The organism is Pseudomonas sp. HP_01 (genome assembly GCF_055284355.1).
In genome coordinates this window covers 114,704-172,009 of record NZ_JBTOPV010000045.1, presented here as the reverse complement: position 1 = coordinate 172,009, position 57,306 = coordinate 114,704, and the positions used below count along the sequence as shown (strand labels likewise).

Annotated in this window: 53 protein-coding genes, 1 tRNA gene and 2 pseudogenes (1 of these 56 running past the window's edge); 19 read left to right on the top strand and 37 right to left on the bottom strand. The window is 57.5% G+C overall.

Annotation, left to right across the window (positions count from 1 at the left end):
- The first annotated feature begins 41 nt into the window (after positions 1-41).
- From ACYAR8_RS20705 to ACYAR8_RS20695, 3 genes are all read left to right on the top strand, one after another.
- Complete coding sequence (locus tag ACYAR8_RS20705; RefSeq protein ID WP_463580909.1) at positions 42-1,079, top strand: DNA cytosine methyltransferase; 1,038 nt, start codon at positions 42-44, stop codon at positions 1,077-1,079.
- Positions 1,080-1,373: 294 nt separating this feature from the next.
- A complete protein-coding gene (locus tag ACYAR8_RS20700) occupies positions 1,374-4,331 on the top strand; it encodes an ATP-binding protein (RefSeq protein WP_463580908.1) in 2,958 nt (985 codons plus the stop codon).
- Positions 4,324-6,033, top strand: a complete 1,710-nt coding sequence (locus tag ACYAR8_RS20695) for a response regulator receiver domain (protein ID WP_463580907.1) — start codon at positions 4,324-4,326, stop codon at positions 6,031-6,033. The genes ACYAR8_RS20700 and ACYAR8_RS20695 overlap by 8 nt, the downstream gene beginning before the upstream one ends.
- A 52-nt stretch (positions 6,034-6,085) precedes the next feature.
- Here ACYAR8_RS20695 and ACYAR8_RS20690 read toward each other — a convergent pair whose 3' ends face one another.
- Entirely contained in the window at positions 6,086-6,475 is a 390-nt protein-coding gene (locus ACYAR8_RS20690) for a plasmid mobilization protein (RefSeq protein ID WP_463580906.1), read from the bottom strand.
- Between the two features lie 464 nt (positions 6,476-6,939).
- On the opposite strand from ACYAR8_RS20690, the gene trbJ reads away from it, so the two are divergent.
- The 3 genes from trbJ (at position 6,940) to ACYAR8_RS20675 (ending at position 9,813) form a co-directional block, all read left to right on the top strand.
- Positions 6,940-7,734, top strand: a complete 795-nt coding sequence (trbJ, locus tag ACYAR8_RS20685; RefSeq protein WP_463580905.1) for a P-type conjugative transfer protein TrbJ — start codon at positions 6,940-6,942, stop codon at positions 7,732-7,734.
- Positions 7,735-7,927: 193 nt separating this feature from the next.
- Positions 7,928-9,493: a P-type conjugative transfer protein TrbL gene (gene trbL / locus ACYAR8_RS20680; protein WP_463580904.1), complete on the top strand. Its 1,566-nt coding sequence runs from the start codon at positions 7,928-7,930 to the stop codon at positions 9,491-9,493.
- Complete coding sequence (locus ACYAR8_RS20675; protein ID WP_463580903.1) at positions 9,490-9,813, top strand: hypothetical protein; 324 nt, start codon at positions 9,490-9,492, stop codon at positions 9,811-9,813. The genes trbL and ACYAR8_RS20675 overlap by 4 nt, the downstream gene beginning before the upstream one ends.
- Before the next feature lie 317 nt (positions 9,814-10,130).
- Here the strand turns inward: ACYAR8_RS20675 and ACYAR8_RS20670 are convergent, their stop codons facing one another.
- Both ACYAR8_RS20670 and ACYAR8_RS20665 read right to left on the bottom strand, forming a co-directional pair.
- Positions 10,131-11,384: a replication protein gene (locus ACYAR8_RS20670; protein WP_463580902.1), complete on the bottom strand. Its 1,254-nt coding sequence runs from the start codon at positions 11,382-11,384 to the stop codon at positions 10,131-10,133.
- Positions 11,385-11,441: 57 nt separating this feature from the next.
- Positions 11,442-11,660 carry a helix-turn-helix transcriptional regulator gene (locus ACYAR8_RS20665; protein ID WP_463580901.1) on the bottom strand — a complete coding sequence of 73 codons (219 nt, stop codon included), beginning with the start codon at positions 11,658-11,660 and terminating at the stop codon, positions 11,442-11,444.
- Positions 11,661-11,742: 82 nt separating this feature from the next.
- Between ACYAR8_RS20665 and ACYAR8_RS20660 the strand changes: the two genes are divergently transcribed.
- Positions 11,743-12,684, top strand: coding sequence for a LuxR family transcriptional regulator (locus ACYAR8_RS20660; protein WP_463580900.1), 942 nt, complete (start codon positions 11,743-11,745; stop codon positions 12,682-12,684).
- A 290-nt stretch (positions 12,685-12,974) separates the two neighbouring features.
- Positions 12,975-13,703, top strand: coding sequence for a hypothetical protein (locus ACYAR8_RS20655; RefSeq protein WP_463580899.1), 729 nt, complete (start codon positions 12,975-12,977; stop codon positions 13,701-13,703).
- A gap of 50 nt (positions 13,704-13,753) precedes the next feature.
- Here the strand turns inward: ACYAR8_RS20655 and ACYAR8_RS20650 are convergent, their stop codons facing one another.
- From ACYAR8_RS20650 to ACYAR8_RS20635, 4 genes are all read right to left on the bottom strand, one after another.
- On the bottom strand, positions 13,754-14,965 hold the full coding sequence (locus ACYAR8_RS20650; RefSeq protein ID WP_463580898.1) for a tyrosine-type recombinase/integrase: 1,212 nt from the start codon (positions 14,963-14,965) through the stop codon (positions 13,754-13,756).
- Positions 14,966-15,271: 306 nt separating this feature from the next.
- The gene (guaA, locus tag ACYAR8_RS20645; protein ID WP_108120879.1) at positions 15,272-16,849 is read right to left on the bottom strand and encodes a glutamine-hydrolyzing GMP synthase; all 1,578 of its coding nucleotides are present in this window, start codon (positions 16,847-16,849) and stop codon (positions 15,272-15,274) included.
- A 144-nt stretch (positions 16,850-16,993) separates the two neighbouring features.
- Positions 16,994-18,463, bottom strand: coding sequence for an IMP dehydrogenase (gene guaB / locus ACYAR8_RS20640; RefSeq protein WP_065989989.1), 1,470 nt, complete (start codon positions 18,461-18,463; stop codon positions 16,994-16,996).
- A 126-nt stretch (positions 18,464-18,589) separates the two neighbouring features.
- Positions 18,590-19,138: a sugar ABC transporter ATPase gene (locus ACYAR8_RS20635; protein WP_108120964.1), complete on the bottom strand. Its 549-nt coding sequence runs from the start codon at positions 19,136-19,138 to the stop codon at positions 18,590-18,592.
- 136 nt (positions 19,139-19,274) lie between these two features.
- Between ACYAR8_RS20635 and xseA the strand changes: the two genes are divergently transcribed.
- The 3 genes from xseA to leuA all read left to right on the top strand — a co-directional run bounded on the left by xseA (position 19,275) and on the right by leuA (position 23,679).
- Positions 19,275-20,654 carry an exodeoxyribonuclease VII large subunit gene (gene xseA / locus ACYAR8_RS20630; protein WP_172610852.1) on the top strand — a complete coding sequence of 460 codons (1,380 nt, stop codon included), beginning with the start codon at positions 19,275-19,277 and terminating at the stop codon, positions 20,652-20,654.
- A 60-nt stretch (positions 20,655-20,714) separates the two neighbouring features.
- Complete coding sequence (locus ACYAR8_RS20625) at positions 20,715-21,512, top strand: peptidoglycan DD-metalloendopeptidase family protein (protein ID WP_074886650.1); 798 nt, start codon at positions 20,715-20,717, stop codon at positions 21,510-21,512.
- 481 nt (positions 21,513-21,993) lie between these two features.
- On the top strand, positions 21,994-23,679 hold the full coding sequence (gene leuA / locus ACYAR8_RS20620; protein WP_074886303.1) for a 2-isopropylmalate synthase: 1,686 nt from the start codon (positions 21,994-21,996) through the stop codon (positions 23,677-23,679).
- Positions 23,680-23,745: 66 nt separating this feature from the next.
- On the opposite strand, the gene ACYAR8_RS20615 is transcribed toward leuA, so the two are convergent.
- The 23 genes from ACYAR8_RS20615 to trmJ all read right to left on the bottom strand — a co-directional run bounded on the left by ACYAR8_RS20615 (position 23,746) and on the right by trmJ (position 43,541).
- The gene (locus ACYAR8_RS20615) at positions 23,746-24,153 is read right to left on the bottom strand and encodes a hypothetical protein (RefSeq protein WP_074886306.1); all 408 of its coding nucleotides are present in this window, start codon (positions 24,151-24,153) and stop codon (positions 23,746-23,748) included.
- Positions 24,154-24,278: 125 nt separating this feature from the next.
- The gene (locus tag ACYAR8_RS20610) at positions 24,279-24,725 is read right to left on the bottom strand and encodes a hypothetical protein (RefSeq protein WP_463580897.1); all 447 of its coding nucleotides are present in this window, start codon (positions 24,723-24,725) and stop codon (positions 24,279-24,281) included.
- 58 nt (positions 24,726-24,783) lie between these two features.
- A complete protein-coding gene (locus ACYAR8_RS20605; RefSeq protein WP_463580896.1) occupies positions 24,784-25,575 on the bottom strand; it encodes an amidohydrolase in 792 nt (263 codons plus the stop codon).
- A complete protein-coding gene (locus ACYAR8_RS20600) occupies positions 25,563-26,711 on the bottom strand; it encodes a pyridoxal phosphate-dependent aminotransferase (protein ID WP_463580895.1) in 1,149 nt (382 codons plus the stop codon). The genes ACYAR8_RS20605 and ACYAR8_RS20600 overlap by 13 nt, the downstream gene beginning before the upstream one ends.
- 118 nt (positions 26,712-26,829) lie before the next feature.
- Entirely contained in the window at positions 26,830-28,302 is a 1,473-nt protein-coding gene (gene der / locus ACYAR8_RS20595) for a ribosome biogenesis GTPase Der (protein ID WP_065990003.1), read from the bottom strand.
- A gap of 149 nt (positions 28,303-28,451) precedes the next feature.
- Positions 28,452-29,603 carry an outer membrane protein assembly factor BamB gene (gene bamB, locus ACYAR8_RS20590; protein WP_463580894.1) on the bottom strand — a complete coding sequence of 384 codons (1,152 nt, stop codon included), beginning with the start codon at positions 29,601-29,603 and terminating at the stop codon, positions 28,452-28,454.
- Positions 29,596-30,237 (bottom strand): tetratricopeptide repeat protein, encoded by a 642-nt coding sequence (locus ACYAR8_RS20585; protein ID WP_463580893.1) that lies wholly within the window; start codon positions 30,235-30,237, stop codon positions 29,596-29,598. The genes bamB and ACYAR8_RS20585 overlap by 8 nt, the downstream gene beginning before the upstream one ends.
- Positions 30,238-30,275: 38 nt before the next feature.
- On the bottom strand, positions 30,276-31,565 hold the full coding sequence (hisS, locus tag ACYAR8_RS20580) for a histidine--tRNA ligase (RefSeq protein WP_463580892.1): 1,290 nt from the start codon (positions 31,563-31,565) through the stop codon (positions 30,276-30,278).
- Between the two features lie 21 nt (positions 31,566-31,586).
- The gene (gene ispG / locus ACYAR8_RS20575; protein ID WP_074886326.1) at positions 31,587-32,696 is read right to left on the bottom strand and encodes a flavodoxin-dependent (E)-4-hydroxy-3-methylbut-2-enyl-diphosphate synthase; all 1,110 of its coding nucleotides are present in this window, start codon (positions 32,694-32,696) and stop codon (positions 31,587-31,589) included.
- A 3-nt stretch (positions 32,697-32,699) separates the two neighbouring features.
- The gene (locus ACYAR8_RS20570) at positions 32,700-33,743 is read right to left on the bottom strand and encodes a RodZ domain-containing protein (protein ID WP_463580891.1); all 1,044 of its coding nucleotides are present in this window, start codon (positions 33,741-33,743) and stop codon (positions 32,700-32,702) included.
- Entirely contained in the window at positions 33,743-34,501 is a 759-nt protein-coding gene (gene pilW / locus ACYAR8_RS20565; protein WP_074886331.1) for a type IV pilus biogenesis/stability protein PilW, read from the bottom strand. Before pilW ends, ACYAR8_RS20570 begins: the two co-directional genes overlap by 1 nt.
- 26 nt (positions 34,502-34,527) lie before the next feature.
- Positions 34,528-35,676 (bottom strand): dual-specificity RNA methyltransferase RlmN, encoded by a 1,149-nt coding sequence (rlmN, locus tag ACYAR8_RS20560; protein ID WP_074886333.1) that lies wholly within the window; start codon positions 35,674-35,676, stop codon positions 34,528-34,530.
- A 27-nt stretch (positions 35,677-35,703) separates the two neighbouring features.
- Positions 35,704-36,129: a nucleoside-diphosphate kinase gene (ndk, locus tag ACYAR8_RS20555; RefSeq protein WP_007916882.1), complete on the bottom strand. Its 426-nt coding sequence runs from the start codon at positions 36,127-36,129 to the stop codon at positions 35,704-35,706.
- Positions 36,130-36,219: 90 nt separating this feature from the next.
- Entirely contained in the window at positions 36,220-36,420 is a 201-nt protein-coding gene (gene iscX / locus ACYAR8_RS20550) for a Fe-S cluster assembly protein IscX (RefSeq protein WP_108120869.1), read from the bottom strand.
- A gap of 13 nt (positions 36,421-36,433) precedes the next feature.
- The gene (gene fdx, locus ACYAR8_RS20545; protein WP_065990018.1) at positions 36,434-36,775 is read right to left on the bottom strand and encodes an ISC system 2Fe-2S type ferredoxin; all 342 of its coding nucleotides are present in this window, start codon (positions 36,773-36,775) and stop codon (positions 36,434-36,436) included.
- Positions 36,776-36,778: 3 nt separating this feature from the next.
- Complete coding sequence (gene hscA, locus ACYAR8_RS20540; RefSeq protein ID WP_074886342.1) at positions 36,779-38,641, bottom strand: Fe-S protein assembly chaperone HscA; 1,863 nt, start codon at positions 38,639-38,641, stop codon at positions 36,779-36,781.
- A gap of 48 nt (positions 38,642-38,689) precedes the next feature.
- The gene (hscB, locus tag ACYAR8_RS20535; RefSeq protein WP_074886345.1) at positions 38,690-39,208 is read right to left on the bottom strand and encodes a co-chaperone HscB; all 519 of its coding nucleotides are present in this window, start codon (positions 39,206-39,208) and stop codon (positions 38,690-38,692) included.
- A gap of 8 nt (positions 39,209-39,216) precedes the next feature.
- Complete coding sequence (iscA, locus tag ACYAR8_RS20530; protein ID WP_065990022.1) at positions 39,217-39,540, bottom strand: iron-sulfur cluster assembly protein IscA; 324 nt, start codon at positions 39,538-39,540, stop codon at positions 39,217-39,219.
- Between the two features lie 51 nt (positions 39,541-39,591).
- Positions 39,592-39,978 carry a Fe-S cluster assembly scaffold IscU gene (gene iscU / locus ACYAR8_RS20525; RefSeq protein WP_062383507.1) on the bottom strand — a complete coding sequence of 129 codons (387 nt, stop codon included), beginning with the start codon at positions 39,976-39,978 and terminating at the stop codon, positions 39,592-39,594.
- Between the two features lie 89 nt (positions 39,979-40,067).
- A complete protein-coding gene (locus ACYAR8_RS20520) occupies positions 40,068-41,282 on the bottom strand; it encodes an IscS subfamily cysteine desulfurase (RefSeq protein ID WP_463580890.1) in 1,215 nt (404 codons plus the stop codon).
- Between the two features lie 44 nt (positions 41,283-41,326).
- Positions 41,327-41,818, bottom strand: a complete 492-nt coding sequence (iscR, locus tag ACYAR8_RS20515; RefSeq protein ID WP_074886350.1) for a Fe-S cluster assembly transcriptional regulator IscR — start codon at positions 41,816-41,818, stop codon at positions 41,327-41,329.
- Between the two features lie 167 nt (positions 41,819-41,985).
- Positions 41,986-42,768 carry a serine O-acetyltransferase gene (cysE, locus tag ACYAR8_RS20510; RefSeq protein ID WP_463580889.1) on the bottom strand — a complete coding sequence of 261 codons (783 nt, stop codon included), beginning with the start codon at positions 42,766-42,768 and terminating at the stop codon, positions 41,986-41,988.
- Positions 42,768-43,541 carry a tRNA (cytosine(32)/uridine(32)-2'-O)-methyltransferase TrmJ gene (trmJ, locus tag ACYAR8_RS20505; protein WP_074886355.1) on the bottom strand — a complete coding sequence of 258 codons (774 nt, stop codon included), beginning with the start codon at positions 43,539-43,541 and terminating at the stop codon, positions 42,768-42,770. Before trmJ ends, cysE begins: the two co-directional genes overlap by 1 nt.
- Positions 43,542-43,776: 235 nt before the next feature.
- Here trmJ and suhB point away from each other — a divergent pair, with 235 nt between their 5' ends.
- Positions 43,777-44,592, top strand: a complete 816-nt coding sequence (gene suhB, locus ACYAR8_RS20500) for a type III secretion system regulator SuhB (RefSeq protein ID WP_074886357.1) — start codon at positions 43,777-43,779, stop codon at positions 44,590-44,592.
- Positions 44,593-44,709: 117 nt separating this feature from the next.
- Here the strand turns inward: suhB and ACYAR8_RS20495 are convergent, their stop codons facing one another.
- The 6 genes from ACYAR8_RS20495 to queA form a co-directional block, all read right to left on the bottom strand.
- Positions 44,710-45,255, bottom strand: a complete 546-nt coding sequence (locus tag ACYAR8_RS20495; RefSeq protein WP_065990034.1) for a glycine zipper 2TM domain-containing protein — start codon at positions 45,253-45,255, stop codon at positions 44,710-44,712.
- A 118-nt stretch (positions 45,256-45,373) separates the two neighbouring features.
- A complete protein-coding gene (gene secF / locus ACYAR8_RS20490; protein ID WP_074886360.1) occupies positions 45,374-46,285 on the bottom strand; it encodes a protein translocase subunit SecF in 912 nt (303 codons plus the stop codon).
- 9 nt (positions 46,286-46,294) lie between these two features.
- Entirely contained in the window at positions 46,295-48,163 is a 1,869-nt protein-coding gene (gene secD, locus ACYAR8_RS20485; protein ID WP_065990037.1) for a protein translocase subunit SecD, read from the bottom strand.
- A gap of 62 nt (positions 48,164-48,225) precedes the next feature.
- Positions 48,226-48,564, bottom strand: coding sequence for a preprotein translocase subunit YajC (gene yajC, locus ACYAR8_RS20480; protein ID WP_037012510.1), 339 nt, complete (start codon positions 48,562-48,564; stop codon positions 48,226-48,228).
- Positions 48,565-48,617: 53 nt separating this feature from the next.
- A complete protein-coding gene (tgt, locus tag ACYAR8_RS20475) occupies positions 48,618-49,733 on the bottom strand; it encodes a tRNA guanosine(34) transglycosylase Tgt (RefSeq protein ID WP_108120867.1) in 1,116 nt (371 codons plus the stop codon).
- A 14-nt stretch (positions 49,734-49,747) separates the two neighbouring features.
- The gene (gene queA / locus ACYAR8_RS20470; protein ID WP_463580888.1) at positions 49,748-50,827 is read right to left on the bottom strand and encodes a tRNA preQ1(34) S-adenosylmethionine ribosyltransferase-isomerase QueA; all 1,080 of its coding nucleotides are present in this window, start codon (positions 50,825-50,827) and stop codon (positions 49,748-49,750) included.
- A gap of 108 nt (positions 50,828-50,935) precedes the next feature.
- On the opposite strand from queA, the gene ACYAR8_RS20465 reads away from it, so the two are divergent.
- The 3 genes from ACYAR8_RS20465 (at position 50,936) to ACYAR8_RS20455 (ending at position 53,555) form a co-directional block, all read left to right on the top strand.
- Positions 50,936-51,020: transfer RNA gene (locus tag ACYAR8_RS20465), tRNA-Leu, on the top strand.
- A gap of 176 nt (positions 51,021-51,196) precedes the next feature.
- Positions 51,197-52,237: a hypothetical protein gene (locus tag ACYAR8_RS20460; RefSeq protein WP_463580887.1), complete on the top strand. Its 1,041-nt coding sequence runs from the start codon at positions 51,197-51,199 to the stop codon at positions 52,235-52,237.
- Positions 52,238-53,204: 967 nt separating this feature from the next.
- The gene (locus ACYAR8_RS20455) at positions 53,205-53,555 is read left to right on the top strand and encodes a phage antirepressor N-terminal domain-containing protein (RefSeq protein WP_463580886.1); all 351 of its coding nucleotides are present in this window, start codon (positions 53,205-53,207) and stop codon (positions 53,553-53,555) included.
- 366 nt (positions 53,556-53,921) lie between these two features.
- Here ACYAR8_RS20455 and ACYAR8_RS20450 read toward each other — a convergent pair.
- Positions 53,922-54,332: pseudogene (locus ACYAR8_RS20450) on the bottom strand (SDR family oxidoreductase); the annotation flags it as partial.
- A 95-nt stretch (positions 54,333-54,427) separates the two neighbouring features.
- Here ACYAR8_RS20450 and ACYAR8_RS20445 point away from each other — a divergent pair.
- The 4 genes and pseudogenes from ACYAR8_RS20445 to ACYAR8_RS20430 form a co-directional block, all read left to right on the top strand.
- A pseudogene (locus tag ACYAR8_RS20445) lies at positions 54,428-54,984 on the top strand (substrate binding domain-containing protein).
- Between the two features lie 142 nt (positions 54,985-55,126).
- Positions 55,127-55,750, top strand: a complete 624-nt coding sequence (locus ACYAR8_RS20440; protein ID WP_074886373.1) for a DedA family protein — start codon at positions 55,127-55,129, stop codon at positions 55,748-55,750.
- 58 nt (positions 55,751-55,808) lie between these two features.
- The gene (locus ACYAR8_RS20435; RefSeq protein WP_425438848.1) at positions 55,809-56,603 is read left to right on the top strand and encodes a transporter substrate-binding domain-containing protein; all 795 of its coding nucleotides are present in this window, start codon (positions 55,809-55,811) and stop codon (positions 56,601-56,603) included.
- Between the two features lie 49 nt (positions 56,604-56,652).
- Positions 56,653-57,306, top strand: the 5' portion of a protein-coding gene (locus ACYAR8_RS20430) for an ATPase (RefSeq protein WP_463580885.1). The gene runs 333 nt beyond the window's last position; the window shows 654 of its 987 coding nt (coding positions 1-654); its start codon is at positions 56,653-56,655; its stop codon lies off the right edge, out of view.

Here is a 57,306-nt window from a genome sequence, read left to right as displayed (position 1 = left end):
AATCTGGGTGTAGGAACACTCTTAACCGTCAGGGAAATCGTATGCCTCCGCGCGCCCAAAAGCCAATCGCTCTGGATCTATTCTGCGGATCCGGTGCTGTTTCCTTGGGGTTGAGACAGGCTGGATTCGAGGTGGTGGGCGCTGTGGATTATGAAGCAGGGGCATGCCGCACATACCGTGCGAATCATCCCTCAGTGCGCTTGCTGGAGAAAGACATTCGACAGGTAAACCCTGACGACTTCGCCGATCTGATCCCCTGCAAGCTCGACCTTCTAGTGGTATGCGCACCCTGCCAACCCTTCAGTAGCCAAAACCGCCACAAAAGCGCCAACGACAGTCGAAACGACCTAGTAGCAGAATCCAAAAAATTTATCCTACGCTTCAGTCCTTCGTTGGTTTTCCTTGAGAATGTTCCAGGGCTGGCATCGACTGATATTTTTGACGAATTTACGTCATGGCTTCGAAACGAGGCCGGCTATGAAGTGGCAGACCCGATGCGTGTTGATGCAGCTGAGCTGGGAGTACCCCAACGGCGAACTCGGATGATACTGGTTGCAGCTAAGGGAGTTGATCTGCAAAAAGCGATTAGCATTGCCAGAGTCAGCAAGACGACCGTTGGCGAAACTATCAGCGACTTGCCTGTGCCCCCAGTAGGCCGAACAGCCGTCGGAACCGACCCACTGCACTACGCGCGCAAGCATTCGCCTTTGAACATCGAGCGTCTACGCCATATTCCCATTGACGGAGGCGGTCGAGATGCTCTACCCCCACATCTTCAGCTTGCCTGTCACAAGAATGCCAAAAAAAGCGCGTTTTCAGACACCTATGGCCGAATGAAATGGTCTGATGTTGCCCCAACACTTACTACTGGTTGCACGGACATAACCCGGGGCAGATTTGCTCATCCGGTGCAGAACAGAGCCATCACCCTAAGAGAAGCAGCTAGACTGCAGACCTTCCCCGACGACTATGTCTTTCATGGCAATGCCAGCCAAGTAGCGATGCAGATCGGCAACGCGGTACCACCCAAAATGATGTTTGGTATCGCATGTAGCCTAAAGGCAGCACTCAACGCTTGAAGCGCCGTTCAGGCGCTCTACACAATTTCCGCATCAGCACCCGTCACCGTATGCTTTGGCAGCATCGTCCCGTTCACGGTACGATTCCAAAAGCCATGGGGCGATGGCTTCTGCCGAGCCATTGATCCATCGGTTAGCAGACGCTAGATACCGTACCGGAAGGTCGCGACGGCGCGAGCCCCCAAAAGGATCATCTGCCAAAATCGGAGCTGGTATTGGTGGCTCGCAGTCCAATATTGATAAATCTAGGGGCCTTTAATGACACAGCTCAGGGTTAGAGCTAGAGCTGTCGACATGCTCGGTCGACAGCAGATCGCTGGTATTCCCAATGCGATCCATGAGTTGTTTAAAAACGCGCATGACGCCTATGCGGAAAGAGTCGAGGTCGATTACTTCAGGCGAAACCGCGTGTTGGTTCTGCGTGACGATGGATATGGCATGACCCGTCACGATGTTGAAAACCGTTGGCTCACTCTCGGCACAGAATCCCGGGTCAACGCCAATAATTCAAAGAATGGCTCTGATGACGATGAATGGCGGGGCCCTAAGAACCTTCCAAAGCGCGCAATCATGGGGGAGAAAGGAATAGGAAGGCTGGCGATTGCGGTAATCGCACCAGTTACAATCCTCATGACGAGGGCTAGCCGTCCTGACGGATTGAAAAATCTAGTGGTTGCGCTGGTACATTGGGGGCTTTTTGAGCAACCAGGTCTTGATATTAGTGCAATTGATGTTCCTCTGGCTGAATTTCCTGATGGAACATTGCCGACCCGTGAAGACATATGCCGCCTCGCCGATAGTGTTGCCAAAAATTTAGAGAACCTAAGGGCCGAGATATCTTCGGAAGCCTTTACTGAGCTGAGTGGAACATTGGAACAGGTCAGGACCATTGGACCTGACATGCTAGATAAAACACTAAATGCACAAAGTGATGGCAGCCTCAGAGAGGATCCACTTTCCCTCTCAGGTAACGGCTATGGCACCACATTTATCGTCCTTCCAGTTGCTCCAGAGCTAGACGACGATATAGATAGTGGCACCGACCGTGAGTCATCAAAGCTTGAAAGAAACCTGTTGGGCTTTTCGAACGCAATGTCCACACTTGAACCAGTTATAAAGACTGAGTTCAGAGACCATCTAGCGGATGGACCGCATGAACGTATTGGTCCCAAAAGCTTTTTTACCAGCGAAGACTTCAACCGAACCGACCAATACTTCGAGGGTAAATTCAATGAACAGGGTCAATTCGTAGGCACTGTTTCAATCTATGGAAAACCTCGCCCCTATGTATGTAACTGGATAGATGGCAAAGGGCGAGCGCCTAGGTGCGGCCCCTTTTCATTCAGATACGGATACGTTCAAGGTAGGCCGACCGAATCCCGACTAACCCCGGCCGACTGGCAAGAAATGTCATCTAAAACCGACCGAGTAGGTGGTTTGTATATTTATAGAGATGGAATCCGAGTTTTGCCTTATGGCAACTCTGATGTGGATTGGCTAGATATTGAAAAGCGCAGAACTTATTCAGCGAAGGACTGGTTCTTTTCATATCGCCGAGGTTTCGGCTACGTCGAGATAAAGCACTCCGCAAATGGGTCACTGACCGAGAAAGCAGGTCGAGAGGGTTTCAGAGAAAATCTTGCATACCGCGATTTTCGTTCTATTCTAGTTAACTTCTTCAAACAATTAGCTTATGAATTTTTCAGAAACACCTCACCTCAGGGTGAAGACTATACCGAAGGAAAGGAGCTTTTTGCAGCACAAGCTGAGCTACTAAAAAAGCAAAAAGCAAAAGCGGACTCTAGAAGAAACGAATTTCAAAAACATTTGGATTTATTCTTTGAGCTTTACAACTCTGGACACTTTGAAACCGAATCGAGATCCATTTTAGACGACCTTTCGGAAAAAATAGAAACGTTATCAAAAATAAAATCAAATGAAGAGTTTGCGTACAGCGCTAGGCTTCTTGAAGCGGACATAAAGCAACGCATAGCAAAGCTCACACGCCAAGCTCAGCTTTCACTACCTAGAGGGCTCCAGCTGACCAGGCGAATGCAAAAAGACTGGTTCGCATATGAAGAGGTATCCAAGCAACTAGCTATTGAAACCTTGGATAGCCTCCGGAGTGAAGCGGACCAGATAATCGCTAAGGGAAACAAAGGGCGCATTGCCCTCTCCGAGCTAAGGGCCCTAGCTCTCCAAGATATTGAAAGAGAGAAAGATGCGACAGTACGAGATCTAGTCTCTCTTCGTCGCGAAGCCGCAAATGCTAGTGAAAAAATGCAGAGCACAGTTCAAAACGTACTGAAGGAAGAGTTTTCTGAACTGCGCGCCAACATGGAAGAGCTTATCAGCGATTTCACTAAAAAATCTGCCGAGCACCCTGAAAAACTAGATGCCCTGCGTCGAGAAACCGAACAAAAAATTACCGCACTAAAGTCGCACGAAAGCAGTTTACTTGAATCGCTGAAGAGGCAAATGATAGAACTCTCGGACAGTGTACAAATTCGTGAGACCTTAGACGATCAGCTTGGAGCACTTGAATCACGAAATCAACTATTAGAAGAACAAGTTGAATTTTACTCAGACTTTGCCCAAATGGGTATGTCAGTCGGCATTCTACAACATGAGTTCGAGGGTGCTGCTCGCGGCATACGCAGCGCTATGTCCGAGCTTAAACCCTGGGCTGATAAAAACCCACCTCTTGCCAAAATCTACAAAAAATTACGTGACCACATCGAACACTTGGATGGATACCTCAAAGTCTTAGACCCGCTAGGTCGCCGAATGCACCGTTCGACAGTGGACATATCAGGAAGCGAAATCCTAAATGTCATCCGTAATGTATTCGAGGAAAAACTTTCCTCTTCTAATATAAGGCTTGAGGCCACGCTTCCTTTTAGAGGATTTAAAGTAAGCTGTAAATCCTCAGCCATTATAGGGGCGTTTATAAATATAGTGGATAACGCTATCTACTGGCTCGACAGCCGCGCACAGGGCGAAAAAATAATAACACTGGATGCGGACACTGAAGGCTTCCAGATATCAAATAACGGACCGGGGATCGAGGAGCGTCTGCAGCGGCGAATATTTGAGTTTGGCGAAACCCAAAAAGCTGGAGGAAGAGGAATGGGCCTTGCTGTAAGCCGCGAAGCTCTGAGTCGTGAAGGCTTTAGCATTGAGCTCAACCGCTCGGGAATTAACCAAAACCCTCAGTTTAAGATCTACTCGATGGACATGAATGATGAATAATATGGAAAGTGTAGCGGCAGCGGCTGAAGTCTCTCCTCCAAGCTCTAATGAAATCTGGAGCGAGCATATTCAAAGTGCGGTTAAAGAGTTCCTAAAAACTGCAGTGGTCATAGACAACGAACCGTGGGTCAAACAAAACCACATAGAAACCTCTATGCCAGAATCCCCAGATAACGGGCTAGGGGAAGACTTACCCGAATTAACCATTCCAGATGCCGTCGCGTCGGAAAATCGTCACGACCTGGATGTTCGCGCAATCTCTGATGATTTCGCATCAAAAGGGATAGCGTGTGCCTTTGTTCTGCCAGATGATAATGACACCCAAGATGTAGAGAAGATTAACCGTGCGGAAGCTGCCGCTAAGGTCTCAGACTTAGTAATCATAGACTGGTATCTGAAAAAGCAAGATGAATCACTAACACTCCAGATACTTCAGAAGATATCTGAATCAGATTCGCTTGAAAATGGCAGACTGCGACTTATATGTATTTACACAGGCGAACCATTAAAGAGCGAGATATTTAACGATGCTAAAGAATATATTCACAAGGGCGGCATTCATCTTAGCGACCTTGATGATGAAGGATTCTGTGCAGTAGGCGCCAACACTATAGTTATCATGAGGAATAAGGCGACAACCTCGGCCTCAGAACTTCCATCTGAGCTCATCAAGGTTTTTTCGCGATTCGCAGATGGTTTGATTCCAGCTTTTTCGATGGCAGCCGTTGGTGCCATTCGCAAAAGCGCGCACCATATGCTTACAAGATTTGGCAAATGGCTAGATGCGGCATATGTTTCAAACTATATAATTACCAATCCTCCGGGTGATGTTTCAGAAATGTTACGAGAACTATTCGTAGCAGAGTGCGATGCCGCACTGGGAATAGAGTCCGTAGCAGATCGCTTCCTTGATTTAAAACCAATTTCCAAGTGGCTCGCAGCCAATGAAAAAAACATCCAAGATCAAACCGCCGGCAAGAAAAGTATTGATTTTGCGCTACTTGATGAAATGCTCAGGAACGGCATTAAAGATGACAACTACTTTTACGGCGACACAAATGAAATAAAAATAACCAAAGATCATCGCCATCTTATTTCTTCAGCCTTGGCAGGTTCTCATGACGATTCAAAAAAATCCCAGCATGAGTTTGCAAGGCTAGTAGCTTTGAAAAGAGAAGCATATGGACGCTCCAAACTTCATGGGACTGACGCCTGGCGCCCTTCTCTCACCACAGGCACTTTGGTAAAACACAAAGTCAAAGATGCACAAACCGACGACAAGGGCGAAACAACACCTGAAATTTTTGAGTACTTGATTTGCCTAACCCCAGCATGCGACACCCTTCGACTAGAAACTGATACACCTTTTGTTTTTCTAACCGCAAAAATCGAGAACAAAAGATATGGTGTTGTTCTTAAAGAGAGTAGCGACGAAGAGACTCTACTGAGTCTAGACTCGAAAAGGCCTGTTATCAGGACTTTCTTCTTTACACCAGATTCCTCTGTCCAGCGCGTTTTAACAACGAAATCCGAGGACGAAAGCTTTAAGCTCCTTGACTCTGAGGGCAAAGAGTTTCATTGGCTCGGAGAAATCAGATACACGCGTGCCGCAAGCGAGATGGCAGGACTGGTACGAAACTGGATGAGAATCGGAATCGCAGACTCCGAATACCTGAGACTGACAGGACAGGGAAAAACCTAAGGTCATCTAGGCCATGCTAGGCTGCTCAATGCAGCCTAGTGTTTTGCCATCGTCATTTTCGTGCATAAACAATCGCGCTCATTGCACCAACAATCAAAGTCTGTAACCTTCGAAATTCTATCATTACATTTTCAACATCAACCGGATGCGCCCCCTGCCCCCGCTTCTCTGCAAGCCATAACTTCAATAGACCTGCAACTCTGCCAAGATCACCGCTTACCTTTACAAGTTCGAGTACAGCGTCAAGATCGGCTCGTGCTTGAATTGGTGTATTTAGACCAACAGCTCTCAAAAAAGCGGCGCTCGACATCCCCGCTGCGGCTGCCTTCCGTGTCAGTTCCACCTTCTCCTGCGCGTCCACCCACACCTCGATCCGCTCACGCCGTGGACGCGTTCCCCGAGAGCTCTTTTTCGGCTCATTTGCAACGTTTTCCGAAGACATTAATCCCTCTCTTTGATTTCTTAGTCGCGGTAGCGGCTGTCAGCCTCGCAGAGCAAGACACCGTCGAGCCGCAGGTGAGTAAGGGTGGTGTTGTACCAGTTCGGGCTTGCCCGTACCGGTACAACACACATCTTGCCGTCTGAATATATGCAGCTCAAATAAATTTAGGGCAATTTTCGGTTCTTTACAGCATTACATAGCCAAAAATCTTCTCACCCCAAGCTTTTATACTTGAGTTGCCTTGAGTTGCGTTTAATTTCGCTAAATTGCACTAAATTGCCTTACTTAAATACTGTCACACCCAATCACCCACGCAGACCAAGGGCGCCTCCCCTCTGTTGATTTCGGTAGACTTTTGGGACTCTCCAACCAACTGAAGGCGGATAGAAAACTATCCGCATATTTATAATCGCTCCATATCAGTTAATAATCAAAGCTCGAGCTTCACAGATGAGGAATTCGATATGGAGCTGAAATCAGGAAAACCCTTGGCTTATGCCTCCCGAAAGTTAGGTCGAAACGTAAGGCTTGCTATCGTGATGGCAAGCACATTAGTCGGAGTGAGTATTTACACTGCGCCCTCCCCTGCTTACGCCATCTATTGCGCAAATTGCTCGACGCTCTATCAACAGATGTTCGAGTACGCCGAACAGGTCAACACCGCCCTAAACACAGCCGAGCAACTTCAAACGCAGATACAGCAGTACCAAAACATGGTCACACAAGGCACTGGTCTACCCGATTCGATGTTCGGGAGCATCGCTGCCGACCTTAAAAGTGCGGTCAACATCTATCAACGTTCGCAGGCATTGGGCCGTCAAATAGAGAACATGGATATACAGTTCAATACTGCGTTTCCAGGCTTTGAATCCTACCTTCAGCAAGCGGCAAACTCGGCACAAACTCCGATGCGAGATCGCTATAAAGAATGGTCGGAGCAAGGCCGCGACAACGCCAAAACAGCACTGGAAGCGGCGAACCTCAATACGAGCACTTTCCAATCAGAAGACGCCCTACTCCAACGCATGGTGGCCCGTTCGCAAAGTGCCGCAGGACGGATGCAAGCCATTCAGGCGGGCAACGAAATAGCTTCGCAGAACGTGCAGCAACTGCAAAAGCTGCGTGATTTGGTGGCCACGCAAATCAATATGCAGGGCAATTACATGGCTCAGCAAGGCGACCGAAAAGCCGCTAGCGAAGCAGCCGAGCAGCAATTTGAATCGCGTGAAAGTAAACGCGGCGGTGTGAAGGGGTACTGAAGATGGTTATCTCGAAATGGGTCATGATCCTCATTTGCGCCGTGGCCGCGATTGTGAGCTCAGTTGCCACTGTGGTCATTCAAGGCGATAGCGACTGTGCTGTGGCATCTGATCAACAGAGGAAGCAGCATGACGCAGATGGTGCTTTTGAGGCACGTCCTAACTCTCGCGGCGGCGTTAAGGGGTACTGATTATGGAACGTCGCCTGCTCTTGTTTATTGCCCTAGCAAGCATGCCCTTGGCCGGAAATGCTATAGCTGCAACAGACCTGTCCCATGCCGACACCTCGGTTCAGGGCCTGCTAGATCTTGTTTTGCAGCAGTCTCATCAGTGGTCAGGAAAGCTGGACGACTACGCCATAAGATTATTTTGGCTGCTCGCCACCATCCAGTTCATCTGGACGTTCATGCCTCTGGTCATGAAACAAGCTGATTTGGGCGAGATAGTCGGAGAGCTGCTGCGTTTCATCATGGTGATCGGTTTCTTCCTGGCAGTAATGACCTACTCCGTGGAATGGTCGACAGCCATTGTTGACAGCTTCCGCGACGCGGCCGCATCAGCGAGCGGTCTTGGCCGAGCGTTAGAACCCGGCGATATGCTCGCGGTAGCCCTGGACTTTGGCCGCACTATGGTGAAGGGCATTTCAGTGTTCTCTCCGGGCAAAGGAGTTCTGATCGCAGTATGCGCGATACTGGTCTTGGCGTGCTTCGCCTTTATCGCAGCTTTTATGTTTGTGACGCTCGTAGAGGCCTACGTAATCATCAACGCGTCAGTGCTGTTCTACGGTTTTGGTGGCTCGCAATGGACACGTGATTTCGCGATTGCGCCCATGCGGTTCACCGTGGCAATCGGCGCGAAGTTGTTCGTCTTGACTCTGATCGTCGGACTGATCGTACAGTCGGCCAAAGAATGGTTGGCTGCCTACACCAACGACGAAGCCTCATTGATGACAATGGTCGGTTTAGCCTTGGTGTGCTGCTACCTGACGAAGACGATTCCTGACCTAATCGGCGGCATGATTAGCGGCACGTCAATGGGCGGCGGCTCGGCCATTGGTGGGATGGCAGTGGCTGGTGCTGCCGGGGCGGCAGCAGCAGCGGCCACTATCGCCACAGCTGGGGCTGCCGCTCCTGCTGCTGGTGCTCTCGGCGCTTCTGGGACGGGCGTTGCCGCCGGTGCCAGTGGGGCGGGCGGCGGTCTGGCCACCTCGATCAACTCCAGCTTTGCCGGTGCGCCTGCAGCGACCGCCTCCAGCGGCAGTGCAACCGCTGGCATCGGTACAAGCACGGGCGGACAAGCAGCAGCCAAAGGGGCAGCGGCGTCCGGTACTCGAGTAGGTGGGAGCGCGGCCCCACAGCAAACGGCAAGCAGCGCTAAGCAGGCCACCGAGCAGGCTGGAAAAAACGCCCAGAGCAGCAATGACAAAGACCAACAAGCGACGCAGCAAGGGAGCGTTGTCAGATCCGGCAGCGCACTTTCCCAAGCAGCCAATGGCGGAGCAAAGGCACTCGGAGTAATGGCGGCAATTGCCGTGCCGGGCATGGAGAACGCGCACTCTTTTTCTCTTGGTGCCGGCTCTTCATCACCAGCTTCTGATGAGTCCAATACGACCGTTCCGCCCCATAACGGAGATGCTGCAGAAGCAGAGTCCAACCTTATTCGTCCGGCCTCTGAAAGCAATTCCACACCCGACCAACTGACATCGCTAAATGTGCCAGGAATCGCCTCAAGCAACGACCAACCGGAGAAAGAAGCATGATGGCAATATTGAAGTTCGCAGGATTCGCCATGTTCGCATCCTCCTCCGCAATCGCCTTATGGGCGCTCGGTAGATGGCTGCGCAGCAAAGGCCATGGACCATTGCTCGATAGACTGGATCAACAATGGACTGCTATGCAGCTTCGAGTTAGTCCGCTGGCCCTTTCGGCCTCCTTTCACATGTTTTCCGGAGCGCAGCATCTGAATCGCCTCCCTTTACTGGGTAGCAAGAGCAGTGCAGCCCAGGCCCAACAAATTTTGAGGGCGATACGAACGGTGCAGAAAGCTCAAAGGCGAGAGGCCCCCGAGAATCACCAGTAGCTCATCCAGCAGTAAGGGCGGGAGCATCACCACTCCCCGCCCATTTTCAGCGATGAGCTATTAGCAACATTGGTAATACGCACGGACTTCGAACATCCCTCAAAGGAAGAAGAATCGGTGAGGCGAGGCTGCGGATAACCTGCGCGAATGGGCCGCCGTCAAAACCCCGGGGGCTTCGCCATTAGTAATACGCACGGACTTGTGCCAACTACCGCTATCCCTGTGATCCTTCCGCCTTTGGTGCAAACCAGACTGTGTTGATATCAAAAGCCCGAGAGTTTTTCTGTGTGTAATACGCACGGACTCGTCTCTGGCTCCTAGGCCGTTGGCTTACCTGCTCGATACCAACTGCGGCGACTCATCCCAAGGGCATCCCAAGGCTTCTGGCGGGTCAGGGACGCTTGTTCGTAGGTTTCCCGGCCTACCGCACCTGCGGCGCGTCGGCGCGCTTCCTCGCGCTTCCTGTGACGTTCTGCGGCCTCGGCCTGGCTGACGATGGTTTTGAGCTGCCGCTGTTCCTCGGTGGTGATTCTGAACAGGTTGATAAGGGTGTCGTTCTTGGGCGTGTAAAGGGGCGCGAACTCTTTGCCTCCAAAGGTGACTTTCTCCCCGGCCTCGTAGGCTTTGGCCTTGCTGAACAGCGTCATCAATTCCTTGGAACGGCTGTTCCAGTGCGGATCGAGTTCGCGGGCCAGTGCGGCCGCTTCGTGATACATCTGCTTGCTGTTAGTCGCCCCGGACAGCAGCAGGAAGTTGAGCCGCCAGAACAGGTGCTGCATCCGGCTGCCTTCGCCGACGCCGCCGCGCAGCTCGGCCAGCTTGCGCAGGTCTTCGAGGCGATCCCAAGCAAGCTGACGGCCTGAGAATCCGCGCAGGCTGTCGGCTTTGCCTCCGAGCACCAAAAGGAACGGCTTTTTCTTGGTGCGGCTCTCGGCCTGTTCCTGCCGTTGCTGCTCGATAGTCCAGCGGGCCGCCGGTAGCAGTGTCTCAGCCAGATACTCGAAGTTGTAGCGGATTGGCTGGCCATCGGTTCCCGTCTGGACGTGAACCACGCGGCAGACCTCGCCGCTCTTGCTGTTGACTGTCTCCACGGTGCGCAGCACGCGGCTAGCGTCCTTGGCCATGGGGTCGGCGCCGACGTGGGCAAGGCGATCTACAAGGTAGCGTTGGCAGGCGTTCCAGCGGGGTAAGGCTTGGCGAGGTATCGTGCCCTCAAGCAGCCATTTGGCTTGTATGCCTCGGCCGCTGTAGATCAGTATCGAGGGCGCGGGCAACCCCGTGTCGGCGCAAAGGAACAGCACGGAGGCGGCCAGCTCGTCGGGCTTGCGGCTAGCTAACGAGGGCACGCGGTAGGTATCGAGGTCAGCGAACAGCAGGCCCAGCCGCAACAGATTGACGACGCGCCGATTGGGCCGAATGAACTCAGCCTGCGAAATCCAAGTGTCAATCTTTTTGTCCAACAGATTTAGCACCTTTGGCATGTCGGCCAAGCGATGAGAGGACTGCCGCTTTCCACCACGAGAATCGACGAGCAATGAGAAAAACCCGCTCCTAGTACTATCGTGATACATCTGCGCCTCGTCCCCAGGACTGAACAGCGCAAGCTGCGGGATAGCACCCCGCACCGCTTAGACCGCCCTTCCCGGCCTACGCGCGCGGCCTGCCTCCTTGCATGTATCTATCCACTGTTCAACCTCAGCTAAATCCCAGACGACCTTGCGGCTACTCAACGCAATTCGGCGCGGGAACTTCCCCTTCATCTCAAAGTTATAGATCGTGCGCTCACACAGCGGAATCATCGTCAGGAGCGTCTTTTTGTCGATGAGTTTTCTATTCAATGTATGCATTGCTAGGCCCTACCAGTCACTGCGAATGAGTGCCTGATCGTGCCTTTGGGTACCTATTGCTTCGACGGAATGATTGGCTAAAATGGTTGACATGAAAAAACAATCAACCATAGCCATTTGGGAAGGGTGTGACGCCACCGTTTCAGAGGCCATAAAACAGTTCGGTGACCGCTGGAGCGCCTACTCCACGGCCTCGAAACGCTATCCCATCACGAGGCTAGTAGAGGAACTCATCGACCCGACCGTCGCGGCGTACGCCAAAGAAATTCCTGCGCGCTACCAAGGGCATATACCTGGAGCCGGTACGGGCGTGGCGTTCAGTGCGATCATGAAACTGGTAGGGTTTCTCGCCATGATCCGCTTGCAGCGGCAACTGCTACGTGCCTTTGTTTTGACCCACGACCAACAGTCGAAGAAAGATCGCTGCTTTATTGGGACGCTCGAGACGCTGATCGAATTGGTGATGGCATGTAAGCGCAAGAAACCGTCATCTGAAGATGTAGGCGGCTTAAACAGCCAGCGCTTGAAAGGCTTTTGTAGGTTCTGTGGCAGTCAAGCCGAGCTAGCATCCTTCGCTACTGGTGAGGGTCAGCGCGACCCCGACGAACACCTACGCCTGAGCAACCTTTACTGCACAACGCATCGTCCAAAGACGCATGATGGCAGCTGGAATCCTGCGTATAGGCAAGCAAAAAGGGCCGTAGCGCAGTTTGACCTTGAACTGGCGAGATTGAGCAGACAATGCGCGATACGAGCAGAGCCTAAGGCAAAGTCAGGTGACGAGCTCTTCGACGCGTATATCTTTCGATACATGCTTAGCCGAACCCTACACTTAGCGGACGAAGCGGAGCTAAGAAATCTCGCTCGACTAATGGTGGACGCGAAGCTGACAGACCGAAGAAAGCAAATCCTCGTACTGCAAAAACTCGGCTTCAACCAGTCAGAAATAGCTCGCAGACTGGAGATCGAGCGCCAAGCAGTATCCAAAGCTCTTCGCTCAATTCCTGATTGCTTTAGACTTTAGAAAGCATGAGTGAGTCAAACTGCGTCATCGCACACATAGGCCCAAACGTTTGCATTCGACGCATCCAGTCACTTGCATTTGATCTGACCAGATTTCGGACATGATTAACGGCAAAACAGTTATCCACGACCAGCAGCCTCCCTTTTTCCGGCCCTTGCTTCTGAAGAAAAATGGCTGCCTAGTTATTTTCGCGTCCTCGCGTCGTGGCGGCTTCTTACAAATCTGGAACTTTACAGACCATCTTAGGCATCACAATACAAACCACCTAAATTACACAGAGCGGTTATTACATGGAAAGTGCTACGGAACTCAACGTAAATTCAGGCTATACAGCAGCGATAGAAGACTTAAAAAGGCGAGCCAAGCGTTCTAGGACAGCAAGACTATATATAGCTTTGGGCTTATTAATTTTAATGAGTCTTGCAGTGGCGGCTGTGTTTAGTTCGAGTCAGACAAGGACATACTCACTCCGAGAACTTGGCGAGAAAATCTCTTTTAACAAAATGCGTGACCCTGGATTATTTTTACGCAAATCCAACGATCTTCTCGAGAAAATTTATCCTGACAGCATCATTAACATGGGAAGGCGGATGGATGGCGAAGACTTCAAGGAAGAAAGTTTCACAATGGATGAGCGCACCGCCTACATGAGCGAGCTTGAGCAACTGGTGAATTTCTATGAGCGCACCCAGACAGCGTATTCGAAACAGCCATTCGTACCTGAAACACCGGAATGGACAAGCTCCGTATCGTCTATGGCTTTTACATTTGGTGCTATAGCTGTTTCAATTCTATTATTCCAGACAGCAGTTTCCTTTATAAGGTATTACTCACAGCTAGCAGAGCTTTATGACTCGCAAGCTAGCGCGCTATTGGCTGCAAATAACGACCCAGAAAAGTTTGTAAAATACTCAGAGATGCTCTCTCCATCAGTCGTTAGTTTCGGAAAGCCTCCTGTGAGTGTTTATGAGCGAGCATTTGAAGCAATAGCGTCAATTAGAGGAAAAGAGACGAAGTAAAGACTGAACACAGAACTCAGAAGAACCCGCCTCTGGCGGGTTCCTTTTTGCTACTCATTTGTTTTACGAGATTTCTTAAGCGTCCATTCATCAACCATATCGGCCCAATCCTGCAACATCGCACGGCGCTGGTCGCGATATTCAGCCTTGTTGTAAACGGCTCGCACCCCCTTCTGTTCGTGCGCCAAACACTTCTCGATCCAGTCAGAGTTGTAACCCGCCTCATGCAGCAGCGTGCTAGCTGTGCGGCGTAGGTCGTGGGGGCCGAACTTTCCTAGAGGTACCCCTTCCTTTTGAGCAAGACGGTAGGTCAGCGTCAGTACCTGATTGATCGTAGCCGCACTCATTGGCAAATCAGAGTCGCAGCGTGACGGCAGAACGTACTCAGAACCTCCAGCCAAGGTCTTTAACGCGATAAAGAAATCCAGCGCCTGCCGGGACAGAAACACCAAATGAGGGTTGCGGCGCTTCATCCGCTCTTTGGGGATCGTCCATAGCGCCTCGCTGAAATTGATCTCACTCCACGTCGCGTTGGTCAGCTCGCTCTTACGCACCATCGTCAGCAGCAGGAGTTTGGCTGCGGCACGAACCGACGTTGCCGTTCCGATCCGATCCATGTACTGGTACATCAGCGCGATTTCATCAGGCGTCAAAGCCCGGTCGCGTGGCTCGAATTTGGCAATGCTGGCAGACCTTACTAAATCCGCGGGGTTTTCAACCTTCTGGCCACGCTCAATGGCCCAGCGAAAGACCTGTAGCACGATCTCACGCGAATGGACGGCGGTTGCAGGCGCCCCCCGCTCCACTATCGCGTCAGTCAGCGCTCGCAGGTCCTCGTGAGTGATTTCAGCCAGCTTCTGATTGCCAAACTTCGGCTTCAATTCGCGCTCATAGACTGATCGGCGCATATCGCGTGTCGAGTCCGCCATTTGATAGCCGCGCAGCCATTTTTCAGCCCAATCATCAAAGGTCTCTGCACCCTTCGTGCGCGCCTTCGCACGCGCCTTCTCCTTAGCTGGCGACTTACCTGCGGAGATCATCTTCTTCGCCTCCCCTAGCCGCTCACGTGCTTCTGCTAGGGTGATCCCGCCCAAGCCATAACGACCGAAGGTGACGGTCTCCTGCCGGCCATTGATGGAGTAGTTGTAGCGAAAGGAGATTGAGCCGGCCGGTGTAACCGCCACGTACAAACCATCGCGGTCAATCACCTTGTAGATCTTGTCTTGCGGCTTGAGGTTTCGGAGCTTGGTATCAGTGAGCATGGCTTCCACTTTTCTAATGAAAAAATACCATGCTCTGAAAAGCGCGGAAGAATGGGGTTTCCCCCAGTCAAACCGGGCCTCTTGGCTATCTCGATACCATGCCCGCGCTGATAAGAGGAGCATGGTATCAAGCATCATGCATGGCATCGGATGCAGTTAGTACCCCGTACCATGCCATAAAAAATACATGCTTGGCGATGCAAAACGCTGCCAGAATTTGCCAAACCCAAAAAGCCAAAAGCCCGCAATTACGCGGGCTCCAGGGCATTTCTTGCTAGTTGGTGCCGGACAATACCGGACGTCCCATCATTCCCACTCAATCGTCGCAGGCGGCTTGCTCGACACGTCATAAGTCACGCGCGAGATACCTTCGATCTCATTGATGATCCGGCCGCTCACCGTTTCCAGCAGTTCGTAAGGCAGGTGCGCCCAACGTGCGGTCATGAAGTCGATGGTTTCTACGGCACGCAGGGCCACGACCCAGGCGTAACGACGGCCGTCGCCGACCACGCCAACCGATTTCACCGGCTGGAACACGACGAAAGCCTGGCTGACCTTGTGGTACCAGTCGGCTTTGCGCAGTTCTTCGATGAAGATGTGGTCGGCGCGACGCAGCAGGTCAGCGTATTCCTTCTTCACTTCACCGAGGATACGCACGCCCAGGCCCGGGCCCGGGAATGGGTGGCGGTAGACCATGTCGTACGGCAGGCCCAGTTCCAGGCCCAGACGACGGACTTCGTCCTTGAACAGTTCGCGCAGGGGCTCGACCAGTTTCAGGTTCATCTCTTCCGGCAGGCCGCCCACGTTGTGGTGCGACTTGATGACGTGGGCCTTGCCGCTCTTGGCGCCGGCGGACTCGATCACGTCAGGGTAGATGGTGCCCTGGGCCAGGTATTTGATGTTGTCGAGCTTGGTCGACTCGGCGTCGAACACGTCGATGAAGGTGCGCCCGATGATCTTGCGCTTCTTCTCCGGGTCGCTTTCGCCGGCCAGGTTGTTGAGGAACTGGTCCTCGGCATTGGCGCGGATCACCTTGACGCCCATGTTCTCGGCGAACATGGCCATGACTTGCTCACCTTCGTGCAGACGCAGCAGGCCGTTGTCGACGAAGACGCAGGTCAGTTGGTCGCCGATGGCTTTGTGCAGCAGCGCTGCGACCACCGAGGAGTCAACACCGCCAGACAGACCCAGCAGCACGTTGTCGGTGCCGACCTGGGCGCGCACCTGGGCGATGGCGTCTTCAGCGATCTTGGACGGGGTCCACAGCGCTTCGCAGCCGCAGATGTCGAGGATGAAGCGCGACAGGATGCGACCGCCCTGCTTGGTGTGGGTCACTTCCGGGTGGAACTGCACGCCGTAGTAGCCGCGGGTGTCGTCGGCCATGCCGGCGATCGGACAGCTTGGGGTGCTGGCCAGTACGTGGAAGCCTTCCGGGATCTCGGTGACTTTGTCGCCGTGGCTCATCCAGACGTCGAGACCGAAAACGCCGTCAGCGTCGACGTGGTCTTCGATGCCATCCAGCACTCGGCTCTTGCCGACGACGTCGACACGGGCATAACCGAACTCACGCAATTCAGAGCCGGCCACGCGGCCGCCGAGCTGCTCGGCCATGGTTTGCATGCCGTAGCAGATACCGAAGATCGGCACGTTCAGGTCGAACACGGCCTGCGGCGCGCGCGGGCTGTCAGCGACGTGGACGGATTCGGGGCCGCCGGCGAGGATGATGCCTTTCGGGGCGAATTCGCGGATCGCTTCGTCCGACATGTCGAACGGGTGCAGTTCACAGTAAACGCCGATTTCGCGAACGCGACGGGCGATCAGCTGGGTGTACTGGGAACCGAAGTCCAGGATCAGGATGCGGTGGGCGTGAATGTCGAGGGCCATGAGAGGACTCTAGATAGAGCAGCTTCAAGCCTCAAGCTTCAAGCTGCAAGGTGTCAGGGGCCGCAGATCCGTAGCGACAGGCCTAAAGGCGGTGCCGCTACAGATCGCTTGTAGCTAGTAACTATCAACTTGTGGCTGGAGGCGTCAGCCGACCCGGTAGTTCGGCGCTTCCTTGGTGATCTGCACGTCGTGAACGTGGGACTCAGCCATGCCGGCACCGGTGATGCGTACGAATTCAGGCTTGGTGCGCATTTCGTGGATGTCGGCGCTGCCGGTGTAACCCATCGAAGAGCGCAGGCCGCCCATCAACTGGTGAACGATGGCAGTCAGAGAACCCTTGTACGCAACGCGGCCTTCGATACCTTCCGGTACGAGCTTTTCCGCGCCGTCGGACGAGTCCTGGAAGTAACGGTCCGACGATCCCTGGGCCTGGGACATGGCGCCCAGCGAACCCATGCCGCGATAGGCCTTGTACGAACGGCCCTGGAACAGCTCGATCTCGCCCGGGGCTTCTTCGGTACCGGCAAACATCGAGCCCATCATCACGCAGTAGGCACCGGCAACGATGGCCTTGGACAGGTCACCCGAGAAACGGATGCCGCCGTCGGCGATCAGCGGAACGTCAGTGCCTTCCAGTGCCGAAGCCACATTGGCAATGGCGCTGATTTGCGGGACGCCCACGCCTGCCACGATACGGGTGGTGCAGATGGAGCCAGGACCGATGCCGACCTTGACGCCGTCAGCGCCAGCTTCAACCAGTGCGAGCGCAGCGGCGCCGGTGGCGATGTTGCCGCCGATGACTTGCACGTCTGGGAAGTTCTGTTTGACCCAGCGAACGCGGTCGATCACGCCTTTGGAGTGGCCGTGTGCGGTGTCGACAACGATAACGTCAACGCCCGCAGCCACCAGCGCGCTAACGCGTTCGCCGGTGTCTTTGCCGGTGCCGACCGCAGCGCCGACACGCAGACGACCCTGGTCGTCTTTGCTCGCCAGTGGCCAGGCTTTGGATTTCTCGATGTCCTTGACGGTCATCATGCCCTTGAGCGCGAACTTGTCGTCGACGATCAGGACTTTTTCCAGGCGGTGCTTGTGCAGCAGATCGCGCACTTCGTACTTGTCGGCGCCTTCGCGGACGGTGACCAGACGCTCTTTCGGCGTCATCACTTCGCGAACAGGCACATCAAGACGGGTTTCAAAGCGGACGTCGCGGGAGGTCACGATGCCGACGAGCTCGCCGTCATGCAGGACCGGAACGCCGGAGATGTTGTGTTGACGGGTCAGTTCGAACAGATCGCGAACAGTGGCGTCAGCCTCGATGGTGATCGGATCCTTGACCACACCCGCTTCGAACTTCTTGACCTTGCGCACTTCGGCAGCTTGCTGCTCGACGGTCATGTTCTTGTGGATGATGCCGATGCCGCCTTCCTGAGCCATGGCGATTGCCAGACGGGCTTCAGTGACGGTGTCCATAGCGGCGGAAACGAGGGGGATGTTGAGTTCGATGCCACGGGTCAATCGTGTTTTCAGACTGACTTCGTTGGGAAGCACCTCGGAATAACCGGGCACAAGGAGAATGTCGTCGAATGTAAGGGCTTCTTGGCTGATACGCAGCATCGCTGGGCTCCCGAGCGGGAAAATGGAAGCGCGCCATTGTACCCAGACACCTGCAGTATCTCAATGTAAAGATCAGGCTATTTACGCATGAGCCGGATTACGGCGCCCAATGACAGCCGCGCAGATCTACATCCTGACTTTGACGTGGGACACCGGACGGTCCATCCGTTCGGCAAACGCCTCGACAAAGCTGCTTTTGAAACCGGCATCCAGCCAATTGTTGAAGATGAACCCCAGATTCGAGAACCCGCACGGTTCAAGAAACAGGAAGCCGTTGATGTCGTCTTCATGGCGGCATTCGGGGCACATGAAGTTGTCGGTGTGGCCCGGCATCCAGTCTTCCAGGCTGTCGAACAGGGCTTCGCCGATCTCGCGCCGGCATTCCGGGCAACCGGCCTCCTCCTTGAAACCCTTCTGCGGTGTATAGATGCAGCGCTTGAGGACGATTTCCAGACCGTTGACCGGTTGACCGAATGGCAAGGCGTCAGGGTTTTCGACGAAGCGTCGCGCGCCCGGGGCAACCGCGTAGGCCATGCGGTTGAAGCTGCGCCCACAGGTGGTCAGCGATTCTTCGACGACGTTCAGCTTCACCAGCCAGCGCAGGATCGCCCGCGCCTTCGCTTCGTGCGCAGGAAAGCTGGAGATTTGCGGGACGATGATGCTTTGGGTGTCCATGACGGGCCTGTCTGACAAGTAATCGGGGGGCGGCAGCTTAATCGCGCTGTCGGTGACGTCAAGTATGGCCGTCGGGGCGCGCGCCGCCAGCGATCTCATCTGGTGACCCGTGCCCCAAAGCCTTTATGATGCCGCCATGATCAAAGACCCCTTCGCAAGACTCGGCCTTGACCGGGACGTCCTCACTGTCAGCCAGCTCAACGGCCGCGCACGCGTGCTGCTGGAAGATGTGTTTTCCAGCATCTGGGTGGAGGGCGAGATTTCCAACCTCTCGCGTCCGGCCTCCGGGCACGTTTACTTCACGCTGAAGGACTCCGGCGCCCAGGTCCGTTGCGCGTTGTTTCGCAGCAACGCGGCACGGGTGCGTCAGGCGCTGAAAGATGGCCTGGCGGTCAAGGTACGCGGCAAGGTCTCGCTGTTTGAGGGTCGCGGGGACTACCAGCTGATTCTCGACACCGTCGAGCCTGCTGGCGATGGCGCGCTGCGCCTGGCATTCGACGCGTTGAAGGAGAAGCTCAGCGCCGAAGGAATGTTCAGCGCCGAGCGCAAGGTCGCCCTGCCCCTGCACCCCAAGCGCATTGGCATCATCAGCTCCCCGACCGGTGCGGTGATTCGCGACATCATCAGCGTATTCCGCCGTCGCGCGCCCCAGGTCGAACTCACCCTGATTCCCACCGCCGTGCAGGGCCGCGAGGCGATCGGCCAGATCGTGCGCGCGCTCAAGCTCGCTGACGGCCGCGGCTTTGATGCGTTGATTCTCGCCCGCGGCGGCGGTTCGCTGGAGGACCTCTGGTGCTTCAACGAAGAGGCCGTCGCCCGCGCCATCGATGCGTGCGTGACGCCAATCGTCAGCGCGGTCGGTCACGAAACCGATGTCTCGATCAGTGACTTCGTCGCCGACGTGCGTGCGCCGACGCCCTCCGCCGCCGCTGAGCTGCTGGCGCCGGACTCAAGCGATCTGCACCGCAGGGTTGACAGCCTGGAGCGCCGACTGATCAGCCGCATGCAGGACCGGCTGATGCGCGAGCAATTGCGCCTGGACGGTATTTCCCGCCGCTTGCGTCACCCAGGCGAGCGTCTGCGGCAGCGCGCCCAGCGGCTCGACGACCTTGACATGCGCATGCGCCGGGCCTTTGAGCAACAGATGCACAAGCGCCAGGTGCGCATGAGCCATCTGGAAAGTCGCCTCGCCGCGCAACACCCGGGCCGCACACTGATGTTTCTGCGTCAGCGCCTGGCGGTACTCGCCGAGCGACTGCCCCGTGCGATCAAGGAAAACCTCAAGAGCCGTCGCCTGCAGCTGCAAAGTCAGGTGCAGACGCTCAACGTGGTCAGCCCGCTGGCGACCCTGGGCCGTGGTTACAGTATTTTGCTGGATGAACGCGGCAGGGCCGTTCGCGCTGCCGAGCAGACGCATCAGGGTCAGCGCCTGACGGCAAAGCTGGCGGACGGCGAGCTGCAAGTGCGCGTCGAAGACAATCATCTGACGCCCGTCACCCTTTCACTTCTGGATTGATCAATGCTGCCTTCTCTCTCCCGTTCGCTGGCAACTGCTGCCCTTTCACTGTGTGCAGCCATGTGCGTTGCCCTGCCCGCCTACGCCGACAGCTACATTTCCCGCCTGCTCAACAAGCCGGTACCGGGCGGCGTAGCGGTGGTCGACCTCGGCCCTTCCGCGCAAGCGCCCAAGGCCACGTGGCAGGGCAAACCGGTGCTGGTCGTCAAGGATCAGGACGCGCGCTGGCTGGCCATCGTCGGCATCCCGCTGACCATCAAGCCAGGCAGCCCGCAACAGGTCAGCAGCGGGGGCCGCAACCTGCCTTTCGTGGTGGGCAACAAGAAGTACCCGGAGCAGCGCATTACCCTGAAGAACCAGCGTCAGGTCAATCCGAACCCGGACGACTTGAAGCGCATCGAGCAGGAGCTCGATGTGCAAGTCCGCGCCTACCGTACGTTCAGTCCCGTGACGCCGAGCAACCTTCTGCTGGACAAACCGGTGGACGGGCCGCTCTCCAGCAAATTCGGCGTGCGACGTTTCTTCAACGGCGAGGAGCGTAATCCTCACGCCGGACTGGACTTCGCGGTCCCTGCCGGGACGCCTATCAAGTCGCCAGCGGCGGGCAAGGTGATTCTGATCGGTAACTACTTCTTCAACGGCAACACGGTGTTCGTCGATCACGGGCAGGGCTTCATTAGCATGTTCTGCCACATGTCGAAGATCGACGTGAAAGTCGGCGATGCCGTTCCGCGCGGTGGCGTGGTCGGGCGCGTGGGTTCGACTGGCCGCGCGACGGGGCCGCATATGCACTGGAACATCAGCCTGAATGACGCGCGGGTGGATCCGGCGATTTTCATTAATGCGTTTCAGCCGTAACGCTTGCCCGGGGTAATGGCCCTGTAGGACTGGCTTTAGCCGGGAACGCGTCGGACGCTTCATCGCGAATGTGATGGCGTGAAATCTGGCCCCTTCCCGGCTGAAGCCGGTCCTACAATTGGAATGCATACATCCTGCTGAGCTTGCTCACGAGCACCCATTAGGACCAGCCCCAACCATTACGGCAATTTAATCGCGCAAGCCCTCGAAATACGGCAATAACATCTTGACCATGTGTTTTTAGCGGTAACTTCTCTCAATTTTTCCCAACCGCTTGCCAGCTTTCACCCCATTGGTTACGTTTGGCGACATGAAAACCTCTCACACCCTCATTCTGATGCGTCAACATCGCTGCCTCTGCCTCGTCAGTGCACGACTGCAAAGCTGAACGCGGTGCCTCGACGCTCACCCCGCAGTGCTACTCTCGCATCAACCGGCTGGCCGCCTTCTTTCGGCCCTGAGTACAACAAGGATTATTCACATGACCATGCTCAAAGATCCCTCGACGAAGTACCGCGCCTTTCCTGTCATCGACCTGCCTGACCGCACATGGCCTTCCAAGACCATCACTGCGGCGCCGATCTGGTGCAGCTCCGACTTGCGAGACGGTAACCAGTCACTGATCGAGCCCATGGATGCGGTCAAAAAGCTGCGTTTCTGGAAGACCCTCGTGCAAGTCGGCGTGAAGGAAATCGAAGCCTCCTTCCCTTCCGCCTCGCAAACCGATTTCGACTTCGTGCGCACGCTGATCGAAGACGGCCACATCCCGGACGACACCACCATTCAGGTCCTGACTCAGGCCCGCGAAGACCTCATCGCACGGACGTTCGAATCCCTGCGCGGAGCGAAAAAAGCCATCGTCCACCTGTACAACGCCACCTGCCCGTCCTTCCGCCGCATCGTCTTCAACCAGGACAAAGCCGGCGTCAAGGCCATCGCAGTGAATGCCGCTCAGTTGTTCGTCAAATACGCCGCCCAGCAGCCAGAAACCCAATGGCAGTTCGAGTACTCGCCTGAAACCTTCAGCGCCACCGAGCTGGAGTTCGCCAAGGAAGTCTGCGACGCCGTCATCGAAGTGTGGAACGCAACGCCGCAGAACAAGGTGATCCTGAATTTGCCGGCAACTGTCGAAGTCGCCACCCCGAACATTTACGCCGACCAGATCGAATGGTTCTGCCGCAACATTTCCCGTCGTGACAGCGTGATCATCAGCCTGCACACCCACAACGACCGTGGCACAGGTGTCGCGGCAACCGAGCTGGGCCTGATGGCCGGCGCGGATCGCGTTGAAGGCTGCCTGTTCGGCAACGGTGAGCGCACCGGCAACGTCGACCTCGTGACCGTCGCGCTGAACATGTACACCCAAGGCCTGAATCCGCAACTGGACTTCTCCGACATCGACGGCGTGCGCAAGGTGGTCGAGGAATGCAACCAGATCCCGGTGCACCCACGTCATCCGTACGTTGGCGATCTGGTGCACACCGCGTTCTCCGGCTCTCACCAGGACGCGATCCGCAAGGGCTTCACCCAACAGAAAGACGGCACGCCGTGGGAAGTGCCTTACTTGCCAATCGACCCGGCTGACATTGGCCGCAGCTACGAAGCGGTGATCCGCGTCAACAGCCAGTCCGGCAAGGGTGGTATCACCTACCTGCTCGAACAGGAATACGGGATTTCCCTGCCGCGTCGCATGCAGATCGAGTTCAGCCAGGTGGTTCAGGGCGAGACCGATCGTCTGGGCCTGGAGATGAGCGCTCAACAGATTTACTCGCTGTTCAAGCGTGAATACCTGCAGGCCAATAAGCCGTATGCGTTGGTCAGCCATCGTCTGCAAGAAGAAAATGGCAACAGCGCCGTGGAAGTGGAGGTGACCGGCAAGGGTGACAGCGAGAGCAACCTGCGCTGGAAAGGCACAGGCAATGGCGCGCTGGAAGCATTGGTCGCCGGTCTGCCGGTGCCGGTCGAGATCATGGACTACAACGAGCACGCCATTGGCGCAGGCACCACGGCCAAAGCCGCTGCCTACATCGAACTGCGCGTGAATGGCGACCGCGCGGTACACGGCGTCGGTATCGACGAGAACATCACCACGGCCAGCTTCAAGGCCCTGTTCAGCGCGCTCAACCGTGGCGTGCTGCAAGCTGAAGAGGCGACAAAAGCGGCTTGATTCACTGCGATGCAAAAAGGCCCTGAAGTGAAAGCTTCAGGGCCTTTTTCTTTGTAAGCCGCATGATCAAGCCGTGGTGTCGACCTTGACTTTCATCAGGTTCAACAGGGAAGCCTGCAGCGCCCCCAACTGAGCCATGGTGCCGGAAATCTGCTGCTGGATTGCCATGACCTGCGTGGCCTTCAGCTCATCCGGCGTCTTGCTGCCCTGGACAGCGGCCAACTGAGCCTGCTGCTGCTGGAGCATTTTCTGCGTTCGCTCAATCTGCTCCTGCAACTGCTTGATCATCTCCTCCTTCATGCTCGGCGCGTCGCCCGACTCAGTGGCTCCGGCCGCCTTGGTGTCGCCATAGACGTTACCGCGCAGCTCTACGCTGGCGGTCTTGGCATCGCTCTTGGTGGAGTCGTCGGTTTTGACAGCAGCCGTAAACACGCTGGAGTAAGCACCCAACGAACTGGTGTTGATGGTGGTCATGATGAACTCCTTATGAGGTGCACTTTGTATCGGCCAGCGTACAAACATCTGAAGTCGAATTTATTGCAGACGCAAGAACGCCCCACGACCGAGGTCATGGAGCGGTTTGCGTCTGAATCAGTGAATCAGGCGGTGGTGTTGATGCTGCCGGACTTCTGCAGTTGCAGGAGGGCCGCCTGCTCCGTGGCCAGGCTGGCGGTGGACGACGAGATCTGTCCCTGAATGGCCATCACGCGTGCGGACTTTTCCTCGTCCGAGCCGGAACTTCCCTGGGCGGCAGCGAGCTGCTGTTGCTGCTCCTGCAAGCGCTTCTGGGTTTCCTTGATCTGCTCCTCCAGCTTCTCGATGGCCTGCTCGCTGGTGCTGGAAGAATCAGAGGCCCCACCCGCTCCGCCAGCTCCGCCAGCACCGCCAGCGCCACCTGCCGCAGTGGCTGTGGTCGACGCAGATGCCGACGTGGCATCTGTGGTGGAGGTGTCGCTGTCGGCCGCTGCTGTTGTGGCGTCTTTCTTCACCGCGACGGTGAAGCTGGTGGAGTAGGAACTCAATGAGGATGTGCTGATGGTGGTCATACCGATCTCCTGTCTGGGTACAACCGCTATCGACCACCCGCCCCTCAACTCTATGACGTTACTGTATCTCGAATGTATCGGCGTCGAGACAGGCCGGGAATTTCTCGCGATACGCCGCCAGGCTCTGCGCTGACAAGCTGACCTGAAACACGCCGTCGGCCTCGCCGATGTTCAGCAGGCTCTCGCCCTGGAAGTCCAGCACCTGGCTGTCGCCCGTGTACGCGAAACCCTTGCCATCGATGCCTACGCGATTCACCGCGGCGACGTAACACAGGTTCTCGATGGCGCGCGCCGGCAGCAACCGGTTCCAGTGCAGACGGCGAGCGCCCGGCCAGTTGGCGGTGTACAGCAGCAGATCGGTATTCTGGGCGTCACGGCTCCACACCGGAAAACGCAGGTCGTAGCAGATCAGCGGACGAATTCGCCAGCCTTTGAGTTCGAACTGCACCTGGCGCTCGCCCGGGCTGTAATGCTCATGCTCGCCGGCCATTCTGAACAGATGGCGCTTGTCGTAATGCAGCAGCTCGCCGTCCGGCCGCGCCCACAACAAGCGATTGCGATGGCTGCCGTCAGCTGCGCGAATGATCACGCTGCCGGTCACCACGGCATCCAGTTGCCTGGCTTGGGTCAGTATCCACTGGGCAGTCGGGCCGTCTTCGGGCTCGGCCAGGGTTTCGGACTCCATGGTAAAGCCAGTGGTGAACATCTCCGGCAGGATCACCAGATCCGCGCCCTTGGCCTGGGCAAGCAGCTCTTCGAAGTGGGCGTGGTTCGCCGGGGCGTCGTGCCAGACCAGCGTGGTCTGGACCAGCGCGATGTTCAGATTGGGCAGCGTGGTCAGATCGCGCATAGTTTCTCCGCTGCCTGACGCAGCGTCTCCTCACGCTTGGGAAAGCACAGCCGGATCAGGCGCTGGCCTTCGGGCGGACTCTGGTAGAACACCGAAATAGGAATGCTCGCCACACCGTGCTCGCGGGTCATCCACAGGGACATGTCGACATCGTTGAGGTCTGGGCGGATCTGCGAATAATCGACGAGCTGAAAGTAGGTGCCACTGGCCCGGGTGAAGGTGAAACGCGAAGCTTCCAGGCGATCGCAAAAATAGTCGCGTTTGGCCTGATAGAAAGCCGGCAGTTCGTCGACGTGTTCAGGGTGCGCCGCCATGAAATCTGCCAGGGCCCATTGAAGCGGTGTAACGCCGCAGAACGCGACGAACTGGTGGATCTTCCGTGCTTCGGCGGTCAGCGCCGGCGGCGCAACGAGGTAGCCGGTTTTCCAGCCGGTGACGTGGTAGGTCTTGCCAAACGAACTGACCACAAAGGCGCGCTGATAGAGTTCGTCATGGGCCAGCACGCTGGCGTGTTGCAGCCCGTCGAATACCAGATGCTCATAGACCTCGTCGCTGAGCACATAAATGTCCCGGTCACGGATCAACGCCGCCAGGCGGTCCAATTCGTCGCTCGTGATCAGTGCCCCGCTGGGGTTATGCGGCGTGTTGATGACGATCATGCGGGTGCGAGGGCTCAACGCGGCAGTGAGATTTTCCCAGTCGATGGCGAAATCGCCGTCTTTGAGCTGCACATGGATGCAACGCCCGCCAGCCAGTTCCACCGAAGGCGCGTAGCTGTCGTAGCACGGGTCGAAGACGATCACCTCATCGCCGGCGCTCACAACAGTCTGAATGGCACAGAAGATGGCGTGGGTCGCGCCGGGGGTGATGGTGATTTCGCTGTCGACGCCGACCTGACGGCCGTAGCAGCGAGCGATCTTGGCGGCGACTTGCTCGCGCAATGCCGGCAGGCCTGCCATCGGCGCGTATTGGTTATTGCCGTCCATGACGCGGCGGCAAAGAGCCTCACGCAATGCGTCGGGCCCATCGAAATCGGGAAAACCCTGAGACAGATTGATCGCCCCGGTTTCGGCAGCCAGTTGGGACATCACAGTAAAGATGGTGGTGCCAACGTTCGGCAGTTTGCTTGTGATCATGGGGTTTTCCTGCTCCACTCCCGACACCTGGAGGGCTCGGGGACCCGCAGGATAGCCCAGATGTCGCGCACAAAAAAAGGCGCCACTGGCGCCTTTTCCGAGAAAGACCTTTACACGATCAGCGCTTGTCGCGGCGCTTCTTGTCGGCCTTCTTGTGGTGCGACATCATCCGACGCTTCTTGTTGACCTGGCGGTCGGTCAGCGTGTTCTTGTTGCCTTCATACGGGTTCTCGCCACCCTTGAACTCGATGCGAATAGGCGTACCGACCAGCTTGAGCACACGGCGATAGGTGTTCTCGAGATAGCGGACGTACGACTTCGGTACTTTCTCCACCTGGTTACCGTGGATAACGATCAACGGCGGGTTCGCGCCGCCCAAGTGAGCGTAACGCAGCTTGATGCGGCGGCTGCCCACCATGGGCGGTGCGTGCTCGCTGACCGCGTCTTCCAGAATCTGGGTCAGGCGGCTGGTCGGCCAACGGGTCACAGCGGATTTGAACGAGTTCTGCACCGACTGATACAGGTTGCCCACGCCGGTGCCGTGCAGCGCCGAGATGAAGTGGATGTCGGCGAAGTCGACGAAGAACAACCGACGCTCCAGCTCGACCTTCACGTAGTCGCGCTCGCTTGGCACCATGCCATCCCACTTGTTCAGCGCGATGACCAGTGCCCGACCGGATTCAAGGGCAAAGCCCAGCAGGTTGAGGTCGTGGTCGACGACGCCTTCGCGGGCGTCCATCACGAAGATCACCACGTTGGCGTCTTTGATCGCCTGCAGGGTTTTGACCACGGAGAACTTTTCGACTTCTTCGTGGATCTTGCCGCGCTTGCGCACACCGGCGGTGTCAATCAGCGTGTACTTTTCCTCGTTGCGTTCGAACGGGATGTAAATGCTGTCGCGGGTGGTGCCGGGCTCGTCGTAGACGATAACGCGGTCTTCACCGAGCATGCGGTTGACCAATGTCGACTTGCCGACGTTAGGGCGACCGATGATTGCGATCTTGATGCCGTCCTTCTCGCTCGGACCCGGAATGCGCTTGGCTTCCTGACCTTCGGCGACGACTTCCTCTTCTTCGCCTTCTTCGACTTCGTCAGCGTCTTTCGGGAAATCACGCAAGGCAATTTCGAGCATCTGCGTGATGCCTCGACCGTGAGCGCCGGCAACCGGAATCGCGTCACCCATGCCCAGCGGTGCAAACTCGGCGCGGGCCATGTCAGGGTCGATGTTGTCGACCTTGTTGGCGACCACGTAAGACGTCTTGTTGCGCTTGCGCAAGTGCTCGCCAATCATCTGGTCGGCGGCAGTGAAGCCTGCTTTGGCGTCAACGAGGAACAACACGACATCGGCTTCTTCGATGGCCAGCAGCGACTGCTCGGCCATTTTTTCGTCCATGCCGTGCTCGTCACCGGAGATACCGCCGGTGTCGATCAGGATGTAGGAGCGCCCTTGCCACTTGGCCTCACCGTATTGGCGATCACGGGTCAGACCGGACAAGTCGCCGACGATGGCGTCGCGAGTCCTGGTCAGGCGGTTGAACAAGGTGGACTTGCCGACGTTCGGTCGACCCACCAGGGCGATTACGGGAACCATGCGGCTCTCCACTTCGTTATTTCAGAAAATACAAAAGCCGCTGCAAGGCAGCGGCCGGAGTTCGGAGCAACGCCAAAGCGTCGCAGGCCCCATGAAAGCGGGGCCGCCTGGGGAAGCCAAAACACGACCTTCCCAAGCATAGACAGCCACTACTTGATCGTCAGCGCTTCCAGCTTGCCGCTGTTGCCGAAGACATAAATGGTGCTGCCGGAGACCAGCGGGCGAGCACGCAGGCCATCGCTGTCAATCTTTTCACGGGCGACAAAATGGCCATCGACCTGGCTCAGCAGGTGCAGATAACCTTCCATGTCACCGACCGCAACGTAGCTGGAGAACACTTCCGGCGCGCCGAGTTGACGACGGGCCAGCGAGTCGTTGCTCCACAGACCGGTGGAAGAGCGCTCATCGATGCCTTCCACGGTGCCGTTGGCCAGCGAGACGTAAACGCTGCCGAAGCCCTGCGCCACACCCGAATAGCTCGAGGCATCACGCTGCCACAGCACGCGACCGCTCTGCAGTTCCAGACCGGCTACGCGGCCCTGATAGGTCGCGACATACAGCGTGTTGCCGGAAAGCAGCAAGCCGCCGTCGATATCGACCACGCGATCCAGCTCGGAACGACCTGTTGGAACGGCAACGCGCTGCTCCCAGGCCGGGACGCCGTTGTTGATGTCCAGCGCCACGACCTTGCCGGTCGACAGCCCTGCAATCGCCAGCGAAGGAGTGGCAATCGGTGCACCGGTGCCACGCAGCGTCAGAACCGCAGGACTGCTCTCGTAGATCCAGCGCTGATCACCTGTGACGGCGTCATAACCGATGACCCGGTCATCCTGCGTCTGGGCAACCACGACACTGCCGTTGGTGGCCGGAGCGGACAGCACTTCGCTGGTCGCCTTGGCTTTCCACTTTTGCTCGCCGGTGGCTTCGTCGAGGACGATGACTTCGCCGCGCAACGTGCCGAGCATGACCAGACCGAAACCTACGCCGACGGCGCCGGAAACCGGTTGCTCAAGCTCTTTTTTCCAGACCACGTCGCCGTTGCTGCGGTTGATCGCCATGACCAGACCGTTCGCATCAGCTGCGTAAATGTTCTCGCCGTCGATGGCCGGAACCAGCATGTTGTAGATGTCGCCCTGACCGTCACCGACGGAACGGCTCCACAACTTCTGCAGCGTTACTTCCTGTTTGAAGTCGACGAGTTCTGCCGGAGGCAGCTCTTTTTTGCTGTTGCTGCTGCAACCCGCGGCCAGAATGGCCAGAGCCAGCAATGCTGCATGTTTCCAACGAATCACGTCACGCATCCCCTTTCGCCAGATCGTCGAGCTTCATTTGCAAACCGCCAACAGCCGCTTCTTCGGAAAGCGACGCCTTGGCTTTTTTGTATGCAGCGTAGGCATCATCGGTGCGACCCAGCTGAACCAGCAGGTCACCACGCAGCTCTTCACGGCTGGCCGCGAAAGACTGGTCGGCTTGACCGTCAAGCAGCTTCAGCGCGTCTTCGGCCTTGTTCTGTGCAGCGAGTACGCGAGCCAGACGCTGACGGGCAATTTCACCCAGGGTCGCGTTGGCTGGCTTGTCGGTCACGGATTTCAGTTCGTTCGCGGCATCATCCAGCTTGCCCGTGTCCACAGCCACCTTGGCCACGAACAGGCTGCCGTACTGGGCGTACGCGGTGCCACCGAATTCGCTCTTCAGCTTGCCGGCGATCTCGGCCACACGGCCTGCATCGGCCTGGCCGCTGGGCGTCAGTGCGGTTTCCAGCAATTGCTGATACAGCGCCGAACCACCTTGCGCCTGGTTGTTCTGATAGCGCTGCCAGCCTTGCCAGCCCAACACCACAATCACTGCCAGCAGGCCGCCGGTGACCAAAGGCTTGCCGTTACGCTGCCACCAGTCCTTTACGGCAACCAGCTCATCATCATCGGTACTCGACACCCCAATACTCCTATTCGCTAAATCGGCTTTTATCAGCTTCAACCCTGCGAGATGCAGGTGGCCAGGTGCTCGGACAGAGCATCCCAGGCAATATTTTGTTGCTCGCCCTGACCACGCAGCGGCTTGACGCCCACTTCCTTGCGCACCAGCTCTTCGTCGCCAAGGATCAGCGCGTACAGCGCGCCGCTCTTGTCGGCCTTCTTGAACTGGCTCTTGAAGCTGCCAGCCCCGGCGTTGACTTGCAGACGCAGGTTCGGCGCCTGGTCGCGCAAGCGCTCGGACAAGGTCAGCGCTGCCAGCTCGGCGGCCTCGCCGAACGCGCAGACGTAAACGTCGACCGTACGGGCGATTTCTTCGGGAATCTGCTCGAGGGTTTCCAGCAGTAGCACCAGACGTTCGATGCCCATGGCAAAGCCCACGCCCGATGTCGGCTTGCCGCCCATCTGCTCGACCAGACCGTCGTAACGGCCGCCCGCGCAGACAGTGCCCTGAGCGCCGAGCTGGTCAGTGACCCACTCGAATACGGTTTTGCTGTAGTAATCCAGGCCGCGAACCAGCTTCGGGTTGATAACGTACGGAATGCCGGCCGCGTCGAGACGCGCCTTCAGGCCTTCGAAGTGAACCCGGGATTCGTCGTCCAGGTAATCTGCCAGCTTGGGTGCATCGACCAGCACTGCCTGGGTTTCAGGGTGTTTGGTATCGAGCACACGCAGCGGGTTGGTCTTCAGACGGCGCTGGCTGTCTTCGTCCAGTTGCTCGTGACGCGCCGAGAGATACTCGACCAGCGCTTCACGATAACGACCGCGCGCTTCACTGGTGCCCAGGCTGTTGAGTTCCAGTTTGACGGCATTGCGGATGCCCAGCAGGCCCCAGAGACGCCAGGTCAGTACGATCAGCTCGGCATCGATGTCCGGACCATCGAGGTTGAACACCTCGACGCCGATCTGGTGGAACTGACGATAACGGCCTTTTTGCGGACGCTCGTGGCGAAACATCGGGCCGATGTACCAAAGCTTCTGCACCTGACCGCCGCCGGTGATGCCGTGTTCGAGGACCGCACGAACGCAGGCCGCTGTGCCTTCAGGGCGCAGGGTCAGCGAATCGCCATTGCGGTCGGCGAAGGTGTACATCTCTTTCTCGACGATGTCGGTGACTTCGCCGATGGAGCGTTTGAACAGGTCGGTGAACTCGACGATCGGCATGCGGATCTGGCGATAACCGTAGTTATCCAGCAAACGCGAGACCGTGCCTTCGAAGTAGCGCCACAGCGGCGTCTGGTCCGGCAGGATGTCGTTCATGCCACGAATGGCTTGCAGAGACTTACTCACAAATATTCCTTGGAGACTGGGTTAGCCGCGCGCGATCAGCGCTGCGTCGGCCTCGACCTTTTCGGCCGCTCTCTGACGGATCAAGCGTTCAAGCTGATCCACCAGATTGTCATTTGTCAGCTTTTGCGCCGGCTTGCCATCGATGTAGATCAGGTTCGGCGTGCCACCGGTCAGACCGACGTGGGCTTCTTTCGCCTCGCCGGGACCGTTCACCACGCAACCGATTACCGCGACGTCCAGCGGGACCAGCAAATCTTCAAGGCGCCCTTCCAGGTCGTTCATGGTTTTAACCACATCGAAATTCTGCCGCGAGCAACTCGGGCAGGCGATGAAGTTGATGCCACGGGAACGCAGGCGCAGCGACTTGAGGATGTCGTAACCGACCTTCACTTCTTCAACCGGATCGGCAGCCAGCGAAATCCGAATGGTATCGCCGATCCCTTCGGCCAGCAGCATACCTAGGCCGACGGCTGATTTCACTGTGCCTGAGCGCAAACCGCCCGCTTCAGTGATGCCCAGGTGCAACGGCTGGATGATTTGTTTGGCAAGGAGGCGATAAGCCTCGACCGCCATGAACACATCGGAGGCCTTGACGCTGACCTTGAAGTCCTGGAAATCCAGACGGTCCAGATGCTCGACGTGCCGCAGCGCGGACTCGACCAGGGCAGCGGGCGTTGGCTCGCCGTACTTCTTCTGCAGGTCTTTTTCCAGCGAACCGGCATTGACGCCGATGCGGATCGGAATGCCGCGATCACGGGCCGCCTCGACCACCGCGCGGACGCGGTCTTCACGGCCGATGTTGCCCGGGTTGATCCGCAGGCAATCGACGCCCAGCTCGGCAACGCGCAGGGCGATTTTATAGTCGAAGTGAATGTCAGCGACCAACGGGACCTTGACCAACTGTTTGATACGGCCAAAGGCCTCGGCAGCGTCCATGTCCGGCACTGATACGCGGACGATGTCCACGCCCGCGGCTTCCAGACGGTTGATCTGCGCCACGGTGGCCGCGACGTCGTTGGTGTCGCTGTTGGTCATGCTCTGCACTGCGATCGGGGCATCGCCACCGACCGGCACCGAGCCGACCCAGATTTTACGAGATTCGCGACGTTTGATCGGAGATTCGCCGTGCATGACTTATTGCCCTAGCTTCAGGCGAGCAGTTTCGCCACTGGTGAAAGGTGCCACATCAACCGGCTGGCCGTTGTAACTCACCTGCGCGCCGCGAGCAAAGCCCAGGCGCAGGGTCAGCGGCGGCTTGCCGTTGACGTCGAGGCTGTCGCCTTTTTTCTTGAGGCCGCTCATCAGCACTTTACCGTTGCCATCGGTGACCTGGGTCCAGCAATCGTTTACGAACTGAACCTGCACGCGACCGGCACCTGCCGGTACAGGCGCGGCGTCGGCCGTTGCGCTCGGCGCGGTGTTGACTGGCGCGGTGGTCGCAGGCGTTGGCGCCACAGTGGTGACAGGCGCGGTCGGCGTCGACGCTGCATGCGCAGGTGTTACCGGGGCGGTGGTTGACGTGCTATGAGGAACTACAGCGCCTGCAACGGCGGTGCCGGTGCCGGTGCTGGCGGGTGCGGTGCTGGAGGAAGCAGGTGCATCAGGCGCGGACGCAGGCTCGGCGTTGTTCAACGGCAACGCGGTCTGGCCTTGAGCGACAGCTTGATCTTCCGGCTCGTCGAGCGGATGGATCTGGGTGGTGCCGTCGGCGCTTTCGACTTCGACATGCTCCATGCCCAGATTGGTCGGTTCCTTGCCGCGCAGCGTAGCTTGATCCTGCCACCACACGAAGCCGCCGCCGATCAATGCGATGAGCAGCAAGAGGCTGACGATGCGCAGAATATTGTGAGACAGGCGTACCGGCTCTTCGATTCGGCCGAGAGCATGAACGCTGCTGCCCTTGCCGTCGGTGCCGGTGTACTGATCGAACGCACTGACCAATGCAGCCTGATCCAGGTCGAGCAGCTTGGCGTAGGCACGGACATAACCGCGGGCAAAGGTGTGGCCGGGAAGCTTGTCAAAATCGCCCGCTTCCAGATGAGTCAGGGACGTCACAGTGAGGTTCAGCCTCAACGCCACATCTGGCAGCGACCAGTTCTTGCTTTCGCGGGCCTGTCGCAATGTTTCGCCTGGGTTCGTGCGAGTGGCTGCTACAACTTCGGGATGCGCCGCTTTCATCATTGCTCCGACAGGTATTGCTGATATTCCGGCGTACCGGGATAGAGTCTTTTTAGAAGCAGCCCGTAACTGGCTGCCTTGTTGCGATCATCAAACACCTTCGCCAGCCGCGTACCGAGCAACAGGCTCCGCGCATTCTGCTCGCTTAACTGGCTGAAACGCTCGTAGTAATCGCGCGCCGGCACATAATGCCTGTCTTCGTACGACAACTCAGCCATTTCCAGCAACGCGCGTGGCTGCTGACGATCCAGGCGCAGGGCTTTGTCGAAATGCTCACGGGCGGTGTCGCGATTGCCGAGCATCACAGCCGTCATGCCGAGGTTCTCGAACACTCGGGCGCGCTCGGCGTATAGGTTATCCTCGGCGGCCTGCTCGAAGCGCTCGTAAGCTTCCTTGTAGCGCTTCTGCTGGTAGAGAAAACTGCCGTAATTGTTGAGGATTCGCGCGTCTTTGGAACGTGCCGACAGCGCTTTCTCGTAATACTGGTTCGCCAGTTCCGGCTCCATTTCGGCCTGAAACACCAAGGCCAGCGCGGCATTGGCGTCCGCATCGGAGCCGTTCAGCTCAAGTGCCTTTTTCAGAGGTGCCTTCGCACGCTCCATCTGACCTTGCTGAAGGTAACCCAACCCCAATTGCACGTAAGCCTGACGAGCTTCCTCACGCCCCTTGCTGGTACTCAGCGGATCGACGTTGCCGGTGGACACACAACCGACCAGCAGCGTGGCAAAACAGAGCAGCAGCGCAACGCGCAGGGACATAGAGATCCTCTCAGTCAGATTCGCATTCAATTGCGAGCGGCAGCGACCTGCACCACGTCGGCATCGGCACTCAGCTCCCGAACAGCGATATAGCGTTCGCTGCGACGGGTGCGGTCCATTACCTGCCCGACCAACTGGCCGCAGGCAGCATCGATGTCCTCACCACGCGTGGTACGCACGGTGACGTTGAAGCCGGCTTGATGCAGCAGATCCTGAAAACGACGGATCGCATTGTTGCTCGGGCGTTCATAGCCCGAATGCGGAAACGGATTGAACGGGATCAGATTGACCTTGCAGGGGGTGTCCTTGAGCAGCTCGATCATCTCGATCGCGTGCTCGGGCTTGTCGTTGATGTCCTTGAGCAGCGTGTACTCGATCGTCAGCACGCGTTTTTCGCCCAGCGCAGCCATGTAGTTGCGGCAGGACTCAAGGAGCATCTTCAGGGGGTACTTTTTATTGATAGGCACCAGCTGATTTCGCAGCGCGTCATTGGGCGCATGCAGCGAAAGGGCCAGCGAGACGTCGATGTGCTTGGACAGCTCATCGATCATTGGCACCACGCCGGAGGTGGACAGCGTCACCCGGCGCTTGGAAATGCCATACCCCAGGTCATCCATCATCAGATGCATGGCGGCAATGACATTGTCGAAGTTCAGCAATGGCTCGCCCATGCCCATCATCACCACGTTGGTGATGGCACGGTCGACGGTAGCCGGGACACTGCCGAAAGATTTGTTGGCAATCCACACCTGGCCGATGACTTCGGCGGCGGTGAGGTTGCTGTTGAAGCCTTGTTTGCCGGTGGAGCAGAAACTGCAATCCAGCGCACAACCCGCCTGGGAGGAGACACACAACGTGCCGCGCTTGCCCTGCGGAATATAAACGGTCTCGACGCAGCTGCCGGACTCGACGCGGACGACCCATTTACGGGTGCCGTCGGTGGAGATGTCCTCGCTGACGACCTCAGGACCGCGAATTTCGGCGCGGCTCTGCAGCTTTTCGCGCAGGGCCTTGCCGACATTCGTCATGGCGTCGAAGTTATCGACGCCAAAGTGGTGAATCCACTTCATGACCTGACCGGCACGGAAGCGTTTCTCCCCGATAGACTCGAAGAATTTTTCCATTTCCAGCCGGGTCAGACCCAACAGGTTGATTTTGCCAGTTGATTCAGTCATGGATTCACCCTCACTCGCAGCAATAGCTTAGCGAGTGGTTACCTCGGTAGCAGCGAAGAAGTACGAGATTTCACGAGCAGCGGCGGCTTCGGAGTCGGAGCCGTGAACAGCGTTGGCGTCGATGGAATCAGCGAAGTCAGCACGGATGGTCCCGGCAGCAGCTTCTTTAGGGTTGGTAGCGCCCATCAGCTCGCGGTTCAGAGCGATAGCGTTTTCGCCTTCCAGAACCTGTACGACAACCGGGCCGGAGATCATGAATGCAACCAGATCACCGAAGAAGCCACGGGCGCTGTGCTCAGCGTAGAAACCTTCTGCTTCGGCTTTGGACAGTTGCTTCAGTTTCGAAGCGACAACGCGCAGACCGGCTTTTTCGAAACGGGTGGTGATCTCGCCGATGACGTTTTTGGCAACAGCATCAGGCTTGATGATCGAGAAAGTACGTTGAACAGCCATGGTGTAACTCCAGAAGCAGTGATTATTGCGAAAAATTAAACCCGCGAATTATACGCGGGTTTGATGTTATTGCCTAACGTGCAAATCTGATCAGTCGATTTCGTCGGCCCAGAGCGTCTGGACCGCCTCGAGCACTTTCTCGCCGACGCGGCCAGAGGTGTCGTCGAAATCCGGGAGCTGCTTGATCATCAGTTGCAGCTTGGTGAACCCTACCGAATAAGGGTCAACGCCGGGGTGAGTCTCGGCGAGTTCTTCAGCGATGCGTTGTACGTCATTCCAACCGTAACTCATGACAGCTTCTCGATCAGTGCGGCGCTTCGGCAGCGTGGTTAAGCGAATATTTCGGGATCTCGACGGTCAGGTCTTCAGTGCCGACCTTGGCCTGGCACGCCAGACGGGACTGCGCTTCCAGACCCCACGCACGATCAAGATAGTCCTCTTCCAGCTCGTCCGCTTCTTCGAGGGAGTTGAACCCCGCACGAATGATGCAATGGCAGGTTGTGCAGGCGCAGACGCCGCCGCATGCGCTTTCTATCTCGATGTGGTGATCGTGGGCGAGTTCCAGAATCGACTTGCCGACTTCGGCCTCGACAACCATCCCGTCCGGGCAATGCTCGGCGTGTGGCAGAAATGTAACCTGCGGCATCAGTTATTCCTCAATCTCATTCAGGTTGCGCCCTGACAGCGCGGCTTTCACCGTCGAGTCCAGGCGGCGGGCGGCGAACGCATCAGTCACCTGCGACAGACGCTTGGTCTGCAGCTCGATGGCCGGGCCGTCATCGCCCTTCATCAATTCACGAAGTTCTTCCATCTGCATGTCGATCACCATGCGCTCTTCGGCATCGAGCAAGCGCTCGCCATCGGCCTGCAACGCACCTTCGACCGCTTCAAGCAGACGCTGGGCGTCGACCTGCTGTTCACGCAACGCGCGAGCCACCATGTCATCACCGGCGTACTGGAATGAATCCTTGAGCATGCGAGTGATTTCACCGTCAGTCAGGCCATACGAAGGCTTGACCTGAATGCTCGACTCCACGCCAGACGCCAGCTCGCGGGCGGACACGCTGAGCAGGCCATCGGCGTCGACCTGGAAGGTCACGCGGATTTTAGCGGCGCCGGCGACCATCGCGGGAATGCCACGCAAGTCGAAGCGCGCCAGTGAACGGCAGTCGCTGATCAGCTCACGCTCGCCTTGCAGCACGTGGATCATCATGGCCGACTGGCCGTCTTTGTAAGTGGTGAATTCCTGGGCACGAGCCACGGGGATCGTGGTGTTGCGCGGAATGACCTTCTCCATCAGGCCGCCCATGGTCTCCAGCCCCAGGGACAACGGGATCACGTCGAGCAGCAACAGCTCGCCACCATCGCGCTTGTTGCCTGCCAGCGTATCGGCCTGGATCGCAGCGCCGATGGCGACGACCTGGTCCGGGTCGATTTCGGTCAAGGGCTGACGGCCAAACAGCTCGGCCACCGCTTCGCGAACTCGCGGGACACGGGTGGAACCGCCCACCATGACCACGGCTTCGACTTCATCCAGCTCAATGCCGCAATCACGAACGGCGCGACGGCAGGCTTTGAGACTGCGGGCGATCATTGGCTCGATGAGGGCATCGAACGCCGTGCGGGTCAGTACGCCCTGCCAATCGCCATGGACAACTTCAACCGAATCGGCGTCAGTCAGGGACTCTTTCGCCGAGCACGCCGTCTGCATCAGGCGGCGCTGGGCAGCCGGATCGAGATCATCAGACAGGCCGGCTTCAGCAATGATCCAGGTCGCGATGGCGTGGTCGAAATCATCGCCGCCCAGCGCGCTGTCGCCGCCGGTGGCCATGACTTCAAACACGCCGCCGGTCAGGCGCAGTATCGAGATGTCGAAGGTGCCTCCGCCCAAATCATAGATGGCGACCACGCCTTCTGCGTTCTGGTCCAGGCCGTAGGCCACGGCAGCCGCAGTGGGCTCGTTGAGCAGGCGAAGGACGGTGAGGCCCGCCAGCTTCGCGGCGTCTTTGGTCGCCTGACGCTGGGCATCATCGAAATAGGCAGGAACGGTGATGACCGCGCCGACCAACTCGCCACCCAGGGTTTCTTCAGCGCGCTGGCGCAGCACCTTGAGAATGTCGGCTGACACTTCGACCGGACTCTTCGGGCCCTGCACGGTTTCAATGAACGGCATGTGGGACTCACCACCAGTGAAGCGGTAAGGCAACTGCCCACCCAAATGCTTCACATCGGAGATCCCGCGCCCCATAAGGCGCTTGACGGAAATAATGGTGTTCAGCGGATCAGTCGCTGCGGCGCCCTTGGCCGACTCGCCGACTTCAACGCGATCGGCGTGATAGCGAACGGCGGACGGCAGGATGACCTGACCGTTGGCGTCGGGGAGCGGCTCACTGATGCCGCTGCGCAGGGCAGCCACCAGCGAATTGGTAGTGCCGAGGTCAATCCCGACAGCCAGGCGACGCTGATGAGGTTTTGGAGCTTGGCCGGGTTCGGCGATCTGCAGTAGAGCCATTGCTTTTCTGATATCACTGGCGAGCCGCCCCAGAAGGACGGCGCGGGGTTAATCGTCGAGGCGCTCTTCGAGCTGGCGCACTTCGTAGGAGAGCTTGTCGAGGAACTGCATGCGGCGCATCAGCCTTTCAGCCTGATCACGCTGTGCAGCATCGTCCCAACAGGCAGCGAAGCTTTCGTTCAGTTCTTCCTGGGCAACCTTCAACCGGCGCTTGAATACCGCAACGCCTGCCAGGTCCGCTTCGTCCTGCAGATCTTCGAGCTCTTCGCGCCATTGCATCTGCTGCATGAGAAACTCGGGATCCTGCACAGTGACTTCCAGCGGAACTTCACCCTTCAGCGCCAACAGGTAACGCGCCCGTTTCGGCGCGTTCTTCAGCGTTTGGTAGGCGTCGTTCAGACTGGCGGAACGCTCCAGCGCAACCCGTTGCTCGGCCTCGGGGGCGTCGGCAAAACGGTCGGGGTGCACGCTCCGGGCAAGCTCACGGTAACGCGTCGCCAGCAGGTCGAGATCCAGATTGAAGCCCGGCTGCAGGTCGAATAAAGCAAAGTGACAAGGAGTACCCACGATAAGCCTCAGACGTTGAAGCTTTCGCCGCAGCCACATTCACCGCGCGAGTTGGGATTGTTGAACTTGAAGCCTTCGTTCAACCCTTCCTTGACGAAGTCGAGCTCGGTGCCATCGAGATAAACCAGGCTCTTGGGGTCGATGATCACCTTGACGCCGTGATACTCGAACACCGTGTCTTCGCTTTCCGGCTCATCGACGAACTCGAGCACATAGGCAAGGCCGGAACAACCGGTCGTGCGAACGCCCAGACGAATGCCGTCACCCTTGCCACGCCCATCGAGGGAGCGGCGTACATGGTTGGCGGCCGCTTCGGTCATGCTGATAGCCATCGGAACTCCTTACCTCACGCAAGTTACTTAACGCAGCGGAACGGACCCTGCTTAGAGCAGGCCTTTCTTCTGCTTGTAGTCGCGAACGGCCGCCTTGATGGCGTCTTCGGCGAGCACGGAGCAGTGGATCTTCACTGGCGGCAGGGCCAGTTCTTCAGCCAGCTGAGTGTTCTTGATGGTCTCTGCTTCATCCAGAGTCTTGCCCTTCATCCACTCGGTGGCCAGGGAGCTCGACGCGATGGCAGAGCCGCAGCCGTAGGTTTTGAACTTGGCGTCTTCGATGATGCCCTGCTCGTTTACCTTGATCTGCAAACGCATGACGTCGCCGCATGCCGGCGCGCCGACCATGCCGGTGCCGACATCAGGATCTTCCGCGTTCATCTTGCCGACGTTGCGGGGATTCTCGTAGTGGTCAATGACCTTTTCGCTGTAAGCCATGGTGCAATTCCTCATCAGTTACAACACGTCGCTCTCGCGGCACTCGGAAAACCTGTTTTCAAAGTGCCGCAGGGTGTGGCGACTTTGAATTAATGCGCCGCCCACTCGATTTTGGAGATGTCGACACCGTCTTTGAACATGTCCCACAGCGGCGACAAGGCGCGCAGCTTGGTAACTGCCTCGCAGACTTTCTGCGCGGCGTAGTCGATCTCTTCTTCCGTGGTGAAGCGACCGAAGGTGAAACGGATCGAGCTGTGTGCAAGCTCGTCGTTACGGCCCAGGGCGCGCAGTACGTACGAAGGTTCCAGCGAAGCCGAGGTGCACGCGGAGCCGGACGAAACCGCCAGGTCCTTGAGCGCCATGATCAGCGACTCGCCTTCTACATAGTTGAAGCTCAGGTTGAGGTTGTGCGGCACACGGGCAGTCATGCTGCCGTTGACGTACAACTCTTCCAGATGCGCAACCTGCTGATAGAAGCGATCGCTCAGGGCTTGAATCCGAACGTTCTCGGCAGCCATGTCTTCTTTGGCCACACGGAACGCTTCGCCCATGCCGACAATCTGGTGAGTCGCCAGCGTACCGGAGCGCATACCACGCTCGTGACCACCACCGTGCATTTCGGCTTCGATGCGGACACGTGGCTTGCGGCTGACCCACAACGCGCCAATACCCTTCGGACCGTAGGTCTTGTGGGCCGAGAACGACATCAGATCAACTTTGAGGTTGGCCAGGTCGATTTCAACCTTGCCCGTCGCCTGCGCTGCGTCGACGTGGAAGAGCACACCGCGGGAACGGGTCATCTCGCCAATGGCAGCGATGTCGTTGACCGTACCGATCTCGTTGTTGACGTGCATGATCGAGACCAGAACGGTGTCGTCGCGCATGACCGATTCGATCATGGCCGGAGTGATCAGGCCATCTTCGGTCGGTTCAAGGTAGGTGACTTCAAAGCCTTCACGCTCAAGCTGACGCATGGTGTCGAGAACGGCTTTGTGTTCGATCTTGCTGGTGATCAGGTGCTTGCCTTTGGAGGCATAGAAATGCGCAGCGCCTTTGATCGCGAGGTTGTTGGACTCGGTAGCACCGGAAGTCCAGACGATTTCGCGCGGATCGGCGTTGACCAGATCGGCAACCTGACGACGGGCGTTCTCTACCGCTTCTTCAGCCTTCCAGCCGAAAACGTGGGAGCGCGACGCCGGGTTACCAAAGTTGCCATCTACCAGAAGGCAGTCGCTCATTTTCTGCGCAACACGCGGGTCGACCGGGGTCGTCGCGGAGTAATCGAGGTATATCGGCAATTTCATTGAATATCTCCTATCGGGCAGGCGCGCCGCGCGTTCATCTGCGTTCACTCAACGGCGGATGTTTCAATCTTGTCCAGTGGCTGCGTCTTGCTACCGCATCGGCGCAGATCCTGACGTTGGGCGACTTCTTGCACTTCACGGCGAGTGACGAGGTCGGCCAGGCTGATACCGCTTAGAAATTCGTGAATCTGCTGACTGAGGTCACACCACAAGTGGTGGGTCAGACAGGTGTCGCCAGCATGGCAATCACCGAGCCCCTGGCAGCGCGTCGCGTCAACCGATTCGTTGACTGCGTCAATCACCTGAGCGACCTGAATCCCCTGCATGTGACGGGCCAGCTGATAACCGCCGCCCGGTCCACGCACACTGGAAACCAGATTGCCGCGGCGCAGCTTGGCGAACAGTTGCTCGAGGTAGGAAAGGGAAATCCCTTGCCGCTCGGAGATATCGGCCAGAGACACTGGCCCATGCTGCGCATGCAATGCCAGGTCGAGCATGGCAGTGACAGCGTATCGGCCTTTTGTAGTCAGTCGCATGACGTGTACCGCGGAGGTTCGGAATGAGGGCGAGTATGCTATTCCCGAGTATTTAAGTCAACTATAAGACCTAGTGGAACAGTCGGGATTACCCGCAAAAGAGCGGCAGCATCATAGCAAAGCGCGCCAGGGATTGGCACGTGCGCCGTCTGCCGCCGCGCACTGCTTCAGGGGCGGGGAGCATCAGACTCGCAACGCTCCTTCATGCAGTCGAAGACTTCCTGATGCAGCTCCGGCAGCTCTTTCTCGCGATACTCGCCGCCCAGGCTCTTCAATGCCTTGCCCATGTCTTCCACGCGCACATCCATCGCTTGCAGATGGTCGAGCAACTGCCCGATCGCGCGCGCCACGGGATCAGGCATGTCCTCGCTGACGCCATACGCATCGAACCCGAGCTTTTCGGCAATCGCTTTTCGCTTGGCTTCGGCCTCGTCGTCAGACTTAACGATGATCCGCCCTGGAATGCCCACCACGGTTGCACCCGCCGGCACAGCCTTGGTGACCACCGCATTTGAACCGACCTTTGCCCCGGCGCCCACCGTGAACGGGCCGAGCACCTTTGCACCCGCTCCGACAACCACGCCGGACTCCAGGGTCGGATGACGCTTACCTTTGTTCCAACTGGTGCCGCCCAGAGTCACGCCCTGATAAAGAGTCACGTCGTCGCCTATCTCGGCAGTTTCGCCGATGACGATGCCCATCCCGTGATCGATGAAAAAGCGCCGACCGACCTTCGCGCCCGGGTGGATCTCGATCCCCGTAAGCCAGCGACCGAAGTTGGACACCATGCGCGCTGGCCATTTGAGTTCGTTGCGCCACAACCAGCCGGACAATCGATGCAACCAGATCGCGTGCATGCCGGGGTAGCAGGTCAGCACTTCAAACGCATTTCGAGCCGCCGGGTCACGATGGAACACGCTTTGAATGTCTTCCCGCAAACGCTCGAACATCACTGATCCTTACGCTTATAGGGTTCGCCGTTGGCCGCTTTCTGGGTCTCGGTGAGAATGCCGCGCAAGATGCTCATCTCGGATCGATTCACCGCTGAGCGCCCGTACAGACGACGCAGCCGCGCCATCAGATGACGCGGCTTCTCGGGATCAAGGAAACCAATGGTGACCAGGGTGGACTGCAGATGCTCATAGAATTTTTCCATCTCATCCATGGTTGCCAGCTCGGTACTGCGCACCGAATTGACCTCGAACTTCTCCACCTTGCTCGCCTGGCCATCCGCCGCGAGCCAGGCCATGCGGGTTTCGTAACTCAGTACCTGCACGGCGGCAGCCAGATTCAACGAGCTGAATTCCGGATCCGAAGGGATGTGCACGTGGTAATGGCAGCGCTGTAGCTCTTCATTGGTCAGGCCGGCGTACTCACGGCCGAACACCAGTGCGATCTCTTCGCCCAGCGCGGCATGTTCGACGGTCTTGACGCCCGCTTCGCGAGGGTCGAGCAGCGGCCAGGGAATACGGCGATCCCGGGCGCTGGTGCCCAACACCAGGTTGCAACCTGCCAACGCATCTTCCAGCGTCGCCACGACCTGCGCGCCTTCCAGAATGTCGCCCGCGCCAGACGCCCGCGCATCGGCTTCGTGATGAGGAAACATGGCGGGATCAACCAGCACCAGACGCGAAAGGCCCATGTTTTTCATGGCACGCGCGGCGCCGCCGATATTTCCGGGATGACTGGTACCGACCAGGACGACACGAATATTTTGCAGCACTGGTGAAGTCTCGCTAGCAGGTGAAAAGGGGGACGAATGTTACAGAAGCGTTTGCTGCAACGCCACGAACCTTGCGCCCGACGCGCCGGATACGCCACTAAAAGGAGACGGGGCACCGCCGATTTGCCCACGCCAAGCCGACCGGACGCGCGGCAAAGTCTGCACTCGCGCTGGAAATCATCCAAGAGAACCAATAGAATGGCCGGCTCTCTTTAACGACCTAGGTGATCCATCCATGCAGCCCATGCTGAATATCGCGCTGCGCGCCGCCCGCAGCGCCAGCGAATTGATTTTCCGCTCCATCGAGCGCCTGGATACCATCAAGGTCGACGAAAAAGACGCGAAAGATTACGTGACTGAAATCGATCGCGCCGCCGAGCAGAGCATCATCACTGCACTGCGCAAGGCGTATCCAACCCACGGCATCCTTGGCGAAGAAAGCGGCCTGCACGAAGGCAGCGGCGAAGGCACCGACTACCTCTGGATCATCGATCCGCTCGACGGCACCACCAACTTCGTGCGTGGCGTTCCTCACTTCGCCGTCAGCATCGCGTGCAAATACCGCGGCCGCCTGGAACACGCCGTTGTTCTGGATCCGGTCCGCCAGGAAGAATTCACCGCCAGCCGCGGTCGTGGCGCTGCCCTGAACGGCCGTCGTCTGCGCGTCAGCCCGCGCAAGAGCCTTGAAGGCGCCCTGCTCGGCACAGGTTTCCCGTTCCGCGAAAACCAGCTCGATAACCTCGACAACTATATGAACATGTTCCGTTCGCTGGTTGGCCAGACTGCCGGCATCCGTCGCGCCGGCGCTGCAAGCCTGGACCTGGCTTACGTGGCTGCGGGCCGGTTCGATGCGTTCTGGGAGTCGGGCCTGTCGGAGTGGGACATGGCCGCAGGCGCCCTGCTCATTCAGGAAGCAGGCGGTCTGGTGAGCGATTTCAACGGCGGTCACGACTTCCTTGAAAAGGGCCACATCGTCGCCGGCAACACTAAATGCTTCAAAGCAGTGCTGACCTCGATCGCTCCCTTCGTGCCAGCTTCGCTGAAGCGTTAAGCCCAGCGCGCCGTACAAAAAACCGGCCATGTGCCGGTTTTTTTTGTGCCCGACTTCTTATCATTCGGGCGATAAAAAAGCACCCGAGGGTGCTTTTTTTATGAGTGGATCCGCCTATCACTGACCCGCCTGGCTCAACTCCAGCTGACCTTCCTTGTTGACAGGGATCTGGCTGCCCGGATCACGATCCATACGTACCTGCCCGACCTTGTCGTTCAGCTTGTACTTCACGTTGTAGCCGACGACTTTGTCGCTGATGTCGTTGACAGTGTTGCAGCGCGACTCCGTGGTTGTGTAGGTGTCGCGGTTCTGCATGCCTTCCTGAACCTTGTTACCGGCATAACCGCCACCCACCGCACCGGCGACCGTGGCGATCTTCTTGCCATTACCGCCACCCACCTGGTTACCGAGCAGGCCACCCGCTACGGCACCGATGACACTCCCCACGATCTGGTGCTCGTCCTTCACCGGCGCTCGGTGAGTGACGGCAACGTCTTTGCAGACTTGTCGCGGGGTTTTGATTTGTTCTTTAACAGGCTCGACGGCAAGTACGTCTGCGTACTCTGGGCCGCTTTGTTTTACGAGGCTATAGGTGGCCAAAGCACCGCCGGCGGTTACACCGACAGCACCCAATACTGCACCGATAAGCAACGACTTGTTCACGTGAACCTCCTGACGATATTCAGCGCGATTGCTCGCGCTACTCCCAGCCTTGGAGCACAAAAAAAGGCGCGAGTTCATACTCGCGCCTTTTTAGGTGATGGCCGGTTACCAGTATCGGTTACGGACGGTCATCCACTTTGTCGACGGTAACCGGTGGCAGCAGGTCTTCGCTGCGCAGGTTCAGCCAGATCAGCACCACGTTGGCGATGTAGATCGAGGAGTAGGTACCTGCCAGAACACCAATGAACAGCGCCACCGAGAAACCGTGCAGGCTGTCGCCGCCAAAGATCCACAGCGCGACAATGGCCAACAATGTGGAGATAGAGGTAGCCATGGTCCGCAGCAACGTCTGCGTGGTGGAGATGTTGATGTTCTCGATCAACGAAGCCTTGCGCAGCAGACGGAAGTTCTCGCGAACCCGGTCAAATACCACAATGGTGTCGTTGAGCGAGTAACCAATGATCGCCAGCACCGCAGCCAGTACAGTCAGGTCGAAGGTCACCTGGAAGAACGACAGGATGCCCATCGTCACCACCACGTCGTGGATCAGCGAGACGATGGCCCCCACCGCGAATTTCCACTGGAAGCGGAACGCCAGGTAGACGAGGACGCCGCCCAGCGCCAGCAGCATGCCGAGGCCGCCCTGGTCACGCAGTTCTTCACCCACTTGCGGACCGACGAACTCGACGCGCTTGACGGTCACCGGGTTATCGGCGCCGGTCTTGCGCAGCGCTTCAGCGACTTGAGTGCCCAGCTGCGGATCTTCACCCGGCATACGAACAAGCAGATCGGTAGTCGCACCGAAGCTTTGCACGACCGCTTCGGTATAACCCGACGCAACCAGCTCTTCGCGCACTTTGTGCAGATCGGCAGGACGCTCGTAGGTCAGCTCGATCAGCGTACCGCCGGTGAAATCCAGACCGAAGTTCAGTCCTTTAGAGAACCAGCTGAACAGCGCCAGAGCGGTGAGGAGCATGGTAATGGCGAACGCAATGTTGCGAACGCCCATGAAGTTGATCGTACGTTTCATGGCAGCCCCTTAAATCCACAACTTCTTGAAGTCACGACCGCCAAAGATCAGGTTGACCATTGCGCGGGTCACCATGATGGCTGTGAACATCGAGGTAAAGATCCCGAGGGACATGGTGACCGCAAAACCCTTCACCGGGCCTGTGCCCATCGCGAAGAGAATGCCGCCAACCAGCAGCGTCGTCAGGTTGGCGTCGAGAATCGCGGTGTACGCGCGGTCGAAACCTTCATTGATTGCACGCTGGACCGTCATTCCGTTGGCGATCTCTTCACGAATCCGCGAGAAGATCAGCACGTTGGCATCGACCGCCATACCCATCGTCAAAACGATACCGGCGATGCCTGGCAAGGTCAGCGTTGCACCCAGCAGTGACATCAGCGCCAACAGCATGACCATGTTGAAGGCCAGTGCCACCGTCGCGATCAAACCGAAGAAACGGTAGATAGCGAGGATGAACAGCGAAACGAACAGCATGCCCCACAGGGACGCATCAATACCCTTGGTGATGTTGTCGGCACCCAGGCTTGGACCAATGGTGCGCTCTTCAGCGAAGTACATCGGTGCAGCCAGACCACCGGCACGCAGCAGCAGCGCCAGCTCGGAAGACTCACCCGCGCCGTTCAGGCCGGTGATGCGGAATTGAGCACCGAGCGGCGACTGGATGGTCGCCAGGCTGATGATCTTCTTCTCTTCCTTGAACGTCTGAACCGGCACGTCTTTTTCGACGCCGTTGACCATCTGCTTGGTGTAGGTGGTGGTTGGCTTCTGCTCGATGAAGATCACCGCCATGCTGCGACCGACGTTCGCGCGGGTTGCGCGGCTCATCAGATCACCACCATGGCCGTCCAGCTTGATGTTCACCTGAGGACGGCCGTGCTCGTCAAAGCCGGCCTTGGCATCAGTCACCTGGTCACCGGTGATGATCAGACCACGCTCGACCGGCGCCGCAGGACGACCGCCCTCGCGGAATTCGAACATCTCGGTGGTGGCTTTGCTGTCATCGGGACCTGCGCCCAGACGGAACTCAAGGTTGGCCGTCTTGCCGAGAATACGCTTGGCTTCAGCGGTGTCCTGAACACCCGGCAGTTCGACCACGATGCGGTTGGCGCCTTGACGCTGAACCAGCGGCTCGGCGACGCCCAGCTCGTTGACCCGGTTACGCACGGTGGTCAGGTTTTGCTTGATCGAGTATTCGCGGATTTCAGCGATCTTGGCTGGCGTCATGGCCAGACGCAGGATCGGCATTTCGCCGCGATCACTCGTGGTGATATCGAAATCGGTGTAGTCCTTGCGGATCAGGGCACGGGCCTGTTCGCGGGTATCAGCATCGCTGAAGCCCAGCTGGATAGCACCGTTGTCTTGAGGCAGGCTGCGATAACGGACTTTTTCCTTGCGCAGCAGGCTCTTCACTTCGCCTTCGTAGACATTCAGACGCGCACTGAGCGCTTTGTCCATGTCGACTTCAAGCAGGAAGTGCACGCCGCCGGACAGGTCAAGACCCAGCTTCATCGGCGTAGCGCCAATGCTGCGCAGCCATTTCGGCGTGGTCTGAGCCAGGTTGAGCGCGACAACGTAATCGTCGCCCAGCGCCTTGCGTGCGACATCTTTGGCTGGCAGCTGGTCTTCCTGTTTGGTCAGACGCAACAAACCGCCCTTGCCATTCTCGGCCAGAGACGCGCCCTTGACCGCGATGCCAGCATCGGTAAGCGCCTTGCTTACGCGATCCAGATCAGCCTGATTGACCTGCAGCGCAGTGCTTGCGCCAGTGACTTGAATCGCCGGGTCATCAGGGTAGAGATTGGGTGCGGAATAAATAAAACCGATCACCAGCACTGCCAGGATCAGGATGTATTTCCACAGAGGGTATTTGTTCAACATCACGCCGCCTGCTTATAACGCGGGGCGCCTTGCGCGCCCCGTCGATTGGTAAAAGACTGGAATCAGATGGCTTTCAGAGTGCCCTTGGGCAGGGTGGCAGCGATTGCGCCCTTCTGGATCTTCAGCTCTACGGTGTCGGACACTTCAATAACAACGAAGTCATCAGTCACTTTGTTGATCTTGCCCGCGATACCGCCGGTAGTGACGACTTCATCACCCTTCTGCAAGTTGCCCAGCAAGTTCTTTTGCTCTTTGGCGCGCTTGGCCTGTGGACGCCAGATCATCAGGTAGAAGATGACCAGAAAGCCGACCAGAAAAATCCACTCGAAGCCACCGCCCATAGGGCCTGCAGCGGCAGGGGCAGCCGCATCCGCGAAAGCGGAAGAGATGAAAAAGCTCATTTAACACTCCAGTTGCATATTTTAATAATAGGAAGCGAAAGACCGGATGTCGCTCAGGCCAATAACGGCGTCGCAAGCCCGCGTTTGGCATAGAACGTGTCGACAAAGGCGGCCAATGTACCTTGTTGAATAGCCTCGCGCAAACCAGCCATAAGCAGCTGGTAATGGCGCAAATTGTGGATCGTATTGAGCATGCTTCCCAGCATTTCGCCGCACTTGTCCAGGTGATGCAGATAAGCGCGGGAGAAGTTTTTGCAGGTGTAGCAATCGCAGGTCGGATCCAGCGGCGACTCATCGTAACGATGGAACGCATTACGGATTTTCAGAACACCGGTGTCGATGAACAGATGACCGTTGCGCGCATTGCGTGTAGGCATCACGCAGTCGAACATGTCGACGCCGCGGCGCACACCTTCAACCAGGTCCTCGGGCTTGCCTACACCCATAAGGTAACGAGGTTTGTCAGCTGGCATGCGGCCCGGCAGGTAGTCCAGGACCTTGATCATCTCGTCCTTGGGCTCGCCGACCGACAGGCCGCCAATCGCCAAGCCGTCAAAGTCCAGCTCGTTCAGGCCTTCGAGGGAGCGCATGCGCAGGTTCTCGTGCATGCCGCCCTGAACGATGCCGAACAGCGCCGCCGTGTTTTCGCCGTGGGCGATCTTGGAGCGCTTGGCCCAGCGCAGCGACAACTCCATGGAGGTGCGCGCAACCTCTTCGTCCGCAGGATACGGCGTGCATTCGTCAAAGATCATCACGACGTCGGAGCCGAGGTCGCGCTGAACCTGCATCGACTCTTCAGGCCCCATGAACACTTTTGCGCCGTCAACCGGAGAGGCGAAGGTCACGCCCTCCTCCTTGATCTTGCGCATCGCGCCCAGGCTGAACACCTGGAAACCGCCGGAGTCGGTCAGAATCGGGCCTTTCCACTGCATGAAATCGTGAAGGTCGCCGTGACCCTTGATGACTTCAGTGCCCGGCCGCAGCCACAGGTGGAAGGTGTTGCCGAGGATCATCTGAGCGCCGGTGGCCTCGATGTCCCGAGGCAGCATGCCCTTGACCGTGCCGTAGGTGCCGACCGGCATGAACGCAGGCGTTTCGACAACGCCACGAGGAAAGGTCAGACGACCACGACGCGCTTTGCCATCGGTGGCCAGCAGCTCGAAAGACATACGACAGGTGCGACTCATGCTTGATCCTCTGGGGCCGATTCCGTCGGGGTGTATTCCCCGGGAGCGGTCGGCGCGGGATTGCGGGTGATGAACATGGCATCCCCGTAACTGAAGAAGCGGTAACCGTGCTCCACCGCAGCCGCGTAGGCCGCCATGGTTTCGGGGTAACCGGCGAATGCCGAGACCAGCATCAACAGCGTCGATTCCGGCAAATGAAAGTTGGTGACCAGCGCGTCGACCACGTGGAAAGGTCGACCCGGGTAGATAAAGATGTCGGTGTCACCGCTGAAGGGCTTGAGCACGCCATCGCGTGCGGCACTTTCCAGCGAACGCACGCTGGTCGTGCCGACGGCGATCACCCGACCACCGCGTGCGCGGCAGGCGGTCACGGCGTCGACCACTTCCTGAGTGACTTCAAGCCACTCATTGTGCATGTGGTGATCTTCAATGCGCTCAACGCGCACCGGCTGGAACGTACCGGCACCGACGTGCAGCGTCACGAATGCGGTCTCGACGCCCTTTTCGGCAATCGCGGCCATCATGGTCTGATCGAAATGCAGACCTGCCGTCGGCGCCGCTACCGCACCGGCGCGCTGGGCGTACACGGTCTGATATCGCTCGCGGTCAGCATCGTCGTCCGGACGGTCTATATAAGGAGGCAAAGGCATGTGCCCAACGCGCTCGAGCAGCGGCAGCACCGGCTCGGCAAAACGCAGTTCGAACAACGCATCGTGGCGCGCGACCATTTCGGCCTCGCCACCGCCATCAATGAGAATCGTCGAACCCGGCTTGGGCGACTTGCTGGAGCGCACATGGGCCAGCACACGGTGCTGATCGAGAACGCGCTCAACGAGGATTTCCAGCTTGCCGCCCGAGGCTTTTTGCCCGAACAGCCGCGCCGGAATCACCCGGGTATTGTTAAAGACCATCAGATCGCCAGGGCGCAAATGCTCCAGCAAATCAGTGAATTTGCGGTGTGCCAGCGCGCCGCTTGGCCCGTCGAGGGTCAGCAAACGGCTGCTGCGTCGCTCCGCCAAAGGATGGCGAGCGATCAATGAATCCGGGAGCTCGAAGGTAAAGTCAGCGACACGCATGATGGGGTTCGTCTAGCAGGGCCGGGAAGTTTAGCGGAATAAGTGAAAATTGACCATGAAACATGATTGACCAACGGTAGGCTCGTCTCTATACTTCGCCGCCATTGAGCCCTGATGGCGGAATTGGTAGACGCGGCGGATTCAAAATCCGTTTTCGAAAGAAGTGGGAGTTCGATTCTCCCTCGGGGCACCAACACAATGAAGAAAGGCCTTGATTTTCAAGGCCTTTTTTTTTGCTTGGCGTAAAAGTGGCGTAACGACCCACAGTTAAAGGATGTTGGTTGGACGCTGAGAGCAGACCTCGAACTCAGGTCACTCTTGCGTTCAGGACTGATGCAGCCACGAAAAAAGCCGCAAATGGAGCGATAAATGAGACGTCAAGCATTTCTGAAGGCCGTGGAAACTGTGGTAACTGATCTACAACAGACGGAACTCTCGTCTATGTTCAGCAAGTTCCTAGAGAGTATTCGCAAGGAAACCCCCTCGGCCAACGCGTTCAATTTTCGTACATTCCTTGATTACTCCCTCCGCGCTCAGCACTACTCCTCAGCTGAAAAGCAGATCCTCGACATCATGGGGCTGACTGACCTTCTGAACCCAGAATGGTGGCAAAGCCTTTCTCAGAAAGAAGCGTCGTCAGCAATGAGCGTTCTTCGAAGCATGCGCTTCACGACGGAATTTTTGCCGTTGCTTGCACACATGCTTGAGCGTGATTACGTAGATCAAACAGCCGCTGAAAGTAAAGAGCTTATGGAGCAAGGCTTTGATACTTTGAGTATCATACTTGTCGAAGACCACGGACAACGATCTACTCCCGACAGGCTCATCCTTGCGCTTCAGGGTGTCTCCGAAATTTATCAAGCCATCGCCACCATAGAAGGCGAGAGCCATACCGATCTCTCGGTAGTGGCAATCGATTCTGGAAGTGATAAGTCGTTCGACTTCCTTGGCCTTGCCAAGGTCATGGCAATTTTCAAGGAAACACTGATCGCAATCTGGGATCGCCGAGTTTTTCATCGCAATGTTCACGTCTCTATGTGCATGCAGAACATCGCAGAATCGCTTCCAATCATCGCGCAAATTCACCAGCTCAAAGAAAATGGGGCCCTTAGCCCTGAACAAGCTGAACTGCTGAAACGTCAGACGATAAATGGTGCAACAAAGCTGCTGGAGGTGGGAGCCGTGAGTCCCGAGATGGAGTTGGAACCTTCATTGTCGCCACGCGCACTGATGCGCCCTGAGCCAAAACTTTTGGCCGCCCCCATCCACGAAGACCGACAATCAGGAACCGCTCAGTATTTCAAAGATGATGCGGAAGAGGACGAAGACTCTGGCGAGTTGGATGAGGAACAAATTAAGGAGCTGGAGCAAAAGCTTAAACTTGCGAGAAAACGCAAAACTACCAAGTAGCGTAAGCGGTGGTATCCGTGGTCAGCATCGGGCCCAGGTGCTGCTCACTCCAGATTCCAATGCTGATACGAGGGTTCGATTCCCTTCACCCGCCCCAGCCTTTTCAAGGAATTCAGGCGTGTCAGTGTTAGCCCAAGCGATGTCGGTGACAGTTCGCGTGTAAGCGCGCGGTTGCGAGGCCAAACACTGCCACCCGCCCCCACCCATACCAATTCTGTTTTCATGCTGACCCATGGGAAACCAGTATTTTAGGTAAGTTTTCGTTCTGATCCCGTCCAGCCCTTACAAATTAAGGGCTACAGCGCATTTGATGGGGTAAGTTTTATAGTCAGATGTGGTAATGAACTTACTTTTTTGCAGAGTCAGAAACTCAGAGATAAATATCTCTACAAATCAGTAACTTACGAAAATATTACTCTCCCTCTTACTCAAAAAAGCTAGTGCTTAGTAAGTACCCAAGCCCGCATCGCGTGTGGGCTACAGCCGATCTCCGACCGCCTCATACCTAAATTACTTGTTTCCCGTGGGTGACCCGAAAAATAGACCGCGTACAACGCACTGTGAGCGCTTTTAAAACCAGGGCCCGGCGCAGGGATTTGCAGGGTTTTGCGACACCTCTGTCGTACAGGAGGCGCCCGGCGGGGGCTTTAGAGAGCCTCTTGCAGGTGTGCAGAAAAAACGACCAATTTAGCCCGCAGGCGTGGCGGGGGGACGACGGCGCGCGCCAGGCGCAGCCTTTCCTGCAGGCTCGGCGTGCCCCTTATTGGGCCGCAAACAATGCATTGTGTCGGTGCGAGGTGGTCACGGTTTCAATGATGTCCTGCCCAGGAGAATCAGGCCCCGGCCGATCGACCGTGAATGGACAACTTGAGACAACCGTGGTGGCTAACACCACAATTGGAGAGGATGGGGAAACAAAGGATATGATCTGCCGTCTTCTGAACAATTTTTTGGCAGGTAACGCAGAATGAATGCGCGGTTGATGCCAGTGTCGTTTCGCGACGAGACCATTGTGCTGGTGGGTAAAGACAATGAGCCTTTTGTGGCGATGCGCTCCGTTGTCGAAAACCTGGGACTGGCGTGGCCGGTGCAGCACAGAAAAATCACTAAGCGCTTCGCTTCAACTGTCACCGAGATGGTGACGGTAGCTGAAGATGGCAAACCCAGGGCGATGACTTGCCTACCTCTTCGCAAGCTCCCCGCTTGGCTCTATACGATCAGCCCAAATAAGGTGGCGCCTGAGCTGCGCGACCAGAAGCTTGCCGTCGCCCCCTCGGGGCACCAAACAGCAGCACCTTCAAGTGGTTACGTGACTTGAAGCACAAAAAAACCGGCCAGATTTGAGCCGGTTTTTTTGTGGGCGGGATTTGGTGGATGCCGCGAGTCGCGGGCCAATGGCCCTGCCTTTGACTCATCACGGGCGTCGCAGAAAGCGGTATGCGTTTGCTGTAAATCTGATGGAGCTCAAACCGACCCTTCCCGGCTGAAGCCGGTCCCACTGAGACAATGCGTGCACTTTAAAGGGACTGGCTTTAGCCGGGAACGCGTCGGGTGGCGCGCCGCAGAATTGAGGGCGTTCACAATGGCCCCTTCCCGGCTAAAGCCGGTCCTACTATGCGTGCACTCAGTCGGACTGGCTTTAGCCGGGAATGCGCCGGGGGTCACGCCGCGATACCCGCCCCCATCAAAAGTCCTGCGAAGTCGGCCGCAGCACAATCTCGTTAATATCCACATCACTTGGCTGTTCGATCGCGTAGGCAATCGCGCGGGCGACGGACTCTGCCGGGATCGCTTGTTTGTAGAACTCTTTGACCACATCCGCGCTCGGCTGATGGCCGCTGCCCAGTTTCAACTCGGAATCCACCGCTCCGGGTTCAATGGTGGTGGTGCGGATCTTGCCGCCGACTTCGTGGCGCAGGCCGTCGGAGATCGCGCGAACGGCGTATTTGGTGCCGCTGTAGACGGAGCCGCCCGGGCTGAAGACTTTGATGCCAGCCACCGATGAGATGTTGATGAAGTGGCCGGAGCCCTGGGCTTCGAACTTCGGCAGTGCGGCGGCGATGCCGTAGAGGACGCCTTTGATGTTGATGTCGATCTTGTCGGCGTGCGCCGAGGACGACCCTGGCGCCCAGCTTCGCCAGATGCCGCGCGGTGGCTTCGCCGTATCTGGCCGGTTTCCTTCAGCCTCTGATGCAGCAACATCCCGGCCTGCGTATCGAATTGAGCCTGGATGACCAGCTCACCGATGCTGTCGGGTCGAGGATCGATATCGGCATTCGTATCGGCACGGTTCGGGACAGGCGCTACATCGCCCGGCCAGTCGCGCATGTGCCGTTGAAGATCGTCGCCTCGCCGGCATTGATAGCGGCAGTTGGCATGCCGGCCTCGCTCGACGAGCTTAAAGAGTTGCCCCTGTCCACGCTGATCGATCGCAACAACGGACGACCCTGGCCGTGGTTTCTGTCGGAAGGCCAGAGCTATTTGCCGCCCTCCCCGCCTTCAGTTGTGATGACCCGGAGACTGAGCTGGAATTTGTGCTGGCGGGCGTCACGTTTGCGCAGATGCCCCATTACCTGGCCGAGGCGCACCTGCGCGACGGGCGTGTGATCGAGGTGCTGCCGAATGCCGCGCCGCCGCCCATGGACCTTTCCGTGTACCGAACGCAATCAGGACCGGTGCCGAGTAGGGTACGACTTGTCTACGATCATCTGATCCAGTGTCTGGGAGACCCGCAGACCTTCCCCTGACGGCGCGGCGACGGAGGATTCGACTTACAGCGACCGAACCGATGACGACCGGCTTCGGTCGAACGCCGTGCGATGCCCCAGAGGCGCGCACACTGCTGGATGCTCCAGCGGTCAGCCATTCACCTAAAACCACCGGCCTTCCATGTTCGAACACATCGACTTCAACTATCTGCTTGCAAACTACGGGTACTGGGCCGTATTCATCGGCTGCCTGCTGGAAGGGGAAACCATCCTGATCCTCGGTGGGCTGGCGTCGCACCAGCACGTACTGCAATGGCAGCAAGTGCTTATCTACGCCACGTTGGGCGGGATGCTCGGCGATCAGATTCTGTTCTGGACCGGGCGCTACTTCGGGCCACGCCTGCTGCCTCGTCTGCACCGCCAGCAAGCGACCATCGATCGCGTGTCCGACCTGATCAAGCGCTACCCCACGGCGTCCATTTTCTCGGTGCGTTTTCTCTACGGCATGCGCTTGATCGGACCTCTGGTCATTGGCGCGAGTCGCTTGTCGCCCATCCGTTTCGCGATCATCAACTTGCTTGGCGCCGCTGTCTGGGCAAGCCTCTTTCTCGCGGCCGGCTATTGGGCGGGCGGTTTCCTGGAGAACATGCTCGGCAACCTGAAACCTTATAAAATGCCGATCTTCCTGGGCGTGGTCGTGTTGGGCGCGGCCGTCGCGTTGTATCGGCACCGTCGGGCGAAATCCCGCCCTGCCCGCCAAGCGGCCAAGCGAGCGAAAGACGTCCCGCCCTCCTCTGCGGGATAACGCTTCCCATCTGCGGCGACCGCCTCTATAACGGCAGACAGGCATTTGACGCAGAGGGATCGACTCGATGAACACACGCATCACCGCCGGTTTGCTGTTGAGCATGGTCAGCATCGTTCAGGCTCAGGCCGCTGAGACGCCGTCGCACCTGGACACCGTCATGCAGAAGGGCCAACTGGCCGTTTGCACCACCGGCGATTACAAGCCCTACACGTTTCTCAGGCCCGACGGCCAGTACGAAGGCATCGATATCGAGCTGGCCCAGTCTCTGTCGCAGAGCCTGGGCGTGAAGATCGAGTGGGTCCCGACCACCTGGAAAACCCTGATGACCGATTTCACGGCCGGCAAATGCGACATCGCCGTCGGCGGCATCTCGGTCACCCTTGAGCGGCAGAAGAAGGCGGCGTTCAGCAGCACGTTGGACATCGACGGCAAGGTCCCGCTGGTGCGCTGCGAAGACGAGTCGAAGTACCAGACCCTCGAGCAGATCAATCAGCCCGGCGTTCGCTTGATCGAACCTCAGGGCGGCACCAACGAAGCCTTTGCCCATGCCTACTTGCCCAACGCCAGCCTGGCCTTCCACGACAACAAAACCATTTTCCAGCAGCTGCTCGACAAGCAAGCCGACGTGATGATCACCGACGCGTCCGAAGCTTTATACCAACAGAAACGCATGCCTGGCCTGTGTACGGTCAATCCGTCGAATTACATGCAGTACGGCGAAAAGGCCTATCTGCTGCCGCGGGATGACGTGGCCTGGAAGGCCTATGTTGATCAATGGCTGCACCTCACAAAGGCCACCGGCGTGTACAAGAAGGTAGTCGGCGAATGGCTGGCGATGCCTGCAGAGTGACCGTGAGCAGCATGCCCGCAAGACTTCGGCACAGGACCCCGCCGTATCCATGAAAACCAACAGAACCATCACTCGCGCGTTCTGCGTCGAGCTGCAGCAAGAGCTTTCCATCGTGGCCGCTCGACGGGAGTACTTTTCGCAAGAGCTCCCTCGGGCGCGTTTCAACTTTCTGTGCTCGTCCGAGCCGTGCCGCGCCCTGGGTGTGAAAATCACCGGGGTTCGCTATGACGTGAAGCCCCAGGAGCATCCGACCTTCGTCGCCGCGCACTACCGGGCCAACCCGAACTACGAACATCACGCCGATTGCGAATGGGTGGATGAAGCGGTCGAAACGGCGGTTGGACAGGAAGCCGAAAGCGAGGCAGAAAGCGAGCTGCGCAAGGTCAAGCGCAAACTCGATGATTACATCGACGTCTTTGAGCCGACGATAAACGACCGCGTTAAATCCGGGCCACCCAAACGCAAGCCTGACGACGCAGCGCCTGAAAAGACCGAAGACGTCGCGCCCCCTTCTGAGACGATGAAGGCCAGACAGGACAAGCAAAACCGCACGAGCAACCTGGAGCGTCTGGTCGACAGCTTTCGTCAGGCCCAGGCCTCGTTGACCAAGGAAGAACTCGCGCTGCTCACCCTGCGCATTCCGGGTCAGGGCGAGGTGTCGTTGCGCGCTTATTTCCGCCACATCAAGTTCGCGCAGCTCAAT

Coding starts and splice junctions, on each gene's coding strand:
- ACYAR8_RS20705 (WP_463580909.1), top strand. CDS start 42: ATGCCTCCGCGCGCCCAAAAGCCAATCGCTCTGGATCTATTCTGCGGA.
- ACYAR8_RS20700 (WP_463580908.1), top strand. CDS start 1,374: ATGCTCGGTCGACAGCAGATCGCTGGTATTCCCAATGCGATCCATGAG.
- ACYAR8_RS20695 (WP_463580907.1), top strand. CDS start 4,324: ATGAATAATATGGAAAGTGTAGCGGCAGCGGCTGAAGTCTCTCCTCCA.
- ACYAR8_RS20690 (WP_463580906.1), bottom strand. CDS start 6,475: ATGTCTTCGGAAAACGTTGCAAATGAGCCGAAAAAGAGCTCTCGGGGA.
- trbJ (WP_463580905.1), top strand. CDS start 6,940: ATGGAGCTGAAATCAGGAAAACCCTTGGCTTATGCCTCCCGAAAGTTA.
- trbL (WP_463580904.1), top strand. CDS start 7,928: ATGGAACGTCGCCTGCTCTTGTTTATTGCCCTAGCAAGCATGCCCTTG.
- ACYAR8_RS20675 (WP_463580903.1), top strand. CDS start 9,490: ATGATGGCAATATTGAAGTTCGCAGGATTCGCCATGTTCGCATCCTCC.
- ACYAR8_RS20670 (WP_463580902.1), bottom strand. CDS start 11,384: ATGTATCACGATAGTACTAGGAGCGGGTTTTTCTCATTGCTCGTCGAT.
- ACYAR8_RS20665 (WP_463580901.1), bottom strand. CDS start 11,660: ATGCATACATTGAATAGAAAACTCATCGACAAAAAGACGCTCCTGACG.
- ACYAR8_RS20660 (WP_463580900.1), top strand. CDS start 11,743: ATGGTTGACATGAAAAAACAATCAACCATAGCCATTTGGGAAGGGTGT.
- ACYAR8_RS20655 (WP_463580899.1), top strand. CDS start 12,975: ATGGAAAGTGCTACGGAACTCAACGTAAATTCAGGCTATACAGCAGCG.
- ACYAR8_RS20650 (WP_463580898.1), bottom strand. CDS start 14,965: ATGCTCACTGATACCAAGCTCCGAAACCTCAAGCCGCAAGACAAGATC.
- guaA (WP_108120879.1), bottom strand. CDS start 16,849: ATGGCCCTCGACATTCACGCCCACCGCATCCTGATCCTGGACTTCGGT.
- guaB (WP_065989989.1), bottom strand. CDS start 18,463: ATGCTGCGTATCAGCCAAGAAGCCCTTACATTCGACGACATTCTCCTT.
- ACYAR8_RS20635 (WP_108120964.1), bottom strand. CDS start 19,138: ATGGACACCCAAAGCATCATCGTCCCGCAAATCTCCAGCTTTCCTGCG.
- xseA (WP_172610852.1), top strand. CDS start 19,275: ATGATCAAAGACCCCTTCGCAAGACTCGGCCTTGACCGGGACGTCCTC.
- ACYAR8_RS20625 (WP_074886650.1), top strand. CDS start 20,715: ATGTGCGTTGCCCTGCCCGCCTACGCCGACAGCTACATTTCCCGCCTG.
- leuA (WP_074886303.1), top strand. CDS start 21,994: ATGACCATGCTCAAAGATCCCTCGACGAAGTACCGCGCCTTTCCTGTC.
- ACYAR8_RS20615 (WP_074886306.1), bottom strand. CDS start 24,153: ATGACCACCATCAACACCAGTTCGTTGGGTGCTTACTCCAGCGTGTTT.
- ACYAR8_RS20610 (WP_463580897.1), bottom strand. CDS start 24,725: ATGACCACCATCAGCACATCCTCATTGAGTTCCTACTCCACCAGCTTC.
- ACYAR8_RS20605 (WP_463580896.1), bottom strand. CDS start 25,575: ATGCGCGATCTGACCACGCTGCCCAATCTGAACATCGCGCTGGTCCAG.
- ACYAR8_RS20600 (WP_463580895.1), bottom strand. CDS start 26,711: ATGATCACAAGCAAACTGCCGAACGTTGGCACCACCATCTTTACTGTG.
- der (WP_065990003.1), bottom strand. CDS start 28,302: ATGGTTCCCGTAATCGCCCTGGTGGGTCGACCGAACGTCGGCAAGTCC.
- bamB (WP_463580894.1), bottom strand. CDS start 29,603: ATGCGTGACGTGATTCGTTGGAAACATGCAGCATTGCTGGCTCTGGCC.
- ispG (WP_074886326.1), bottom strand. CDS start 32,696: ATGCACGGCGAATCTCCGATCAAACGTCGCGAATCTCGTAAAATCTGG.
- ACYAR8_RS20570 (WP_463580891.1), bottom strand. CDS start 33,743: ATGAAAGCGGCGCATCCCGAAGTTGTAGCAGCCACTCGCACGAACCCA.
- pilW (WP_074886331.1), bottom strand. CDS start 34,501: ATGTCCCTGCGCGTTGCGCTGCTGCTCTGTTTTGCCACGCTGCTGGTC.
- rlmN (WP_074886333.1), bottom strand. CDS start 35,676: ATGACTGAATCAACTGGCAAAATCAACCTGTTGGGTCTGACCCGGCTG.
- ndk (WP_007916882.1), bottom strand. CDS start 36,129: ATGGCTGTTCAACGTACTTTCTCGATCATCAAGCCTGATGCTGTTGCC.
- iscX (WP_108120869.1), bottom strand. CDS start 36,420: ATGAGTTACGGTTGGAATGACGTACAACGCATCGCTGAAGAACTCGCC.
- fdx (WP_065990018.1), bottom strand. CDS start 36,775: ATGCCGCAGGTTACATTTCTGCCACACGCCGAGCATTGCCCGGACGGG.
- hscA (WP_074886342.1), bottom strand. CDS start 38,641: ATGGCTCTACTGCAGATCGCCGAACCCGGCCAAGCTCCAAAACCTCAT.
- iscA (WP_065990022.1), bottom strand. CDS start 39,540: ATGGCTATCAGCATGACCGAAGCGGCCGCCAACCATGTACGCCGCTCC.
- iscU (WP_062383507.1), bottom strand. CDS start 39,978: ATGGCTTACAGCGAAAAGGTCATTGACCACTACGAGAATCCCCGCAAC.
- ACYAR8_RS20520 (WP_463580890.1), bottom strand. CDS start 41,282: ATGAAATTGCCGATATACCTCGATTACTCCGCGACGACCCCGGTCGAC.
- iscR (WP_074886350.1), bottom strand. CDS start 41,818: ATGCGACTGACTACAAAAGGCCGATACGCTGTCACTGCCATGCTCGAC.
- cysE (WP_463580889.1), bottom strand. CDS start 42,768: ATGTTCGAGCGTTTGCGGGAAGACATTCAAAGCGTGTTCCATCGTGAC.
- suhB (WP_074886357.1), top strand. CDS start 43,777: ATGCAGCCCATGCTGAATATCGCGCTGCGCGCCGCCCGCAGCGCCAGC.
- secF (WP_074886360.1), bottom strand. CDS start 46,285: ATGAAACGTACGATCAACTTCATGGGCGTTCGCAACATTGCGTTCGCC.
- secD (WP_065990037.1), bottom strand. CDS start 48,163: ATGTTGAACAAATACCCTCTGTGGAAATACATCCTGATCCTGGCAGTG.
- yajC (WP_037012510.1), bottom strand. CDS start 48,564: ATGAGCTTTTTCATCTCTTCCGCTTTCGCGGATGCGGCTGCCCCTGCC.
- tgt (WP_108120867.1), bottom strand. CDS start 49,733: ATGTCTTTCGAGCTGCTGGCCACCGATGGCAAAGCGCGTCGTGGTCGT.
- queA (WP_463580888.1), bottom strand. CDS start 50,827: ATGCGTGTCGCTGACTTTACCTTCGAGCTCCCGGATTCATTGATCGCT.
- ACYAR8_RS20460 (WP_463580887.1), top strand. CDS start 51,197: ATGAGACGTCAAGCATTTCTGAAGGCCGTGGAAACTGTGGTAACTGAT.
- ACYAR8_RS20455 (WP_463580886.1), top strand. CDS start 53,205: ATGAATGCGCGGTTGATGCCAGTGTCGTTTCGCGACGAGACCATTGTG.
- ACYAR8_RS20440 (WP_074886373.1), top strand. CDS start 55,127: ATGTTCGAACACATCGACTTCAACTATCTGCTTGCAAACTACGGGTAC.